Origin of the sequence: Saccharopolyspora sp. NPDC000359, assembly GCF_040300525.1 — a bacterium.
Taxonomy (GTDB): domain Bacteria; phylum Actinomycetota; class Actinomycetes; order Mycobacteriales; family Pseudonocardiaceae; genus Saccharopolyspora.
On record NZ_JBEPDU010000039.1, the window covers coordinates 1 to 56,396 of the forward strand.

62 protein-coding genes (1 of these 62 running past the window's edge) are annotated in these 56,396 nt (G+C 70.9%); 45 read left to right on the plus strand and 17 right to left on the minus strand.

The window, feature by feature from the left end; translation table 11 throughout:
- The coding region (locus ABT324_RS23265; protein ID WP_351181317.1) for a hypothetical protein at positions 1-380 on the minus strand (380 nt) is incomplete at its 3' end.
- Between the two features lie 72 nt (positions 381-452).
- Positions 453-698 (minus strand): hypothetical protein, encoded by a 246-nt coding sequence (locus tag ABT324_RS23270; protein ID WP_351181320.1) that lies wholly within the window; start codon positions 696-698, stop codon positions 453-455.
- A gap of 84 nt (positions 699-782) precedes the next feature.
- On the opposite strand from ABT324_RS23270, the gene ABT324_RS23275 reads away from it, so the two are divergent.
- The 24 genes from ABT324_RS23275 to ABT324_RS23390 all read left to right on the plus strand — a co-directional run bounded on the left by ABT324_RS23275 (position 783) and on the right by ABT324_RS23390 (position 18,296).
- The gene (locus tag ABT324_RS23275) at positions 783-1,625 is read left to right on the plus strand and encodes a helix-turn-helix domain-containing protein (RefSeq protein WP_351181323.1); all 843 of its coding nucleotides are present in this window, start codon (positions 783-785) and stop codon (positions 1,623-1,625) included.
- A 29-nt stretch (positions 1,626-1,654) separates the two neighbouring features.
- Positions 1,655-1,879, plus strand: a complete 225-nt coding sequence (locus ABT324_RS23280; RefSeq protein WP_351181516.1) for a DUF397 domain-containing protein — start codon at positions 1,655-1,657, stop codon at positions 1,877-1,879.
- A gap of 134 nt (positions 1,880-2,013) precedes the next feature.
- Positions 2,014-2,424: a hypothetical protein gene (locus ABT324_RS23285; protein ID WP_351181325.1), complete on the plus strand. Its 411-nt coding sequence runs from the start codon at positions 2,014-2,016 to the stop codon at positions 2,422-2,424.
- A 43-nt stretch (positions 2,425-2,467) separates the two neighbouring features.
- Entirely contained in the window at positions 2,468-2,980 is a 513-nt protein-coding gene (locus ABT324_RS23290) for a DUF3558 domain-containing protein (protein ID WP_351181328.1), read from the plus strand.
- A 109-nt stretch (positions 2,981-3,089) separates the two neighbouring features.
- Complete coding sequence (locus tag ABT324_RS23295) at positions 3,090-4,409, plus strand: PPE domain-containing protein (RefSeq protein ID WP_351181331.1); 1,320 nt, start codon at positions 3,090-3,092, stop codon at positions 4,407-4,409.
- Between the two features lie 4 nt (positions 4,410-4,413).
- Positions 4,414-5,238 (plus strand): ESX secretion-associated protein EspG, encoded by an 825-nt coding sequence (locus ABT324_RS23300; protein ID WP_351181334.1) that lies wholly within the window; start codon positions 4,414-4,416, stop codon positions 5,236-5,238.
- A 312-nt stretch (positions 5,239-5,550) separates the two neighbouring features.
- On the plus strand, positions 5,551-7,341 hold the full coding sequence (locus tag ABT324_RS23305; RefSeq protein WP_351181337.1) for a type VII secretion-associated protein: 1,791 nt from the start codon (positions 5,551-5,553) through the stop codon (positions 7,339-7,341).
- Between the two features lie 122 nt (positions 7,342-7,463).
- The gene (locus ABT324_RS23310) at positions 7,464-7,796 is read left to right on the plus strand and encodes a hypothetical protein (RefSeq protein ID WP_351181340.1); all 333 of its coding nucleotides are present in this window, start codon (positions 7,464-7,466) and stop codon (positions 7,794-7,796) included.
- A 138-nt stretch (positions 7,797-7,934) separates the two neighbouring features.
- Positions 7,935-8,246, plus strand: a complete 312-nt coding sequence (locus ABT324_RS23315) for a WXG100 family type VII secretion target (protein WP_351181343.1) — start codon at positions 7,935-7,937, stop codon at positions 8,244-8,246.
- A 55-nt stretch (positions 8,247-8,301) separates the two neighbouring features.
- A complete protein-coding gene (locus ABT324_RS23320; RefSeq protein ID WP_351181346.1) occupies positions 8,302-8,592 on the plus strand; it encodes a WXG100 family type VII secretion target in 291 nt (96 codons plus the stop codon).
- Positions 8,593-8,947: 355 nt separating this feature from the next.
- Entirely contained in the window at positions 8,948-9,394 is a 447-nt protein-coding gene (gene rplM / locus ABT324_RS23325; protein ID WP_150067161.1) for a 50S ribosomal protein L13, read from the plus strand.
- A 26-nt stretch (positions 9,395-9,420) separates the two neighbouring features.
- Complete coding sequence (rpsI, locus tag ABT324_RS23330; RefSeq protein ID WP_351181519.1) at positions 9,421-9,900, plus strand: 30S ribosomal protein S9; 480 nt, start codon at positions 9,421-9,423, stop codon at positions 9,898-9,900.
- Between the two features lie 153 nt (positions 9,901-10,053).
- The gene (gene glmM, locus ABT324_RS23335; RefSeq protein ID WP_351181522.1) at positions 10,054-11,388 is read left to right on the plus strand and encodes a phosphoglucosamine mutase; all 1,335 of its coding nucleotides are present in this window, start codon (positions 10,054-10,056) and stop codon (positions 11,386-11,388) included.
- Positions 11,389-11,439: 51 nt separating this feature from the next.
- Positions 11,440-11,598 carry a hypothetical protein gene (locus ABT324_RS23340; protein WP_351181349.1) on the plus strand — a complete coding sequence of 53 codons (159 nt, stop codon included), beginning with the start codon at positions 11,440-11,442 and terminating at the stop codon, positions 11,596-11,598.
- Between the two features lies 1 nt (position 11,599).
- Positions 11,600-11,737, plus strand: a complete 138-nt coding sequence (locus ABT324_RS23345) for a hypothetical protein (protein WP_351181352.1) — start codon at positions 11,600-11,602, stop codon at positions 11,735-11,737.
- Between the two features lie 131 nt (positions 11,738-11,868).
- Complete coding sequence (locus ABT324_RS23350; protein WP_351181354.1) at positions 11,869-12,030, plus strand: hypothetical protein; 162 nt, start codon at positions 11,869-11,871, stop codon at positions 12,028-12,030.
- Between the two features lie 19 nt (positions 12,031-12,049).
- The gene (locus ABT324_RS23355) at positions 12,050-12,280 is read left to right on the plus strand and encodes a hypothetical protein (protein WP_351181357.1); all 231 of its coding nucleotides are present in this window, start codon (positions 12,050-12,052) and stop codon (positions 12,278-12,280) included.
- A gap of 52 nt (positions 12,281-12,332) precedes the next feature.
- Positions 12,333-12,482, plus strand: a complete 150-nt coding sequence (locus ABT324_RS23360) for a hypothetical protein (RefSeq protein ID WP_351181360.1) — start codon at positions 12,333-12,335, stop codon at positions 12,480-12,482.
- A 16-nt stretch (positions 12,483-12,498) separates the two neighbouring features.
- On the plus strand, positions 12,499-12,750 hold the full coding sequence (locus ABT324_RS23365; RefSeq protein ID WP_351181363.1) for a hypothetical protein: 252 nt from the start codon (positions 12,499-12,501) through the stop codon (positions 12,748-12,750).
- 143 nt (positions 12,751-12,893) lie between these two features.
- A complete protein-coding gene (locus ABT324_RS23370) occupies positions 12,894-13,199 on the plus strand; it encodes a type VII secretion target (protein ID WP_351181366.1) in 306 nt (101 codons plus the stop codon).
- On the plus strand, positions 13,199-16,252 hold the full coding sequence (locus ABT324_RS23375; RefSeq protein ID WP_351181369.1) for a hypothetical protein: 3,054 nt from the start codon (positions 13,199-13,201) through the stop codon (positions 16,250-16,252). Before ABT324_RS23370 ends, ABT324_RS23375 begins: the two co-directional genes overlap by 1 nt.
- A 5-nt stretch (positions 16,253-16,257) precedes the next feature.
- Positions 16,258-16,689 carry a hypothetical protein gene (locus tag ABT324_RS23380; protein WP_351181372.1) on the plus strand — a complete coding sequence of 144 codons (432 nt, stop codon included), beginning with the start codon at positions 16,258-16,260 and terminating at the stop codon, positions 16,687-16,689.
- A gap of 97 nt (positions 16,690-16,786) precedes the next feature.
- Positions 16,787-17,506 carry a hypothetical protein gene (locus ABT324_RS23385; protein WP_351181375.1) on the plus strand — a complete coding sequence of 240 codons (720 nt, stop codon included), beginning with the start codon at positions 16,787-16,789 and terminating at the stop codon, positions 17,504-17,506.
- A 49-nt stretch (positions 17,507-17,555) separates the two neighbouring features.
- Positions 17,556-18,296, plus strand: a complete 741-nt coding sequence (locus tag ABT324_RS23390; RefSeq protein WP_351181378.1) for a DUF3558 domain-containing protein — start codon at positions 17,556-17,558, stop codon at positions 18,294-18,296.
- A gap of 4 nt (positions 18,297-18,300) precedes the next feature.
- Here the strand turns inward: ABT324_RS23390 and ABT324_RS23395 are convergent, their stop codons facing one another.
- Complete coding sequence (locus ABT324_RS23395) at positions 18,301-19,137, minus strand: dienelactone hydrolase family protein (RefSeq protein WP_351181381.1); 837 nt, start codon at positions 19,135-19,137, stop codon at positions 18,301-18,303.
- 116 nt (positions 19,138-19,253) lie between these two features.
- On the opposite strand from ABT324_RS23395, the gene glmS reads away from it, so the two are divergent.
- The 6 genes from glmS (at position 19,254) to ABT324_RS23425 (ending at position 26,802) form a co-directional block, all read left to right on the plus strand.
- On the plus strand, positions 19,254-21,116 hold the full coding sequence (gene glmS / locus ABT324_RS23400; protein WP_351181384.1) for a glutamine--fructose-6-phosphate transaminase (isomerizing): 1,863 nt from the start codon (positions 19,254-19,256) through the stop codon (positions 21,114-21,116).
- 330 nt (positions 21,117-21,446) lie between these two features.
- Positions 21,447-22,961 carry an NAD(P)H-hydrate dehydratase gene (locus tag ABT324_RS23405; protein WP_351181387.1) on the plus strand — a complete coding sequence of 505 codons (1,515 nt, stop codon included), beginning with the start codon at positions 21,447-21,449 and terminating at the stop codon, positions 22,959-22,961.
- Positions 22,962-23,431: 470 nt separating this feature from the next.
- Complete coding sequence (gene alr, locus ABT324_RS23410; RefSeq protein ID WP_351181390.1) at positions 23,432-24,574, plus strand: alanine racemase; 1,143 nt, start codon at positions 23,432-23,434, stop codon at positions 24,572-24,574.
- Between the two features lie 49 nt (positions 24,575-24,623).
- A complete protein-coding gene (locus tag ABT324_RS23415; protein ID WP_351181393.1) occupies positions 24,624-25,694 on the plus strand; it encodes an alpha/beta fold hydrolase in 1,071 nt (356 codons plus the stop codon).
- A complete protein-coding gene (tsaE, locus tag ABT324_RS23420; RefSeq protein WP_502949784.1) occupies positions 25,691-26,170 on the plus strand; it encodes a tRNA (adenosine(37)-N6)-threonylcarbamoyltransferase complex ATPase subunit type 1 TsaE in 480 nt (159 codons plus the stop codon). The genes ABT324_RS23415 and tsaE overlap by 4 nt, the downstream gene beginning before the upstream one ends.
- Entirely contained in the window at positions 26,167-26,802 is a 636-nt protein-coding gene (locus ABT324_RS23425; protein ID WP_351181396.1) for a DedA family protein, read from the plus strand. Before tsaE ends, ABT324_RS23425 begins: the two co-directional genes overlap by 4 nt.
- Before the next feature lie 22 nt (positions 26,803-26,824).
- On the opposite strand, the gene ABT324_RS23430 is transcribed toward ABT324_RS23425, so the two are convergent.
- Positions 26,825-27,682 carry a PhzF family phenazine biosynthesis protein gene (locus ABT324_RS23430; protein ID WP_351181399.1) on the minus strand — a complete coding sequence of 286 codons (858 nt, stop codon included), beginning with the start codon at positions 27,680-27,682 and terminating at the stop codon, positions 26,825-26,827.
- 602 nt (positions 27,683-28,284) lie between these two features.
- The gene (locus ABT324_RS23435; RefSeq protein ID WP_351181402.1) at positions 28,285-29,064 is read right to left on the minus strand and encodes an IclR family transcriptional regulator; all 780 of its coding nucleotides are present in this window, start codon (positions 29,062-29,064) and stop codon (positions 28,285-28,287) included.
- 239 nt (positions 29,065-29,303) lie between these two features.
- On the opposite strand from ABT324_RS23435, the gene aceB reads away from it, so the two are divergent.
- From aceB to ABT324_RS23460, 5 genes are all read left to right on the plus strand, one after another.
- A complete protein-coding gene (gene aceB / locus ABT324_RS23440) occupies positions 29,304-30,893 on the plus strand; it encodes a malate synthase A (RefSeq protein ID WP_351181405.1) in 1,590 nt (529 codons plus the stop codon).
- Between the two features lie 140 nt (positions 30,894-31,033).
- Positions 31,034-32,287, plus strand: coding sequence for a DUF6986 family protein (locus ABT324_RS23445; RefSeq protein ID WP_351181408.1), 1,254 nt, complete (start codon positions 31,034-31,036; stop codon positions 32,285-32,287).
- Between the two features lie 58 nt (positions 32,288-32,345).
- Entirely contained in the window at positions 32,346-33,272 is a 927-nt protein-coding gene (locus tag ABT324_RS23450) for a carbon-nitrogen hydrolase family protein (RefSeq protein ID WP_351181410.1), read from the plus strand.
- Between the two features lie 145 nt (positions 33,273-33,417).
- Entirely contained in the window at positions 33,418-34,452 is a 1,035-nt protein-coding gene (locus tag ABT324_RS23455) for an alcohol dehydrogenase catalytic domain-containing protein (protein WP_351181413.1), read from the plus strand.
- A 272-nt stretch (positions 34,453-34,724) separates the two neighbouring features.
- Positions 34,725-35,021, plus strand: coding sequence for a hypothetical protein (locus ABT324_RS23460; protein WP_351181416.1), 297 nt, complete (start codon positions 34,725-34,727; stop codon positions 35,019-35,021).
- Between the two features lie 84 nt (positions 35,022-35,105).
- Here the strand turns inward: ABT324_RS23460 and ABT324_RS23465 are convergent, their stop codons facing one another.
- From ABT324_RS23465 to ABT324_RS23505, 9 genes are all read right to left on the minus strand, one after another.
- Positions 35,106-36,017, minus strand: coding sequence for a serine/threonine-protein kinase (locus ABT324_RS23465; RefSeq protein ID WP_351181419.1), 912 nt, complete (start codon positions 36,015-36,017; stop codon positions 35,106-35,108).
- Positions 36,018-36,022: 5 nt separating this feature from the next.
- Positions 36,023-36,265, minus strand: coding sequence for a hypothetical protein (locus ABT324_RS23470; protein ID WP_351181422.1), 243 nt, complete (start codon positions 36,263-36,265; stop codon positions 36,023-36,025).
- A 181-nt stretch (positions 36,266-36,446) separates the two neighbouring features.
- Positions 36,447-37,487: a S8 family serine peptidase gene (locus tag ABT324_RS23475; RefSeq protein WP_351181425.1), complete on the minus strand. Its 1,041-nt coding sequence runs from the start codon at positions 37,485-37,487 to the stop codon at positions 36,447-36,449.
- A gap of 231 nt (positions 37,488-37,718) precedes the next feature.
- Complete coding sequence (locus ABT324_RS23480; protein ID WP_351181428.1) at positions 37,719-39,206, minus strand: nucleobase:cation symporter-2 family protein; 1,488 nt, start codon at positions 39,204-39,206, stop codon at positions 37,719-37,721.
- A gap of 281 nt (positions 39,207-39,487) precedes the next feature.
- Complete coding sequence (gene pucL, locus ABT324_RS23485) at positions 39,488-40,378, minus strand: factor-independent urate hydroxylase (protein WP_351181431.1); 891 nt, start codon at positions 40,376-40,378, stop codon at positions 39,488-39,490.
- A gap of 7 nt (positions 40,379-40,385) precedes the next feature.
- Positions 40,386-40,721, minus strand: a complete 336-nt coding sequence (gene uraH / locus ABT324_RS23490) for a hydroxyisourate hydrolase (protein ID WP_351181434.1) — start codon at positions 40,719-40,721, stop codon at positions 40,386-40,388.
- Positions 40,718-41,224, minus strand: a complete 507-nt coding sequence (gene uraD, locus ABT324_RS23495) for a 2-oxo-4-hydroxy-4-carboxy-5-ureidoimidazoline decarboxylase (protein ID WP_351181437.1) — start codon at positions 41,222-41,224, stop codon at positions 40,718-40,720. The genes uraH and uraD overlap by 4 nt, the downstream gene beginning before the upstream one ends.
- A 263-nt stretch (positions 41,225-41,487) precedes the next feature.
- Entirely contained in the window at positions 41,488-41,853 is a 366-nt protein-coding gene (locus ABT324_RS23500) for a helix-turn-helix domain-containing protein (RefSeq protein ID WP_502949785.1), read from the minus strand.
- A 10-nt stretch (positions 41,854-41,863) separates the two neighbouring features.
- Positions 41,864-42,121, minus strand: coding sequence for a thiamine-binding protein (locus ABT324_RS23505; RefSeq protein WP_351181440.1), 258 nt, complete (start codon positions 42,119-42,121; stop codon positions 41,864-41,866).
- Between the two features lie 198 nt (positions 42,122-42,319).
- Here ABT324_RS23505 and ABT324_RS23510 point away from each other — a divergent pair, with 198 nt between their 5' ends.
- From ABT324_RS23510 to allB, 5 genes are all read left to right on the plus strand, one after another.
- Positions 42,320-43,120 carry a hydroxypyruvate isomerase family protein gene (locus ABT324_RS23510; protein ID WP_351181443.1) on the plus strand — a complete coding sequence of 267 codons (801 nt, stop codon included), beginning with the start codon at positions 42,320-42,322 and terminating at the stop codon, positions 43,118-43,120.
- Between the two features lie 158 nt (positions 43,121-43,278).
- Positions 43,279-44,157 (plus strand): 2-hydroxy-3-oxopropionate reductase, encoded by an 879-nt coding sequence (locus ABT324_RS23515; RefSeq protein ID WP_351181446.1) that lies wholly within the window; start codon positions 43,279-43,281, stop codon positions 44,155-44,157.
- Positions 44,158-44,415: 258 nt separating this feature from the next.
- A complete protein-coding gene (gene gcl / locus ABT324_RS23520; RefSeq protein WP_351181449.1) occupies positions 44,416-46,119 on the plus strand; it encodes a glyoxylate carboligase in 1,704 nt (567 codons plus the stop codon).
- A 281-nt stretch (positions 46,120-46,400) separates the two neighbouring features.
- Positions 46,401-47,522, plus strand: a complete 1,122-nt coding sequence (locus tag ABT324_RS23525; protein ID WP_351181452.1) for a glycerate kinase — start codon at positions 46,401-46,403, stop codon at positions 47,520-47,522.
- Positions 47,523-47,796: 274 nt separating this feature from the next.
- On the plus strand, positions 47,797-49,152 hold the full coding sequence (allB, locus tag ABT324_RS23530; RefSeq protein ID WP_351181455.1) for an allantoinase AllB: 1,356 nt from the start codon (positions 47,797-47,799) through the stop codon (positions 49,150-49,152).
- 135 nt (positions 49,153-49,287) lie between these two features.
- Here the strand turns inward: allB and ABT324_RS23535 are convergent, their stop codons facing one another.
- Positions 49,288-49,611, minus strand: a complete 324-nt coding sequence (locus ABT324_RS23535) for a hypothetical protein (RefSeq protein ID WP_351181458.1) — start codon at positions 49,609-49,611, stop codon at positions 49,288-49,290.
- A 130-nt stretch (positions 49,612-49,741) separates the two neighbouring features.
- Between ABT324_RS23535 and tsaB the strand changes: the two genes are divergently transcribed.
- Genes tsaB through tsaD form a run of 3 tightly spaced genes read left to right on the plus strand, consistent with a single transcriptional unit; the run spans position 49,742 to position 51,929 of the window.
- Complete coding sequence (gene tsaB / locus ABT324_RS23540) at positions 49,742-50,389, plus strand: tRNA (adenosine(37)-N6)-threonylcarbamoyltransferase complex dimerization subunit type 1 TsaB (RefSeq protein WP_351181461.1); 648 nt, start codon at positions 49,742-49,744, stop codon at positions 50,387-50,389.
- Entirely contained in the window at positions 50,386-50,877 is a 492-nt protein-coding gene (gene rimI / locus ABT324_RS23545; RefSeq protein ID WP_351181464.1) for a ribosomal protein S18-alanine N-acetyltransferase, read from the plus strand. The genes tsaB and rimI overlap by 4 nt, the downstream gene beginning before the upstream one ends.
- The gene (gene tsaD, locus ABT324_RS23550) at positions 50,874-51,929 is read left to right on the plus strand and encodes a tRNA (adenosine(37)-N6)-threonylcarbamoyltransferase complex transferase subunit TsaD (protein ID WP_351181467.1); all 1,056 of its coding nucleotides are present in this window, start codon (positions 50,874-50,876) and stop codon (positions 51,927-51,929) included. Before rimI ends, tsaD begins: the two co-directional genes overlap by 4 nt.
- A 666-nt stretch (positions 51,930-52,595) precedes the next feature.
- Here the strand turns inward: tsaD and ABT324_RS23555 are convergent.
- A complete protein-coding gene (locus ABT324_RS23555; RefSeq protein WP_351181470.1) occupies positions 52,596-53,138 on the minus strand; it encodes a SanA/YdcF family protein in 543 nt (180 codons plus the stop codon).
- Between the two features lie 448 nt (positions 53,139-53,586).
- Positions 53,587-55,161 (minus strand): alkaline phosphatase D family protein, encoded by a 1,575-nt coding sequence (locus ABT324_RS23560; protein WP_351181473.1) that lies wholly within the window; start codon positions 55,159-55,161, stop codon positions 53,587-53,589.
- A gap of 772 nt (positions 55,162-55,933) precedes the next feature.
- Between ABT324_RS23560 and groES the strand changes: the two genes are divergently transcribed.
- Both groES and groL read left to right on the plus strand, forming a co-directional pair.
- A complete protein-coding gene (gene groES, locus ABT324_RS23565; RefSeq protein ID WP_093414065.1) occupies positions 55,934-56,224 on the plus strand; it encodes a co-chaperone GroES in 291 nt (96 codons plus the stop codon).
- 131 nt (positions 56,225-56,355) lie between these two features.
- Positions 56,356-56,396: the start of a chaperonin GroEL gene (gene groL / locus ABT324_RS23570; protein ID WP_351181477.1), read on the plus strand. It continues 1,591 nt past the right edge of the window; only the first 41 of its 1,632 coding nucleotides appear in the window; it begins with the start codon at positions 56,356-56,358; its stop codon lies off the right edge, out of view.

Consider the following 56,396-nt stretch of genomic DNA (forward strand, 5'->3'; position numbering starts at 1 on the left):
AGGTGGTGGCGCCCGGTGGGCTGGTCGTCGGGGTCGTAGGCGGGGAACTCAGGCTGTGGCGGTGGTGGTGTTGGCGGCGGTGGCGTGAGCGGTTGTGGTGGCTGTGGCGGCGGGACCGATTGCGGCGGCTGCGGTGCTGGAGTTGGGGGTTCGAGCGTGATCGGCGGATGCTCGCGGCAGCGAGGTGCGGGGGCGGCGGTGCGTTCGGCTTCGATGTCGGCGATGAGGTGCCACACGGTGTACTCACCATCACCGGCACCCGCATGCTGCCCGGCTGCGAATCTCAACCCTCCGAACGGGATCTGTGTCGCGATCATGGCGAGGATGAGGACGTTGAACAGCACGAACGTGCTCAGCTGAATCCAGAACATGGGGTCCATGACCTTTCTCTGACGTGTTGTGGCTGGTCAGGACTCGTGAGTGGGGATGGTGGTTCCTGCGACCGTTGCCGCTCACGAGGGTTTGGTGGTGAGGATGTGCCAGCAGGTCATGCAGGACTTCTCGCGAATCCAGTCCACTTCGGACCGATCGTGCAGCTCCGAGGCGGGAGCCTGCACACCGCAGTAGGCCTTGACCGTCTCGTCGGGTGGGGTTTTCGTTGCTGCGATGGGGAAAGCGTGGCGGCCGCCCGTGACCGGCCGCCACACGTACGTCAAGAAACCAGACATCTTGGGCTCCCTTGTGATCAGTGTCATCATTGCTCGAACCGTACTGGGAATCCCAGTTGAGTTCCTAGTAAGAGTCATGATGTTCGCCAGATTGAGGGAAGGCAGACTGTGCGCATGACCAGCAACGATCCAGGCCCTCTGGTGCAGCGGCTCGTGCTCGGAGCCGAGCTGCGCGAACTTCGTGAGGACGCTGGCTTGTCAGCGGACGAGGCGGCAGTAGCCCTCGGTTGGTACCGCAACAAGATCAGCAAGGTCGAGACCGGCGAGAGCAAGCTGTCCGATAAGGATGTTCAGGCACTCCTCGCGCTGTACGGCGTCAAGGAGAAAGCGGTCGACAGAGTTCTAGCGATGGCGAAGGAAGCGCGCCGCAAGATTCCACCAGCGCGTGTGCCGGACTGGGCGAAGAAGTATGTGCACCTCGAGGCCTGCGCTTCTGAGATCAAGCTGTTCTACGGCGACACGATTCCGGGAGTCTTGCAGACCTTCGACTACGCGCGCGAGTTGCTCTCGGCCTCGGTGGTGGTGCCGTCGGTCGACGTCGATGCGATGGCGGAGTCGCGCGAGCAGCGGTCATCCAGATTCTTCGGCCCCAACCCGCCCTTGCTGTGGGTGGTGCTTGGTGAGGAAGCGATCCGGCGACGGGTGGGCGACCGAGACGTCCACCGGGCCCAGCTGGAGCGGCTGCGCTCCCTCGCTGTGCTGGACAACGTCACGGTCCAGGTGGTCCCAATGGCGAGCGGAGCCCACGCAGGCCTTGGTATCGCCTTCACCCTGCTGCACCTCGAGCACGCCAACTCCGACATCGTCTACATCGAGAGCCTGACCAGCTCCGATTACTTGTCTCGACCCCAGCACACCCGCGCGTATAGCCTGGTTTTCGATCGATTGCGGGTAGCCGCGACAAGCGACAAGGACACGTTGTCGCTGATCGATCAAGAGATTGCAGCGCTTGACTAGGAGTGATCATGCTGCGGGACTCGGATGAGATGGTCTGGCGCAAGTCCAGCCGCAGCAACGGAGCGCAGAACTGCGTCGAAGTGGGCTGGCGGAAGGCGAGCCGGTCGGGATCGACTTCGAACTGCGTCGAGGTGGCGTTGGAGCCTGAGGTGGTGGGGGTTCGGGACTCGAAGGACCGGGATGGGGCTGTGCTGGCGTTCCCCCGGCGGCAGTGGGCGACGTTCGTCTCAGGGTTGCGGGATCGTCGCTGGTGAGGTGGGTTGTCTGAGCCGTTCGTGAAGGATGTTTCGCGAACGGTGTCCACCTGAGGGTGGGTCTCTTGTACTCTCTGCTGTCGTGATCACACCAGCGTGTGACGTGCACTGATCACGAACGGGGAGGGGACTCCGTGACGACGGGGATGGAAGGCTTCGCCGCCGGCGCCAGCGCGCTCGCAGGACAGGCCGCAGGCCTACGCGCTGCAGTCGACAGCGGCAAGGTCAGGATGACGCCGGACGCTGCCGAGCGCGTAGCCAAGATCTACGACGACAAGGCCGATGACCTTCGGCGAAAGGCCAGCGATGCTCAGCGGCTGGTCGTCAACGGCATTTACGGCGACTGCTTCATCGGCAGGGACCTTGAGCGGAAGTTCAACGAGAAGGTGACCGGACCGGGTGCTGCGCCGGATGCCGGGCTGATCCCGATCCTTCGTAAGACTGAGGAGATCTTGCGCAACATGGCGCAGGCTTTCCGTGATTCGGCACGTGAGATGACGAACACCGACGAGGAGAGCGCCCACAACGTGGGGCGGAGCGTCTGATCTGATGGTGGGTATGCGTAAAACACGAGTCACAGCCGTATCCGTGTTGGCGGTCGCTGGCGTCATGCTCGCCGGGTGCGGAACCCCGGGCGGCGGCGATCAGGGGCAGCCCACGTCCGATGGGTCCGGTTCGAACCCATTGGCAAGCTTTGATCCGTGCACGGCTCTCACGCCGGAGGAGATCCGTTCGTTCGGTGGAGACCCGAATGGTGAGCCCGCCAGTGGCTCCTCGAAGGAGGAGGGCTGTGACTACGAGGGCGAGAAGTTCATGTTCGGGGTGTTGAAGGGCATGGACTCGGACGAGGCCTACTGGGAACGGCGGAAGAACAGCTTCGACGTGTTCACGCCGAACCAGGTCGGTTCGCACAAGGGCTTCACCGGCATCGCGCTGAGCGGTAAGGGCCAGGGTGTCTGTCGTCAGATGATGTACGTCGGCAGCGGATCCGTGATCGTCGATGTCACCTATAGCTCCAACACGATTCCTAGTAGCGACGAAGAGACCTGCGCTCAGGCAACCGAGATCGCGCAGGTCGTTGAGAAGAAGCTTCCGCAGTAGGGGTTAGCCGAGGGGGAACGGCATGGTTGACGTTTTCGGGGCTGTTGGGGATGGCTTCTCCAGGGTCACGGGGATAGGTGAGACGCGGGAGGAGGAGTACCGGCGTCTCATGTCGGAGGCTGCGACTGCTGCCAGTCAGAAGCGCGGGCAGCAGCTGGCCGAGCAGCAGCAGGGTCTGAACATTCAGGGCACGGACCCGGCCTCGATCGCCCAGCGCGACAATTGGAACGACTGGGATCACGCCCGGCTGTACAACCAGCTCGGGCAGTCGTTGATACCTGGGGACATCAACACCAACGGTCAGGACTGGGTGAAGCTCGGCGAGGAGCTCGCCGAGATCTTCGCCGATCTGGAGCCGGAGACCCGCAAGGCTGCTGGTGACCAGCTGCAAGGTGAGGCAGCGGAGGCCAGCCTCAACGCTGCCAAGCCGCTTCAGGAGTGGGGCCAGCAGTTCGGCGACGCTGTTCGCGGTACCGGGCTGAAGATCCAGGAAGCCGGGAATGCTGCTGGGCAGACGAAGGCGACGCTGGAGCCTCCGAAGGAGTTCGACGGGCTGCGGAACGGGTTTCGGACCGTCATCATGCCCGGTGGCGGCATGGTCGATGGTGCGCAGCAGATGATGGAGCAGCGGGAGGCTGAGCAGCAGGCTCGGCAGCTCGTGCAGAACGTCTACGCCTCCGGGTACCAGTCCGTCGACACCAGCACTCCCACGTTCCCTCCGCCGGTCGATCCGCTGAACCCGCCTCCGCCGCCGGACCAGGGGCGGAGCAACCCGCAGGGGATTTCCTCCACGCCGTCCGGGATTTCCGGGCAGCCGTCCGGGAACGTGCCGGGTGGCGGCAGCGTGCCGGGCGGTGGCAGCGGCAACGTGCCCAGCGGCAGCGTGCCCAGCGGCAGCGTGCCGGGTGGTGGCTACACGCCTCCGGCGCAGAGCGGGTCGCAGTGGGCTGGTCCGCAGCCGACCCCTGGGCCGGGGCTGGGCGTCCCGCCGCCCGGTAGCACTCCGCCCGGTGGCGGCGGCCCCGGGTTCGTCGGCGGGATGCCTCCGGGCGGCCCCGGCGGGCCGGGCGCAGGTGGCCGCGGGCCCGGGCTCGGCGCCGGTGGTGGGCGCGGTGCTGGTGCCGGTGGCATGGGCGCTGGTGGTCGTGCCGGTGGCGCAGGCGGTCCCGGCATGGGCGCCGGTGGTCGTGCGGGCGCCGGTGGGCTCGGTGCCGGTGGTGCTGGTGGCGTGGCTGGCGGCGGTGCCGCTGGTGGCGCTGCGGGTGGTCGTGGTGCCGGTGGCGGGATGGGCGCCGGTGCTGGTCAGCGCGGTCAGGGCAGCGAGGACCAGGAGCACGACCGGCCGAGCTGGCTCGAGGAGCAGGACGACATCTGGCTGGACGACATGCCGCGGACCGCGCCGCCGGTCTTCGGTGATTGGAGCAGGTGACGGGATGTCCGAGCGTTGGCTGCTGCCACCGCTGTGGTTCGACTTCTGCTGGGAGATCGGCCGCTTCGACGAGTACCCGTTCCCGATCGCGGTGCGCTCGCACGGCGCGACGCTGGAGGAGCGCGCCGTGCTGCGCCAGCGGGCCCTGCCGGAGATGCAGGCGGCGGGGCTGCTCGGCGGGGGCGGTCTGGCACCGCGGTTCGGGCAGGTGCTCGCCCAGCTGGCCAAGCCCGGCCTGTGGATCGAGGGCATCTGGCTGCCGGACGAGACCACCGACTCACCGGTGCGGATGATGTCGGTGGCCAGCGAGGAAGGCGCGGTGCTGCTCGTGCAGGACTCCGGCGAGTCCGCGAGCTACGGCGGTGACCTGCGCATCTCCGTGCACCCGCGCACCACGGTGGTCGCGGCGGCGATCCAGGGCATGCCCCCGGCGCCGCCCGGCAAGCGCCCGCGCCTGGCGGTGCCGTGCGCCGAGCTCGCGCAGCAGCAGGGCGCTCCGGGCGACGACAACTTCGAAGAGCTGGACATGATGCAGACCGCGTCGACGTCCAAGCGCACCCCGTCCGGCGCCGACGCGCTCCGCGCGGCCCTGGCGGAGCAGCACCTCAGGGACGGCCAGTTCGCGGTGAACATGCGTGACCGCCACGGCCGCCTGCGCCGCTCCCAGGTCATGAAGTGGTTCGACGCGCCCGAACCCGACGGGCGCTACGGCCTGTCCCAGCAGCAACGCCCCGGCGTCGGCCCCGAACTCGTCCTCGCCCCGCTCGCCCCGCCAGACCTCGGCAGGGCCCTGGAGAACCGGGTCACCGAAGTCCGCTCCGCGGCCTGAGGCGCACTCCGCGAGTCCCACCGAATTCGGGGACCTGGTTCTTGCCGGGAACAGGCCCTGCGATTTCGGTGGAACTCGCGCGCGGGTCCCTGATCCGCCCGGAATGTCCGGTAAGTTTTCCGCAGGAGCCGCCCCGGACCTGGCCGCAGCCGGTGATCGGACCCGGAACCGGGCCTCGATCAGGGGCAGGATGTTGGTGCGCTCGCACCCCCAACCTCTAGGGTGCTCGGGGGGAGTCGGCGCGCCGAGCGGTCGGCGGTCGGACGACGACGTCGCCGGGGCGGCGCTCCGGCGACGGTGAAGGAGTTCTGGGTGTCCCTGCACGTCTCGATCGACTTCGGCACGTCGAGCACATGCACGGTGGTCTCGGTCGGTGGCGCCGAACCGCAGGTCGTGGTCATCGACGGCCAGCCGCTGGTCCCGTCCGCGGTGTTCGCCGCCGCCGACGGCACGCTGTTCGTCGGGCACGAGGCCGAGCGGCAGGCGGCGGTCGACCCCGCCCGGTTCGAACCGCACCCCAAGCGCCGCATCGACGAGGGCGAGCTGCTGCTGGGCAGCACCGTGCTGAAGGTCGGCGACGTGATCCGCGCCGTGCTGCAGCGCGCCGTGAACGAGGCCCGCCGCTTCGCCGGGGGCGCGGGCGTCGACCTGCTGGTCCTGACCCACCCCGCCGACTGGGGCTCGGTGCGCACCGCCGAGCTGCGCCAGGCCGCCACCGGCCTCGGCAAGGAGATCGTGCTGGTGCCCGAGCCGGTCGCCGCCGCGGTCTTCCACTCCGCCGGGCACGGGCTGCCCGACGGCGGTGCCCTCGCCGTGCTCGACCTCGGCGGCGGCACCGTGGACGCCAGCGTGGTGCGCAAGCAGGGCGCGTCCTTCCAGGTGCTGGCCACCCGCGGCGAACCGAACTTCGGCGGCGCGGACATCGACCAGGCGCTGCTGGAGCACATCGGCGAGCTCGTCTCCGGCACCGACCCGGACGCCTGGGCCAAGCTCGTCGAGGGGCGCGAGATGGCCGACCGCCGACGCCGCCGCGTGGTCCGCCAGGACGTCCGCGGCGCGAAGGAGACCCTGTCCCGGCACACCTACACCGACGTGCCGATGCCCCCGCCGTTCTCCGACGCGCACGTCACCCGCGTCGACCTCGAAGCCCTGATCGCCGAGCCGCTGGGCAAGGCCGCCGACCTGGTGCTGACCACGCTGCGCGAGGGCCGGGTGCAGCGCCAGCAGCTCGCCGGGGTCTTCCTGGTCGGCGGGTCGAGCCGGATCCCGTTGGTGTCGCGGCTGATCCACGAGCGCACCGGCGTGGTGCCGACCACATTGGACCAGCCGGAGACGGTCGTCGCGCGCGGCGCGCTGCGCGCGGTGCGGCTCGACCCGGAGCGCACCGGGGGCCTGGCGCCCGCCGGGACGTGGGCCGGGACGAAGACGGTCCGCTCCGCGCCGATGCCCGCCCCCACCCCGCCGCCCGGCATCACCGCGGGCGACTCGCTCAGCCGCGCCCGCACCGTCGTCATCGGCGGCAGCGACACCACGCTCCCGGTCGCCAAGCCGAAGCGCCGCGTCACGAACAAGCTGCCCTGGCTGATCGGCGCCGGGGCCGCCGTGGTGGTCGGGGTCGGCGCTGTCGTCGCACTGCTGCTGACCAGCAGCGGACCGGACGCCGTGGCCGCGCAGAAGCTCGCCGCCTACGACTATGCCTTCAGCTACCCCGGCACCTGGGAGGCCCGCCCCGGGGACGCGATCAAGTTCCAGACGCTGCTGCAGCCCAAGGAGGGCGAGCAGGGCTCGATGATCGCCGTCGAGGAGGGCCGCCTCGGCTTCGACACCGACACCGACCGGGCCCGCGCGGTGCAGATGCTGCGCGCGGAGTACGAGCAGTTCGTCGCGGCGGGCAAACCGTTCTCCAAGTTCACCGCAACCGCCAGTTTCGGCGGCCAGGAAGTGGTCTACTACCAGGAAACCCTGCCGGAGACGACCGTCGAGTGGTACACGCTCTACCGCGGCCAGTTCAAGATGAGCGTCGGCTGCAAGTACGGACCGGCAGGCAAGGAAGATGTGGCCCGCGCGTGCGAGCAGGTGGTCCGAACGTTGGCGGTCGGCTGAACCGGAGGTGAAAACGCGGCGGAATGCGCGCCGCGCCGCCGCGCCGAACGCTTTCGAGAGCCTCCCGCAGCCGCGCGCAAATGCAATTCGCTCGCGCCGAGCCGGGCGGGGAAGGCTATGACATGGACGCAGCAGAATCGGTCCGCGAATTCCGCGCCGAACTGGCCGCCGCGGTCGGTCGCGGGCACCGGGCCCGCGCCGAAGCGCACCGCCGCGCCGTCGACTTCCAGCGGGACACCCGGGAACGTGCAGCGCAGGCCGGTGCGACCGGCGGGGGCGAGCAGCGCGAGGCGGCGCTGGAGCACCGCACCAGGATGGGGCTGGAAGTCCCCGAACCGGTGAATCCGAGTGCCCGCGACGCCGAGGAGAAGGCACCCGGGACCGGGAAATCGCAGGAGCAAACGCCGTCCGACGGCAGCGACTTGGACTTTTCCCAAGCGCAAATCATGCGGTGACCTGCGGGTTCCGCGCGCGGCGTTTACATCAGCAACGGGTTCCGCAGAAATCCAGGACAACCGGGAACCGGACGTGGCAATGTCTGCGTCGCAGGTTCATCCGAACTTGTTGACGAGTTTGAAGGGGGTCATCCGAAGATGGCTGGGATTGGTGCAGACACCGAAGCGATCCAGCAGGCGTCCGTCGACATCGACGAGGCGCGCAACGCTGTCGAGCAGGCGCTCCAGCAGCTGCAGGGTCAGCTCGAGGGCCCGGTCGCGAACTGGAAGGGCGCGGCCGCGGACGTCTTCCGCAAGCTGATGGACCAGTACGAGCAGAGCGGCAAGAAGATCATCCAGAAGCTGGACGAGCTGGGCCAGAACGTGCAGTCCTCGGGTCAGGACTACGCGCAGACCCAGGAGGACCAGGCCCAGGAGATCTCCAAGATCGCCAGCCTGCTCGACGGCTGACGCTTCCGCAGTCGCACACTCCACTTTCTTCAGAGGTATTTGAGGGGATAACGCAATGAGCGAGATCAACGTCAACTTCGCGGAGCTGCAGCAGGCTTCCGACGACCTGCAGGCCGCGGCCCAGAAGATCCAGGGCGAGCTGGACGACCTGGAGAGCAAGATCCAGAAGCTGATCCAGACCTGGGAGGGCGAGGCGCAGGAGTCCTACCACACCGCGCAGCGGGAGTGGGACGCCGAGGCGGCCAAGATGCAGGAGACCGCGGCCAAGATGGGTATGGCCGTCGGCGCTGCCAACGAGGCCTTCCAGGCCGGTGAGAAGAAGAACGCCGGCCGCTTCGGTGGCTGAGCTCACCTGCTGAGCGCTCTCGCGGCCCCGGCGATCCGCCGGGGCCGCGTGCTGTGCCCGGGCCCTGCCCGCCGGGGCGGATCCGGGCATTGCTACTCTCTACTCGGCGATCTGCCAGGTCAGAAATCCTCGCCCCCGCTACCGAGGACCCGTTTTGACCGGGCCAGAAGCCACCAAGTACCCTCATTCTTTGTTGTGCGGTGCGCGGCTGCAGTTCGCGCCAGCGGATCGGGTCTGCGGATCACGGTCCCGGCGGCGGTGCTGACGGACGTGCCGGCCCCGAGGGGGTCGACCGACGTGATCGAGACGGGCTCCGCACTGACGATTCCGACGCGAACGACGACGAGGTAGACCCGTGCGCACGTACAGCCCGAAGCCCGGCGAGGTGACCCGCGCCTGGCACGTGATCGACGCCGAGGATGTTGTGCTCGGCCGGTTGGCAACTCAGGCCGCGACGCTGCTGCGCGGCAAGCACAAGCCGACCTACGCACCGCACGTGGACACCGGCGACTTCGTCGTCGTCATCAACGCGGAGAAGGTTGCCCTCACCGGCAACAAGCGTGAGCAGGCGTTCCACTACCGGCACAGCGGCTACCCCGGTGGTCTGCGTAAGCAGTCCTTCGGCGAGGTGCTGGAGAAGCACCCCGAGCGGCTGCTCGAGAAGGCGATCAAGGGCATGCTCCCGAAGAACAAGCTCGGCCGGGCCATGGGCAAGAAGCTCAAGGTCTATGCGGGCCCGGAGCACCCCCACCAGGCCCAGAACCCGCAGCCGTTCGAGATTAAGGCGAAGGTCCAGAAGTGACTGACGAACTTCAGCAGGAAGAGGCAGTGAACGCCCCGGAGGAGACCTCCGAGACCGTCGAGGCCGTCGACGCGGTGGAGTCCGAGGAGGCCGCTCCGGCCCCGCTGCCGGTGCCGACCGGTCGCCCGGTGCAGACCGTCGGTCGCCGCAAGGAGGCCGTGGTCCGCGTGCGGCTGGTGCCGGGCAACGGCGGCTTCAAGCTCAACGGCAAGAGCCTCGAGCAGTACTTCCCGAACAAGGTCCACCAGCAGATCGTCAAGGAGCCGCTGGTGACCGTCGAGCGCCTCGAGGGCTTCGACGTGCTGGCCACCCTGCGCGGTGGCGGCCCGTCCGGTCAGGCCGGTGCGCTGCGCATGGCGATCGCCCGTGCGCTGGTTGCCTACGACGGTGACGACCGCCCGGCGCTGAAGAAGGCCGGCATGCTCACCCGTGACGCGCGGGAGAAGGAGCGCAAGAAGTACGGCCTCAAGAAGGCCCGCAAGGCGCCGCAGTACAGCAAGCGCTGACGCGAACGAGAACACGATCCGCGGGAGCAGTCGGAAGTCCACAACGGACTCGGGCTGCTCCCGCGGTCGTTTCGAGGGGTTGTTCCCCGCACGCGGGCGCGGAGGTCCGCTGTGCAGAATGAGCACGAGGATCGAGAAGGGGACTTGCTGCTGATGTCTCGGTTGTTCGGCACCGACGGGGTGCGAGGACTGGCCAACGCCGACCTGACCCCGGAACTGGCGATGTCGGTGGCCGCTGCGGCGGCTCGGGTGCTCTACGACCGGGACGACTCGAAACGTCGCGTGGCGTTGGTCGGCCGCGACCCGCGGGCCAGCGGCGAGATGCTGGAGGCAGCCGTCACCGCGGGCCTGACCTCGGCAGGTGCGGACGTGCTGCGGGTCGGCGTGCTGCCCACCCCGGCGGTGGCGCACCTGGTGGCCGAACTGGGCGCCGACCTCGGCGTGATGATCTCCGCCTCGCACAACCCGATGCCCGACAACGGGATCAAGCTCTTCGCGGCGGGCGGCCACAAGCTGCCGGACGCGGTCGAGGACGAGATCGAGGCCCGCCTGTCCGAGCAGGTCGAGCGCCCGACCGGGGTGCACGTCGGCCGGGTCCGCGACGTGCCCGACGCGGTGCGGCGCTACGTCGACCACCTGCTCGAAGCCGCCCCGCAGCCGCTCAACGGGCTCAAGGTCGTGGTGGACTGCGCGAACGGCGCGGCCGCGGCGGCGGCCCCGGAGGCCTACCGGCGCGCGGGCGCCGACGTGGTGGCGATCAACGCCGAACCCGACGGCCTCAACATCAACGACGGCGTCGGCTCGACCCACCTCGACGTCCTGCAGGCCGCAGTCGTGGAGCACGGCGCTGACCTGGGCGTGGCGCACGACGGCGACGCCGACCGCTGCCTGGCGGTGGACGCCAGCGGCGCGGTGGTGGACGGCGACCAGATCATGGCGGTCCTCGCGGTGGCCATGCACGAGGCGGGCGAGCTCACCGAGAACACGCTGGTCGCGACGGTCATGAGCAACCTCGGCCTGCACCTGGCGATGCGCGAGCAGGGGGTGTCCCTGCGCACCACGGCGGTCGGCGACCGGTACGTGCTGGAGGAGTTGCGCACGGGTGGCTTCGCGCTCGGCGGCGAGCAGTCGGGCCACGTCGTGCTGCCCGCCCACGCCACCACCGGTGATGGCCTGCTCACCGCCCTGCGCCTGATGGGCCGGGTGGCGGACACCGGCACCCCGCTGGCCTCGCTGGCCAAGGTGATGCGCCGCCTGCCGCAGGTGCTGGTCAACGTCCGGGTGGCGGACAAGGTGGCGGCGGTGGCGGCCCCCGAGGTGATCGCGGCGGTGTCGCAGACCGAGACCGAGCTGGGCGAGACGGGGCGCGTCCTGCTGCGCCCGTCCGGCACCGAGCAGCTCGTCCGGGTCATGGTGGAGGCCCAAACGGAGCAGAGCGCGCAGGACGCTGCGGAGCGTTTGGCGGAAATCGTTGCCGCGATCCGGTGATGTTGTGATGTAGATCTCTCGCTGGCGCCCAAATTGTGAGACCATGCTCACATGGGTGCCATCGTTGTCGCCATGATCGTCGGGCTCGTCGCTGTCGGGCTCGTCGTGGGTCTTGTGATCTTCTCCGCGATCGCGGTCGCCGGCCTGAAGGCCGTGAACGCCGCGCACGAGGGAAGGTCCTGGTTCGTCAACCGCCGGAACCGGAGCTGACATGCGCGGCCGGTTCCTCGGCGACCTCCTGATGGTCCTCATCCTCCCCCTGGTCGGCATGCTCTTCGCCGCCTTCCTGGCGGTCCTGCTCGCCCAGGGTGGGGACCTGCACAACTTCCTCCCCGCCGGCGGTTACTGACCGCTGCCCGCCCACGGCGCGATCGCCCCGTGGGCGCTGCGTGCTGCGCGCACCCGTTTCGGCGTTCCCCTGCCGCGCGCCCCGGAGCCTCAGATAGGTTCGGCGTCCGGAACCGGATGAGGGAGGCGTCGGTGGTCCTTGACCTTCTGATCGTGCTCGTGCTGAGCATGCTCGCCGGGGCGGGCGGTGGTGCCATCGTCGCCGCCGCGATGACCCGGGCGAAGGCGCCGCAGCAGCAGTTCCCGGCGCAGGCCGGGCCGCAGTACCCGCCGCAGGGTCCGTACTACCAGTGACTTCCAGGGGAGGGATTCCGTGGTCCTGATCGCGTTCGTGATCAGCATCCTGTTCGGCGGTGGTGCAGGCGCTCTGGCCGCCTTCCTGATCGTCAGGAGCAAGAACAAGGCCCAGCAGCAGGCGGTGGTGGGCTACCCGCAGCAGCAGGGCTTCGCCCAGCAACCGCAGCAGTTCCCGCAGCAGGGCTTCCCGCAGCAGCCGCAGCAGGGCTTCGGCCAGCCGCCGCAGGGTCTCTACCCGCCGCAGTGATCCGCGGAGTTCCGCGCACCCGGGGTTGGGCCCGGGAGGAGGGGAGTTTCAGGTGCTCGAGTGGCTTCTCGCCGCGGCACTGTCCATCGCGCTGGGCGCGGGCGTGGGCACCGTCGTGGCGTTGCTGATGACCAGGAAGATCGGCTCGCGGAAGTCGGCGGTCCCGCCCGGCGGCCACGGGCAGAACCCCTACCAGCCCTGACATCGAGGAGGCAGACGTGTACTACTTCTGGTTGGGGGTCGGTTTCGTGGCGCTGCTCGGCGGAGTGGCGGGCGGGATCGCGGCCCTCGTGGTGGTGAAGGTGAAGCTCCGGGGCCTGAGCACTCCGCAGCCCGTGCCGGACTTCGCCCAGCAGCAGCCCCCGCAGAACTTCGGCCAGCCGTACCCGCCGCAGCCGGGGTACGGCCAGCCCCAGCAGGGCTTCCCGCCGCAGCAGGGCTACGGTCAGCCGCCGCACCCGCCGCAGTGATCGACTCCTCTCCTTCGCGGTTGCAAGGACCTCGTCGGTTTTCGGTCTTCCGCGCCACTGGACCTGTCAAGATGGGGAACCGGTGAGCGATTCATGTCGTCCCAGTCGAAGTTGGGGCGACACGGCCGTTGAAGGGGGCGCTGGTGAGCGGAACGGCAACCTCAGGCAGCGATATCGGGAGGGCGGCCACCGCCTTCGCCGACGGCGCCGAGGAGATCAAGGGGCAGGCCAAGGCGGTCAGCGAGTCCAAGGTGACGCCGGAGAAGGCCGGGCGCAAGTTCCACGAAGCTGGCCAGGCGTACAAGGAAGCGCTGGAAAAACTGGGGAAGAACATCGAGGCCTTCGCCTCCCACGGCACCAAGCTGTCCGAGGACTTCACGGCCACCGCCGAGGAGTACACCGCCAGCGACGAGACCGGTGCTGACGAGGTCGGGAAGGTCCAGGTCTGATGGCGGGCGAGGACGAGGGCACCTTCGAGCGCGCTGGCAAGGTCATCGACGGCGGCATCGACTGGGTCGGGGACAAGGTCAGCAACGCCGGGGAGACGATTTCCGACGGTGCCGAGTGGGTCGGCGACAAGGTCGGTGACGGCGTCGAGGCCGTTGGCGATGGTGCTGAGTGGGTCGGTGACCGGATCGGCGATGGCGTCGAGGCCGTTGGCGATGGTGCTGAGTGGGTCGGTGACCGGATCGGCGATGGCGTCGAAGCGGTTGGTGACGGTGCCAAGTGGGTCGGTGACCGGATCGGTGACGGCGTCGAGGCCGTAGGCGACGGCGCTGAATGGGTCGGCGAGAAGATCGGCGACGGCGCGAAAGCCGTTGGCGAAGGCATCGTCGACGGCGTGTCGGCCGTTGGCGAGGGCATCGTCGACGGCGTGTCGGCCGTGGGTGAGGGCATCGTCGACGGGGTGAAGGCCGTTGGCGAAGGCGCGAAGTGGCTCGACGACCAGGTCGACGAGGCCTTCGAGGACGCCGGCAGCTGGTTGGTCGACCACGCGGGCGACCTAGCCGACGACGCGCTGAAGGTGGTCAACCCCCTCGGGTCCGCGATCTTCGAGGGCGTCACCGGCGGTGGCTTCTCCGAGCTGCAGAAGAAGCTCGAAGAGGCCGCGAAGCGCAAGGAGGACATCGAGGCCGGCAAGAAGGCGCTGGAGAGCGGCGGCCCGGTCGGCACCTCCGACGAACTGCTCGACCACGGCAAGGTGGGGCTGGACTTCTTCAAGGAGTTCCTGCCGCTGTACAAGGACTGGACCGGCGGCGGTGCGGACTTCCAGGGCGAGATCGTCCACGAGTTCGACCAACTCCGCGAGATCGACTTCGGCGCGTTCCGGCAGGACGCCGAGCGGCTCGGCGGCGTGTCCGAGAAGCTGCAGGACCAGAGCAGCTCCATGGGGCAGGCCTTCAACACCGCCAAGCAGACCTGGCAGGGCGAGGCCTCCGAGGCGGCTTCGGCGAAGGTCGGCGACTACAGCTCCGCGGGCGGCGCGGTCGCCACCGAGACCGGCAACTTCGCCGGTGCCATCGGGCCGGTCGCCGACAACATCCAGGAGATGGTCCGGGACTACTCCAAGTTCGTCCTGGAACTCGGCGAAACCATCAAGTGCGCCGACAAGAGCCCGGAGGAGACCAAGGACGAGATCCGCAAGGCGCGCGGCGACATCCAGCCCAGCGACCTCGCCGACGTCGGCATCGACGACATCTTCTCCGGCATCTGGTCGACGGTGAAGGGCGCCGCCATCGGCTTCATCTGCGGCGGTCCGGTTGGCATGCTGGTCGGCGAGTTCATCGGCGGGCAGGACGCGTGCAAGGAGATCCGGCAGGGCCTGATCGACGACGCGAAGAAGTGGCTCGACGAGGCCTTCAAGCCCGAGATGGAGCAGAAGACCCGCTCCTTCAAGGACCAGAGCAAGAGCACCCAGGACTCCGTCCAGCAGAGCTACGACCAGCTCTTCGACAAGGCCCCGATCAGCGACGACCCGTTCAAGTCCCTCAACGAGGGCTCGAAGGACGGCGGCGGTGACCAGACCGGTGGCGGCGACCAGACCGGCGGTGGGGACCAGACCGGCGGTGGTGGCAACCAGACCGGCGGCGGTGGCGGCACCCCGGGTGGCGGCGGTGGCACCCCGGGCGGCGGAGGCGGCATGCCCGGTGGTGGCGGCGCCCCTGAGATGCCGGAAGCGCCCGAGCCACCGGAGATGCCGGAGACGCCGGAGATGCCCGGCGAAGGCGGAGCCGGTGGCGAGAACACCGAGCAGGTCACGCTCGGCGAGGGCGACGACGCGGTCACCGTCAGCAAACCCGGCGAAGACGGCAAGATGCAGGTCGAGCTGGTCGGCCCGGACGGTCAGCCGAAGACCTACGAGGTCGACTTCGGCCCGCAGGACGGCACCGGGCAGCCCGGTGGTCCCGGCGCGATCCCCGGCCAGGCCGGGGGACCCACCGTGCCGGGTGCAGCACCCGGCCAGCCCGGGGCCGGCGGCGTCGGCGGTCAGGGACCGGAGCAGGTCAAGGCCGGTCCGGACGGCAAGGCCGTCATCGAGGAGGGCGGCCGCACGCTCACCTTCGAGCGCACGCCCGAGGGCGAGGTCAAGGTCAGCATCGACAACGGCGACGGCAAGCCGCCACTGAACCAGACGATCGGGTTCAGCGAGGACGCCCCGCGCATGGCCGGACCCGTCCCGGACGCCTCCACCATGCCCGCGCCCGACAACGGGTTCGACAACGTCACCACGATGCCCGCACCGGACAACGGAGCGGTGCCGGGACCGGGTGGCGGTGCCGGTGCGATGCCCGCGCCGGACGGCGGGTTCGACGACGTCACCACGATGCCCGCCGCCGCTGACGGTGGGTTCAGCGGTGCCGCGGTCGGCGGTGGCGCGGCGCCCGACGTCACCACGATGCCCGCGGCTGCTGACGGTGGGTTCGGCGGCGCGGTCGCCGGTGGCGCAGTGGGCAGTGGCGCGTTCGGCGGCGGGGTGACCACGATGCCCGCGTTCAACCCCGACGGTGGTCCCGGCGCTGTGCCGGGCGAGCCAGCGGCCACCACGCCGCAGTCCGCGGGGTTGAGCTCGTTCACCCCCGTGGGCGAGGGTGTGCAGAACTCCTTCGGCAGCAGCTCCGGGCAGCTCTTCGGCGGCGACGGCGCTGGTCAGCCCCCCGCGGGTGCGACCGGGATGTCCTCCTTCAGCGACCCGAGCAGTGGTGCCGCGCAGGGTTCCACCGGGCTGTCCTCGTTCGGCGCCGACCCGGCGGCCGGGCCGCCGCCGCAAGCGGGTCAGCCGCAGGGCGGCCAGAACCCCAGCGCCGCGGTCGGCGGTGGCGGCGGCGGTGCCATGATGGGCGGCATGGGCATGATGGGCGGCCAGGGTGCCCAGCAGGGCGGCGGTGAGCAGGAGCGCACCAACTCCAGCCCGTGGCGCACCCAGGGCCAGCTGTTCGACGACGGGGTGGACCGGTCGAACGTGCGCTTCCGTTCCGTGCTCGGCGAAGACCGGGAGAGGTGAGCTGAGTGGTTCCGGTCAACCAGCGCGTCGCCGACGAGGTCGCGACGCTGGCCGCGCGGCACCGCTACTCGATCGCGGACAACGTCGACGCGGTCCGCGCGGCGGAAGCCGCTTCGGCGCAGAAGAGCCAGGAGATCAAGGAAGCGGCCGAAGCCCGCAAGCAAGAACTCGTGGAGAAGGCGGCGAAGGACCGCGAGCAGGCGGAGAAGCCGCGCAACGAGTGGGCGGGCAAGTCGTCGCAGGACGACAACGTGATCGGCGTCGCTGGCGACGACTTCTTCGAGGAAGAGCCGCCGCCGCAACAGGTTTCGGCTCGTCCGGCCCCGCCGCCCCCGCCGCCGGAACCGGCGCCGCCAGCGCCCCCGGCACCCCGCGCGCGTCGGCAACCCGCGTTCGACGATGACGACGACTACGAGAACCAGAGCTGGCTGAGGTGAGCCGGAGGGGCCGGTCCCCGTTGTGGGATCGGCCTCCTCCGCGCCCGGGTGCTGGAAAACCGCCTCGCGCGTGATCCCGTGACGTACCCTCTGGCGCGTGCAACCTCAGCAGCCAGGACAGTGGGGGCCTCCGCCTGGTGGCCAGTTTCCCCAACAGCAGCAACCCGTCCAGCAGCCCTACCCGCAGGCACCGCCGCCGGGGTACCCGCAGTTCCAGCAGCAGCCACCGCGGAAGCGCAAGGGCCGCGTCGGGCTGATCATCGGCATCTCCGCGGGTGCGCTCGTGCTGCTCGGCGTCGGCGGCTTCTTCCTGATGGCCTACCTGGACTACTCGGAACCCGCGGGCAGCAACCCGTCGAACGCGGCGCTGCCGGAGGAGTGCGCCCTCGTCGACAAGGGGACCCTGCACCGCCTGCACGTCACCAACCCCGACCCGACCGTCGTGACCGACAACCCGGACGAAGGCCTGCACACCTGCGGCTGGGAACCGACGAAGGGCCGCGACGGCAACAACCTCCGGCGGCTGCGCGTCGACGTCAAGAACGCTTCTGCCGCCGGGTCCGACGCGGAGTCGGTGCTCGAGGACAACCGCCCGAGCGACGCCGAGGACGTGACGGGGCTCGGCGACGAGGCCTACATCGTCCTCGATGGACCCGGCGCGCCCGCGGAGCTGACCCTCCGAAAGGGACAGAAGATCGCGACCATCACGTACTCGGGCAAGGACAGCCAGTTCCTCGGCGACAACGTCGACATGCCCGTCCCGGAAGCGGAGGAGGCCGTCCGGTCGGTCGCCGAGGAGGTCGCGCCCGCGCTCTGACCGCTGATCGCTGATTGGTCAGCGGCGGTGCGGCGTTTAGGCTCGGCAGGTGCAACCGCAACAGCCCGGGCAGTGGGGCCCGCAGAACCAGCAGGTCCCTCCGGGACAGCCATTCCAGCAAGTGCCGCAGTACCAGCAGGCGCCGCAGTTCCAGCAGGCGCCGCCGAAGAAGAAGAGCAAGGCCGGGTGCATCACGCTCGTCGTGATCGGCATCGTCGTGCTGCTGGGCATTGGCATGGTGGTCGGTGTTTACTTCTACTGGCGGCACGGGATCATCAACACGCCCGCCGGGGAGGAACCCTCGGGCGAGAACGTGATCGCACCGTGCGACCTGGTCAGCGAGCAGACCCTGCGGGAGTTGCGCACCACCAACCTCACCCACGGGTACGAGTCGGAGGACGGCACCTCGGCGAGCTGCACCTGGCGGCCGACCAGGGGCCAGGACGGCAACAACGAGCGCTACCTCGACATCACCGTCTCCCGTGCGGTGACCGACGACCCCGAGGACGCGCTGGCGGACGCCGAGGAGGCCTTGGAGAGCTACCGGCAGAACGACGCCAAGAGCGCGACGCGGGTGGTCGACGTCGAAGGCCCGTGGGACGAGGCGTTCCTGGCCACCGGCACCGAGGTCAAGCAGGCGCTGCTGGTCTTCCGCAAGGGCACCACGACGGTCTCGGTCGGCTACGACGGCTACGACAAGACCTACTGGTTCGAGGACGAGCGCATGCCGGCCGCCGACGCCGAGCGCAACGCCAAGGCGGTCGCCGAGGAGTTCGCCGCCGGGATCTGAGGCGTCACGCCGCGGTGAGCACGCCCCGGGTGTGCACCTGGTCGATCTTGGTGCCCTTGATGTCGCTGGACAGCAGGGCCTCACCGCGGCGGTCCTCCACCAGGGTGCTCAGGAAGTAGGCCGTGAGCAGGGCCTTGGTCGCGCGCTGCGTCGAGTACTCGGACTTGCCGTGCAGGACCAGCTGGGTCCAGTGCCGCCCCTCGGTGAAGCCGAGGTGGCTGGCCTTGGCCACCGTCCGCAGCTGCACCGCCCCGCCCCAGGCGCGGGCGATCGGCTCGGCGTTGGCCACCGCCGGGGCCAGCAGGTCGTTGCCCGCGGCGAGGTGCAGTCCGGGCACCCGGACACGAGCGGCGGCCTCCAGCGCGGACGGGCGGGTCTCGGCGGCGGCCAGCGTGGCGACCGCGCGGATCCGCTCGTCCTCCGCGGCGGCCAGGACCGCGCACCCGGCGCCCATGGCGTGACCAGCGACACCCAGCTTCTTCTCGTCGACGCTGATCTGGCCCTCCCCGAGCCGGACCCCCACCGCGACGTCGAGCGCGGTGCGCAGGTCGGTGGCGAACATCCGGTGCGAGGCGAACACCCCGCGCTGGGTGGCGGGAGCGGCGACCACGAAGCCCCACGAGGCCAGGTGCCGCAACAGGGCCAGGTAGCGGCGCGGCGGCTGCAGCCAGCCGTGGCCGAAGGCGATCGCGGGAAGTCCCAGCCCGCTGCGCGGGGTGCAGACGATGCCGGGCAGGCCGACGAGGGCCAGGTCACCGTGCAGCACGTCGTGCGGTCCGCGCCGGGACAGCTCTTCGAACGCGTTCTTCGCGGAGGGGGCCTTCTTGGCAGTGCGCGCCATGGTCAGCAACGGTAGCGGACCAGCTCGTGCGCGCGCGGTAGCCGCTGCGCGGGCGTTCCCCCGACCGGGCTGGTGCGAACAGGTACAGACCACATGGAGTAGCTACGCTGGGCCGAGTGTGCGGCATCGTTGGTTACGTAGGACATCGCCAAGCCCTCGACGTGGTGCTCAACGGCCTCCGGCGGCTGGAGTACCGGGGCTACGACTCGGCGGGCGTGGCACTGCTCGACGGGGCGGGCAGCCTCGCCGTGGAGCGCGCCGCGGGCGCGCTGTCGAACCTGGAGAAGCGGCTCGCGGAGGTCGACGCCGACCGGTTCGCCGGGCACAGCGGCATGGGTCACACCCGGTGGGCCACCCACGGCGCGCCGACCGACCGCAACGCCCACCCGCACCGCGACGCCACCGGGCAGGTGGCCGTGGTGCACAACGGCATCATCGAGAACTTCGCCGCGCTGCGCGCCGAGCTGGAAGCCACCGGCATCGAGATGGCCAGCGACACCGACACCGAGACCGCGGCGCACCTGGTCGCCGCCGCCTACGCCGGTGGACCGACCGCTGGTGACCTCAGCGCCAGCGTCTGCGCGGTCGCCCGCCGCTTGGAGGGCGCCTTCACGCTGGTCGTCACGCACGCCGCGGAACCGGACAAGGTCGTCGCGGCCCGCCGGTCCTCGCCGCTGGTCGTCGGCGTCGGCGACGGCGAGCACTTCCTCGCCTCGGACGTCGCCGCGTTCATCGAGCACACCCGCGACGCGGTGGAGCTCGGCCAGGACCAGGTGGTCACCATCACCCGCGACGGCTACCGGGTGACCGACTTCGACGACGTCGAGGTCGAGACCAAGCCGTTCAGCGTGGACTGGGACCTGTCGGCCGCGGAGAAGGGCGGCCACGACTACTTCATGCTCAAGGAGATCGAGGAGCAGCCCGAGGCGCTGGAGAACACGCTGCGCGGGCACTTCACCGACGGCAGCATCGTGCTCGACGAGCTGCGCCTCACCGAGCAGGACCTGCGCGACGTGGACAAGGTCTTCGTGGTCGCCTGCGGCACCGCCTACCACTCCGGGCTGCTCGCCAAGCACGCCATCGAGCACTGGTGCCGGGTGCCGGTGGAGGTTGAGCTGGCCAGCGAGTTCCGCTACCGCGACCCGGTGCTGGGCCGCGACACCCTGGTGGTGGCGATCTCCCAGTCCGGCGAGACCGCCGACACCCTGGAGGCGGTGCGCCACGCCCGCACCCAGCGGGCGCGCGTGCTGGCGATCTGCAACACCAACGGCGCGCAGATCCCGCGCGAGTCCGACGCGGTGCTCTACACCCACGCCGGGCCGGAGATCGGGGTCGCGGCCACCAAGACGTTCCTCGCCCAGATCGCGGCGAACTACCTGGTCGGGCTGGCCCTGGCGCAGGCGCGCGGCACGAAGTACTCCGACGAGGTGGCCCGCGAGTACGCCGAGCTGTCCGCGATGCCGGACGCGGTGCGCCGAACCCTGGGCACCGTCGACCAGGTGCGCGAGCTGGGGAAGGCGCTGGCTGACTCCAAGGCGGTGCTGTTCCTGGGCCGCCACGTCGGCTACCCGGTGGCGCTGGAGGGCGCGCTCAAGCTCAAGGAGCTCGCCTACATGCACGCTGAGGGCTTCGCGGCGGGTGAGCTCAAGCACGGCCCGATCGCGCTGATCGAGCAGGGCCTGCCGGTGGTCGTGGTGATGCCGTCGCCGAGCGGCCGCGCCCTGCTGCACGCGAAGCTGGTCTCCAACATCCGCGAGATCCAAGCCCGCGGCGCGCGCACCATCGTGATCGCCGAGGAGGGCGACGAGACGGTCCGGCCGTTCGCCGACGAGCTGATCACCATCCCGGCGGTGCCGACCCTCCTCCAGCCCCTGGTCTCCACGATCCCGCTCCAGGTCCTGGCGGCGGAGATCGCCCGAGCTCGGGGCTACGACGTCGACAAGCCCCGCAACCTCGCCAAGTCCGTCACCGTCGAGTAACCCCCGGCAGGCACTGCCCCAGCTCCGACCTGACGCGATCCCGGTGGAGATCAGGCATCCGACCCCCACCGGGATCGCGCCACGTTCCACCGGCCGGATGACCTCCCACACCCCGGTGTCTCGGACGCCGTCCTCCGGCGTGTCGGGCGCCGGACACACCGGAATTTACAGTTTCAGTTGAAACTGTAAACCAGGGTGATCCGCTGGACTTACAGTTTCAGTTGAAACTGTGGTGGTTGGGTGACGCCGGGACGGGTGGTGTTGTGCGGTGTCGGTGGGGTGCCGGGCAGACTGTGCGGGATCTTGCCGGTGGTGTCGAGGGAGGACGCGATGCACGGAGTGTGGACCCCGGACCAGATCCGCGCCGCTGAGCAGCAGCTCTTCACTCGGACACCGGAACCCGTCGTGATGCGCCGCGCTGCCTTCGCGGTGGCCGTGCACACCGCGCGGCTGCTCACCGAGTTCACCGGCGGCGTGTCCGGCCGACGGGTCGCGCTGCTGGTCGGGGCCGGGAACAACGGCGGTGACGCGCTGTGGGCCGGGGCTTTCCTCCGCCGCCGCGGGGTCGGCGTCACCGCGGTGCTGCTCGCCCCGGAGAAGGCGCACGCCGCGGGGCTCGCCGCGCTGCGGCGCGCGGGCGGTCGGGCGGTGCCCGCCGAGGGTGCCAGCGCGGACACCTCGGGGATCGGCGCGGAGGCGGCGGACGCCGTGGAGCGGGCCGACGTCGTGGTCGACGGGATCGTCGGGCTCTCCGCGCGCGGACCCCTGCGGCCGACCGCGGCCGAACTGGTGCGGCGGATCGCGGCACCAGTGGTGGCCGTCGACCTGCCCAGCGGCGTCGACCCGATGACGGGTGCCGTGGACGGACCTGCCGTGGCAGCCGACCTCACCGTGACCTTCGCCGGTCGCAAGCCCTGTCACGTGCTGGGGGAGGGCGCGGTGCACTCGGGCGACGTGGAGGTGGTCGACATCGGGCTCGACGACGACCTGCCGGATCCCGAGTTCCACCTGCTGCGGCCCGCGGAGGTCGGCGCGGCCTGGCCGGTGCCGGGCCCGGACGACGACAAGTACAGCCAGGGCGTGGTCGGCGTCGCCGCCGGTTCGGCGACCTACCCCGGAGCGGCGGTGCTGGCCAGCGGCGCAGCGGTGCAGGCGACATCGGGCATGGTCCGCTACGCGGGCCCGGCGGCCGACGTGGTGCGCGCGCACTGGCCGGAGGTGGTGGCCACCGGCGCGGTCAGCGACGCCGGGCGGGTCCAGGCGTGGGCGGTCGGCCCGGGCATCGGTCTCGGCGCCAGCGGACGCGAAGTCCTGCGGCACGTCCTGGAGTCGGGCCGCCCGGTGTGCGCCGACGCCGACTCGATCACCCTGTTCGCCAACGACCCCACCCTCTGGGACGCCCGCGACCCCGACGCCCCGCTGGTCCTGACCCCGCACGCGGGCGAGTTCGCCCGCCTGGCAGGCCGAGCACCGGGCCCGGACCGCGTCAGCGCGGTGCGAGAGGTCGCAGCCCGTTTCAACGCGGTGGTCCTGCTCAAGGGCAACACAACGATCATCGCGGCCCCGGACGGCCGAGTGCTGGTCAACAACGCCCAACACGCCTGGCCAGCCACAGCAGGCTCCGGGGACGTCCTGACAGGCCTGATCGGAGCCCTCCTGGCAAGCGGAACAAACCCCTGGCTGGCCTGCGCCTACGCAGCCCACACCCACGCCCTGGCAGCAGACCTGGCAGCCCACGGAACCCCAGAACACCCAGAACAACCAGGAGCCCCAATAGGAGCCTCAACCCTCCTGAAAAAAATCCCCCAAGCAATCAGAACCCTAAGAAAAGCAGCCCTAACATAACCAACAAAAAGAAAAAAACCCCACCCCGCCGGACCAACCGCACCAGGCGCCCCCGGAACGCCCGTGCCCCCGGAACGCCCGTGCCCCCGGAACGCCCGTGCCCCCGGAACACCGGTTTCCCGCCGGAACACCGGTATCACGGCGGTCGGAGTGGTGGTGACGGATGCAATTTCGATTGAAATTGCCTCACCTCGCGACTGTGGGTTCCGTCGAGAACGTCGGCAATTTCGATTGAAATTGCGCCACCCCAAACCCAACCACCTACCGCTTTGAACCCAAAAGCACCCACCCACCTCACGGCACCTCTCTCCACCAACGCCACCCCGTTATCACCACCAAAACCCCAGGTGCTCCACCCCGCGTCACCCCCAACCCCAGCTGCTCCACCCCGCAGCCACCCCAGCCCCCCACCCGCCCACCACCCGATACGCCGGTAACACCCCCGCGCTGTGTGGGACGATGTCGGTGCCATGAGTGACCAGCCCGTGCACCGCGCCGACCTGCGCATCGACGTGGGTGCGATCCGCCACAACGCAAGGGTGCTGTCGGCGCGTGCCCGCGAGTCGGGCGCCGCCACGATGGCCATCGTCAAGTCGGACGGCTACGGCCACGGGGCGGTGACCGTGGGGCGCGCCGCGCTCGAGTCCGGCGCCGACCAGCTCGGCGTCGCCTCCCTGGACGAGGCGCTGCAGCTGCGCGCAGCCGGTATCACCGCTCCGGTGTTCTGCTGGCTCTACGCCGTCGGGGACGACTTCGCGCCCGCGATCGCCGAGGACGTCGAGCTGTCCGCGTCGTCGCTGGAGGTCCTCCAGCGGATCGAGGCGGCCGCCGCAGCGCAGGACCGCACCGCCCGCGTGCACCTCAAGATCGACACCGGGCTCTCCCGCAGCGGCTGCCCGGCCGACCTCTGGCCCGCGCTGGTGGAAGCCGCCGCCAAGGCCGAGGCCGACGGGAACGTCGAGGTCGTGGCGGTGTGGTCGCACCTGGCGTGCGCCGACGAGCTCGGCCACCCCTCCATCGACGAGCAGGCCGAGCGGTTCCGGCGCGCGCACGAGCAGGCGCGGGCGGCTGGCCTGGACCCGATCCGGCACCTGGCCAACTCGGCCGCCGTGCTCACCCGCCCCGACCTGCACTTCGAGCTGGTCCGCCCGGGCATCGCCGTGTACGGCCTGGACCCGGTGCCGCAGGACGGCGACCACGACCTGCGCCCCGCCATGACGTTCCGCTCGTCGGTGGCGCTGACCAAGCGGATCGCGGCGGGCGAGAGCGTCTCCTACGGCCACACCTGGACGGCCGACCGGTCCACCGGGTTGGCGCTGGTGCCGGTCGGTTACGCCGACGGCGTGCCGCGCACCCTGTCCGGACGCATGTCGGTGTGGTTGGCGGGCAGGCGGCGGCCGGTCGTCGGCCGGGTCTGCATGGACCAGCTGGTGGTGGACTGCGGTGACGACGTGGTCCGCGAGGGCGACGAGGTGCTGCTGTTCGGCCCGGGTGATCGCGGTGAGCCGACGGCGGCGGAGTGGGCTGACGAGCTCGGCACCATCCACTACGAGATCGTCACCGGCATGTACCGCCCGAGGGTGACGCGCACCGTCGAGGACCCGGGGGCGTGATGAGCTCCCGCCGCGCGGGGCGCGCGCGACGTCCGCGGCTGGGGGCGGTGTGAAACCCGTCTGGCAGGCGTTGGCCTGGACGAGCGGTGTGCTGGGTGCCGCCATCACCGGCGCTGCGGTCGGAGTCGTCGCGCACAGCACGCGAGCCGCGCGGCGCGACCCCGACGACGGCGAACCGCTGGGGCGGCTCCGCCCGGACCGGCAGTCCACTGTGGCCGCTGACGACGGGGTTCCGCTTGCGGTGCAGGAGGTCGAGCCCGTCGACGGTGGTTCGCCGGAGCTGACCGTGGTGCTGGTGCACGGCTTCGCGCTCGACTCCCGCTGCTGGCACTTCCAACGCCGCGACCTGCCGGAACTGACCGACCCGCGGGTCCGCGTGGTGCAGTACGACCAGCGCAGCCACGGCCGCTCCGGGCACTCCTCCAAGCGCAACAGCACCATCGACCAGCTCGGCCGGGACCTCGACGCGGTGCTGCGCGCGATGGCCCCGAAGGGCCCGATCGCGCTGGTGGGGCACTCGATGGGCGGCATGACGATCATGGCGCTGGCCGAGCAGCGCCCAGAGCTGTTCCGCGACCGGGTGCGCGCGGTGGCGCTGATCGGGACCGCGGCCGATTCGGTCGGCGCGGCCGGGCTGCCCCGCACCTGGCTCTCCCGCGTCAACCCGGTGCCGCGCGGGTTGGCGCTGCTGTCCAGCGTCCAGCCCGAGCTGGTGGAGCGCACCCGGCGGGTCGGCGACCGGATCACCTGGCGGTTGGTCCGCTCGCTGGCGTTCGGGGACCGCGCGATCTCGCCCGTGGTGGTGGACCTGGTGGCGGAGATGATCGGCGCCACCACCGTCGAGGTCGTCACCGACTTCCTGGAGACGATCAGCCTGCACGACCGCAAGACCGCGCTCGCCGCGCTGCGGACCTGCGAGGTGCTGGTGCTCAGCGGGGACACCGACCGGGTCACCCCGTTCTCCCCGCACGCCGAGGTGCTGGCCACCGAGCTGCCGGACGCGACGCTGGTGCGCGTCGAAGGCGCGGGGCACCCGGTGATGTTGGAACGGCCAGGATTGGTCACCGAGCAGTTGACCGCGCTGCTGCGCAGGGCGGTCAGGAGGCGAGTGGGGAAGTGATTGCTGTGCTTCGGACCGCGGAGTTGCCGCAGGAGTCCGACACGCTGGAGTTCGGTCGTCGGCTGGGGGCTGTGCTGCGCGCTGGCGATCTGGTGCTGTTGGACGGTCCGCTCGGCGCGGGCAAGACCGTGCTCGCGCGGGGGATCGCAGCGGGCATGGGCGTCACCGGCCGGGTGACCTCGCCGACGTTCGTGATCGCGCGGGTGCACCGGCCGGAGTCCGGCGACGGCCCGGTGCTGGTGCACGTCGACGCCTACCGGCTGGGCGGGCTGGACGAGATCGACGACCTGGACCTGGACACCGACCTCACCGAGGCCGCCGTGGTGGTGGAGTGGGGCGAGGGCCTGGCGGAGCGGCTTGCCGACAGCCACCTGATGCTGCGGATCCGCCGTCGCCCCGACGACGTCCGCGAGATCACCGTGGAACCGCACGGGGAGACCTGGGACGCGCGGCTGGCCGAACTGGTCGGGTTGTGAGCGAGTACTTAGCCGGGATACCCGGCCCCCTGGCGCTGATCGCCGCAGTCGTGGTGCTGTTCCTCGAATCCGGCATGGTGGTCGGGCTGTTCCTGCCCGGCACCGGCACGGTCCTGGCGCTTGGCCTGCTGGCCGGTCAGGGCGTGGTGGAGGTGTGGTTGGCGGCCGTCTGCGCTTCCGCCGCGACGGCCCTGGGCTGCCAGCACAGCTTCTACCGAGGCCGCCGCAACGGGTTGGTGCGCCGCGAGCTGGTGAAGCGGCTGGGGGAGGCGCGCCTCGTCCGCCTGGAGTCCGCATTGGACGGTCGGACCGAGGTGACGGTGGCGGTGTCGCAGTGCTTCGCGGCGGTGCGCACGTTGGTGCCCAGGCTCGCGGCCCGCACCGGCATGACCCGCCTCCGCTTCACCCTCTGCAACCTCCCGGTCGCCACCGCCTGGGCGACGACCCTGGTGCTCCTCGGCGCCTGGTCCGGCGAGGCCTACGACAGCGTCGAGTCCATCGCAGGCCTGGCCGGACTACCCGTGCTGGCCGTCGCCGCAGCGGTGGCGCTGTGGATCTGGTGGCTCCGCCGCAGGAACCGCAACCAGGAGGTAGCGCCCCCTGCGGTGCCGGAGGAGACCGCGCAGCGCTGACCGGCGCGTGGGGCCTGGTCCGTCATGGGATGTGGGTGGCGGTGCCGGTGACGCGGATGCGGTCGTGGTCGGGGGAGACCTCGACGTCGAGGATGCTGGGGCGGCCCATGTCGTCGCCCTGGTGAATGCGGAAGGTCGTCGGCGGGGTGATCAGGCCGAGGTGCTTGAGGTAGCCGCCGAAGGCCGCCGCGGCCGCGCCGGTCGCCGCGTCCTCCACCACGCCACCCGGCGGAAACGGGTCGCGGGCGTGGAACAGCTCGGGGCCCTCGCGCCAGACCAGTTGCAGCGTCGTCCAGTCCTGGTCGGACATCAGCCTGCCGAGGCGGTCGAAGTCGTAGGACAGCGCGGCCAACGTGTCCCTGGTGGACACTGCGAGGACCAGGTGGTCGTTGCCGCCGAAGGCGATCCGGGGCGGCAGGGCCGGGTCGAGGTCGTCGCGGGTCCAGCCGAGCGCGGCCAGGGCCTCGTCGAGGACTGCTGGTTCGACGTCGCGGATCGAGGTGGGGACGCTGGTCAGCGTCGCGGTGTGCCGCCCGGAGTCGTCGACCTGGGTGTCCACCGGCACCGGCCCGGCCTGCGTGCGCAGGTCGAACCGCCCGGTGCCGTCGCGTTCGGCGAGGGCGACGGCGGCGGCGATCGTCGCGTGCCCGCAGAAGGCGACTTCGGCCTTCGGGCTGAAGTACCGGATGTCGTGCGCGCGGTCGCCGCGGGGGAGCAGGAACGCGGTCTCGGAGTACCCGAGGTCGGCGGCGATCGCCAGCATCTCCGCCTCGGTGAGCCCCGTCGCGTCGAGCACCACCCCGGCCAGGTTCCCGCCGCGAGGATCACTGCTGAACCCGACCAACCGCTGGACCTCGGCCCCTGCCGCATCACTGTGCATGCCGCCTCCAGCGCCGCCGACCAGGACCTTATTCCCCCTAGGCCCCGCCGACCCCGAAACCCCTGGTGCCGAGGGGCATCCGGGCCCCGGCCCGCCTCCCGGGACTTCGGGGAACACGCATCTTCGATGGAAATCGGACATCCTGATTCCCATCGAACACCTCCTCCAGCCCCGGCCGGGGGCTGGAGCACAGCGCACCCGGAGAAGGCCCACACCTCGCCTTCGATCGGATGCCTCGAACAGACCGCACCCGGAGAAAGCCGCCACCCCACCCGTCCGGAGCCCAGGCCACGCCCGGAAACGGACCTCGGAACCCCAGCAGGTGTCCAAGGCCCGGTCGGACGACGCCCGGAGGACGAAGTCCCGCCCCTCGACAGGCGCCTGAACCCCGCGACCGGCGCCGCAGTTTCAATTGAAACTGCGATCACCCGCCCTGGCGTTCCGCAGTTTCAATTGAAACTGCGACTCGTGCGCGTGGCGTTCCGCAGTTTCAATTGAAACTGCGGTACCGGTGCTGCCGGGGGACGCTGCGGAAGCCGGGCTGTGCCCTGGACGTCGACCCCGGCATTGCGGTGCTCGGTGCTCGGTGCCGGGGGTGGGGGTTAGGCGGTGTTGCTGACGCTGAGTTCGGCGGAGAGGTCTTTGGCCAGGCGTTGCATCAGGGGGATGACCTCGTCCGTGGAGATTCGGGTCATGCGGCCTTCCGGGCCGCTGATCGAGATCGCCGCGCCCGCCGGGGCTCCCGGGACCGCCACCGCGTAGCAGCGGACGCCGACCTCCTGCTCGCCGTCGTCGAGGGCGTAGCCCTGCTGGCGGATGCGGGCCAGCTCCTCCTGCATCGCTTCGACGGTGGTGATGGTGCGCTCCGTCTGCGGGTGCATCGTCGTGCGGGACAGCAGTTGGGTCACGGTGTCCGGCGGCATGGTGGCCATCACCGCCTTGCCGACCGCCGTGGCGTGCGCGTCGACGCGGCGGCCGACCTCGGTGAACATCCGCATCGAGTGCTGCGAGGGCACCTGCGCGACGTAGACGATCTGCTCGCCGTCGAGGACCGCCATGTTGGACGTCTCGCCGGTGGCTTCGGTGAGCTCGGCCAGGTAGGGGCGGGCCCAGGAGCCGAGGGCGCGGCTGGCCGTCTCGCCGAGGCGGATCAGCCGGGGGCCGAGCGCGTAGCGCCGGGACGGCTGCTGCCGGGCGTAGCCGTTGCTCACCAGGGTGCGGATGATCCGGTGGATCGTCGGGAGCGGCAGGCCGGACTGCTCGGCCAGCTCGGACAGGGCGACCTCGCCACCGGCGTCGGCCATGAGTTCCAGCAGCTCGAAGGTGCGTTCAACGGACTGCACCCCGCCGCCCTGGCTTGCCCGCTGCGGGCCAGTGGTCATCGCAGAACTCCCTCTTCGCCCTTCGGCCTGCGCCGAAGTCTAGTCCGTGATGGGTGCTACAGCTCATGTTGCTTCGAACGCTATATGGAAACTAACATCCACGATGCAGAAAAACATTACGGGCGTACCGCAAGCGGAACGGCCGCCGCGCAGCCTCGGGTGCGCGACAGTCCGCCACGCGGCAAGGTGAGCCATCAGCCACCGTCTGGAACCCGGCAGCAGGAAGAGGTGGACTTCCCATGTCCGAAACCGCAGCAGGAGTGCAGGTGCTCGGCGGTGCCGTCGAGCGCGGCGACGAGATCCTCACCAAGGAAGCGCTCGAGTTCGTGGCCGGTCTGCAGCGCGCCTTCGGCGCCCGCCGCGACGAGCTGCTCGAGCGCCGCAAGCAGCGCCGCGCGGAGGCCGCGGCCAAGGGTCGGCTGGACTTCCTCGAGGAGACCAAGCACATCCGCGAGGGCGACTGGAAGGTGGCCGCGCCGCCCGCCGACATCGCCGACCGCCGGGTGGAGATCACCGGCCCGACCGACCGCAAGATGGCGATCAACGCGCTGAACTCCGGCGCCAAGGTCTGGCTGGCCGACCTCGAGGACGCCAACACCCCGCACTGGGACAACGTCGTCTCCGGCCAGGTCAACCTCCACGACCTGGTGCGCAAGCAGATCGAGCTGGTCACGCCGAAGAAGACCTACAAGCTGCGCGACGACGTCGAGCACGCGGTGCCGCTGGTGCGCCCGCGCGGCTGGCACTTCGACGAGAAGCACGTCCTGGTCGACGGCAAGCCCGTCGTCGCCGCCTTCGTGGACTTCGGCCTGCACTTCTTCCACAACGCCAAGGAGCTGCTCAGCCGCGGCAGCGGGCCGTACTTCTACCTGCCGAAGATGGAGAGCCACCTCGAGGCGCGGCTCTGGAACGACGTCTTCACCCACGCGCAGCAGGAGCTGGGCGTCCCGCACGGCTCGGTGCGCGCCACGGTGCTGATCGAGACCTTCCCGGCCGCGTTCGAGATGGAGGAGATCCTCTACGAGCTGCGCGACCACTCCGCGGGCCTCAACGCCGGCCGCTGGGACTACCTGTTCAGCGTCATCAAGACCTTCCGCGACTCCGACAAGTACGTCCTGCCGGACCGCAACGCCGTCACCATGACCGCGCCGTTCATGCGCGCCTACACCGAGCTGCTGGTGCGCACCTGCCACAAGCGCGGCGCGTTCGCCATCGGTGGCATGGCCGCGTTCATCCCGACCAAGGACCCGGCCACCAACGAGAAGGCGATGGCCAAGGTCCACGACGACAAGAAGCGCGAGGCCGGGGACGGCTTCGACGGCTCCTGGGTCGCGCACCCCGGCCTGGTGCCGATCTGCTTCGAGGAGTTCGACGCGGTGCTGGGCGACAAGCCCAACCAGATCGACCGCACCCGCGACGACGTCGCGGTGACCGCCGACCAGCTGCTGGCGGTCGCCGAGACGCCGGGTGACAAGACCATCGAGGGCCTGCGCGCGGCGGTCGACGTGGGCGTCCGCTACATCGTGTCCTGGCTGGGCGGCAACGGTGCGGCGGCGATCCACAACCTGATGGAGGACGCCGCGACCGCGGAGATCTCCCGGTCGCAGATCTGGCAGTGGCTGCACAACGACGTCGTGCTGGCCGGTGGCGAGCGGGTCACCGCGGACCTGGTGCGCGAGGCGCTGGCCGACGTCGAGAAGCAGCTGCGTGCCGAGGAGGGTTTCCCGGTCGAGGACCTGGGCCGGGCGGTCGAGCTGTTCGAGCAGGTGGCGGTGGCCGACGAGTTCGTCGACTTCCTGACGCTGCCCGCCTACGAGCAGATCGACTGATCGCACTGCGGCACTCAGGGGCCGTGCGCCATCCCGCGATCCCCATGGGGATCGCCACCGCGGGGGCGCGCGGCCCCGTTGCCGCAGCCGAGCTGGGCAGCCGGGGACGCCTCCCGGCTGCCGGACCGAAGGGAGCGCAAGTGGCCAGAACCTCGCTGGAAACCGCCGAGGTCAACCGTCGGCTCGCCCGGCTTTCCGCGGTGGACGAGCACATCGCCGCCACCTACCCGGGAGCGCGGGCGGCGCGGCAGCCGGTGCACACCTGCTACGTGCCGGCGAACAAGGTCGACGCCGAGACGGTTCGGCTGTGGGAGCGGGAGGCGCTGGCCGCGCTCGACCGGGACGCGGCCCGGCCGGAGGACCTGGCCGAGGTCCTCGGCCTGGACGCCGAGATCGCCCGCGCGGTGCACCCCCGGGTACGGGCCAAGCTGCAGAACTCCCCGGTGGAGGACCTGCGCATCGACTTCGAGGACGGCTACGGCCGCCCCGGTGACGAGGTGGAGGACGCCGACGCCGAGCGCACCGCCGGGGTGATCGCGGGCTGGCTGCGCGAGGGCAGCGCCCCGGCGAACTTCGGGCTACGCGTGAAGTCCTTCGACACCCCGGAGCTGCGCGCCCGCTCCGTGCGCACGCTCGACGTCTTCCTCACCGCGCTGCTGCGCGAGCACGGCGGTCTGCCCGACGGGTTCCTGCTGACCTTCCCGAAGGTCGTCGACGTCACGCAGGTCGAGGTCTTCGTCGAGTTCCTGGCGCTGCTGGAGCAGCAACTGGGCCTGCCGGACCGGGCGCTGGGCTTCGAGATCCAGGTGGAGACCACGCAGTCCATCGTGGACTCGGAGGGCCGCCTCGCGCTGCCGCGCTTCCTGCGCGCGGGCGCCGGTCGGGTCACCGGGTTGCACTTCGGCACCTACGACTACACCGCCAGCTGCGGCCTGACCGCCGCGCACCAGCACCTCGCGCACCGCGCCTGCGACTTCGCCCGCCACGTGATGCAGGTGTCCGCCGCAGGCACCGGGGTCTTCCTCTCCGACGGCTCCACGAACGTGCTGCCCGTCGGCGACCAGGTCCACCACGGCTGGCGCACCCACTACGACCTGACCCGCCGCTCCCTGGAGCACGGCTTCTACCAGGGCTGGGACCTGCACCCGGCGCAGCTGGTGACCCGCTACGCGGCGGTGTTCGCGGCGTTCCGCGACTCGGCGCCCGCGGAAGCGGCCCGCCTGTCGGCGTACGCCACGGCCAGCGGTGGGGCGGTCCTGGACGAGCCCGCGACGGCCCGCGCGCTGGCGGCGTCCTTCGTCCGCGCCCTGGACAACGGCGGCATCGACGCGGCCGAGGTCGAGCAGATGACCGGCCTGCCGGAGGCGGAGGTCCGCAAGCTCGGCAGGCTCTGACGGCACCCGCGCGCACTCCCCGCTGGACCGGCGGGGAGTGCGCGCGGATGATCGCCGCATGACCGTCCTCAAGGTGGCGACCTGCCAGTTCCCGGTGAGCGCGGACATCCGGCGCAACGCCCGGCACATCGCCCGGCAGCTGCGCGTGGCCAAGGAGCGGGGCGCTGAGGTGGCCCACTTCCCGGAGGGCGCGCTGTCCGGGTACGCGGGGGTCGACTTCGACAGCTTCGCCGGGTTCGACTGGGACCTGCTCCGCTCCCGGATGACCGAGCTGATGGACCTCGCCCGCGAGCTGCGCATCTGGGTGGTGCTGGGCTCCGCGCACCGGCTCTCCGGCGACCGCAAGCCGCACAACAGCCTCTACGTGGTCGACGCCGCCGGGGTGCTCGTCGACCGCTACGACAAGCGCTTCTGCTCCGGGCCCCCGGACGGCTCCTGGGGCGACCTCGCGCACTACAGCCCCGGCGACCACCCCAGCACCTGGGAGATCGGCGGGGTCCGCTGCGGGGCGCTGATCTGCTACGACTACCGCTTCCCCGAGCTGTACCGGGAGTACCGGGGGCTCGGCGTGCAGGTGGTGTTCCACTCGTTCCACGCGGGCAACGTCCCGCCGGAGCGGGTGGTGGCGATCGAGACCGCGATCGGTCCGCAGTTCCGCAGCGTCAACCAGGCGCCGACCCTCACCTTCCCGGGTGTCACGATGCCCGCTGCGATGACGGCGGCCGCGGCCAGCAACCACGTGTGGATCAGCTGCCCGAACTCGTCGGCCGCGGAGAGCCTGTGGCCCGCGTTCTTCGTCCGCGCCGACGGCATCACCACCGGGCGCCTGCGCCGCAACCACCCCGGCGTGCTGATCACCGAGGTGGACACCGGAGCGGACCTGTACGACTCGACCGCCGCGTGGCGGGACCGCGCGATGGCCGGTGTCCTGCACAGCGGCGACCTCGTTGACGACGCCCGCTCCCGCGACCGGACGTCGCTGTGACAGGAAGGTTCCCTTGCTCGCGAGTCCAGATCGTGGGCCGGTGGTGGACAGGGGGTGTTCGGTGTGCGCCGATGGGACCATGCGGATCAGGGGCGCTGTGTTGCAGGAGTGCGGTCGGCCGGGGCCGTGGGAGCGGAGCCGGCCGTTGGCGGTTGCGGAGCTCGACCTCGACGGGCCCGGGCCGGGGGAGCTGCTCGTGCGGTTGGAGGCCGCCGGGGTGTGCCACTCCGACCTGTCCGTTGTGGACGGTAGCCGGGTGCGGCCGGTGCCGATGCTGCTCGGGCACGAGGCCTGCGGGGTGGTCGCCGAGGCCGGTCCGGGCGTCGACCTCGTCGAGGGGCAGCGGGTGGTCCTGTACTTCGTGCCGCGGTGCGAGGAGTGCGACGCGTGCCGGGCCGGTGGGCGCGTGCTGTGCTCGCCGGGGTGGGCCGCCAACGGTGCGGGCACGTTGCTCTCCGGCGCCCGCCGGTTGCACTGGGACGGACAGGACGTGCACCACCACTGCGGGGTTTCCGGGTTCGCCACGCACGCCGTCGTGGACCGGCACTCGGTGGTGCCGATCGGTGATGATGTTCCGCCGGACATCGGCGCGCTGCTCGGCTGCGCGGTGCTGACCGGCGGCGGGGCGGTGAAGAACGCCGGTCGGCTGGAGCCCGGCGAGGACGTCACGGTGGTGGGCGTCGGCGGGGTCGGGATGGCCGCGGTGCTGGTCGCGCTGGCTTGCGGGGCCGGGCACGTCACGGTGGTGGACCCGTTGCCGGGCAAGCGGTCCCGCGGGTTGGAGCTGGGCGCTGGCAAGGCGTTGACGCCGGAGGAGGCGGTCGAGTCCGGGCATCGGAGCTCGCTGGTGGTCGAGGCCAGCGGCAACGCGCGGGCGTTCGAGACGGCCGTGGCGGTGACCGCGCCGGGCGGGCGGACCGTGTCGGTCGGGCTGGCCGCACCGGAGGCGCGCAGCAGCATCTCGCCGTTGGCGCTGGTCAGCGAGACCCGCACGATCACCGGTTCGTTCCTCGGTTCCGGCCTGCCCGCACGGGACATCCCCGAGTACGCCGACCTGTGGCGCGCCGGGAAGCTGCCGGTGGACCAGCTGGTGTCGGGCACGATCGACCTGGACGACATCAACCGCGCGATGGACGAGCTCGCCGCGGGGCGCGCGATGCGCCAGGTGATCCGGTTCTGACCGGTCACGCGACGGCGGAGCTGTCCTCGCGGCTGATCAGGCCGTCCGAGCCGCTGAGGTGATCGGCGAACAGCGCGGCGGTGGCGTCCGCGCCGCCCTCGGCGAGCGTGCGCATTCTCGGTGGTGGCCCGCACGTCCACGGTCGGCATCCTCGCTCGCGACAACTGCACCGGACCAGGACCCCGGAGGCACGCGTCGATGACCCGGGAGGTGATGCGTGGCTCGCGCGGACCCACTAGCGTCGGAGCATCCGAGCCCTTGGGGGGATGACCATGGCCGAGAAGTCCCGCGCCGACGTGGTGGCGGCGCTCGCCGACCGGCTGGGCAAGAACCGGGTCTTCGGCGAGCCGGTGCAGCAGGGCGACACCACGCTGGTGCCGGTGGCCAGTGTCAGCATCAGCGGTGCGCGCGGCCCGGCGGTGCGCCCGGTCGGGGCGTTCGCGATCTCGGGGAGCGGGTCGGTGACCTGGCACCCGGCGGTCAGCGTGAACCGCATCGTCTGGGGTGGTCAGCTCGCCCTGGCCGCAGTTTTGATCACCGCCGCGATCGCCTTCCGGCGCAAGCGCTGACCGCTGCCGGTCGAAGGCGCGGGCGAGCGGTCCGCGGTGACGGCGTCGAGCACTGCACGCTGGTCGGGCGCAGCTGCAGCGCCGTCAGGCGATGGCGGTGCGGGGGTCGACGCCGGACCAGGCGATGAGGCTCGTCGCCACCTCTTCCACCGTCGGGCGGGCTCCGGGGTTCGGGGCGAGGCAGGCGTCGATGGTGCGGGAGAGCGCCGCGGGCAGGCGGCGGTGCGTGCGCAGCGGCGCCGCGACCCGGTCGCGCTGCGGGTAGTAGCGGGTGCCGCCGGTGCTGTACTCGCGGTGCGAGACGTCCGCCCACGGCGTGGTGCCGGACAGCGCCTCGTAGAGCGTGATGCCCAGGCCCCAGGTGTCGGCCTTCGGGGTCATCTCCTCGCCCCCGGCCTGCTCCGGCGAGAGGTAGTCGAACGTGCCCGCCGAGCTCCGCTCGCCGACGCGGCAGCTCAGGCTCAGGTCGAGCAGCACCGCCCGGCCGCCCACCTCGACGATGTTGGACGGCTTCACGTCGAGGTGCACCCAGCCGCGGCGGTGCAGGTAGGTCAGCACCGAGCACAGCTGGATGCCCAGCACCGCCGCGTCGACCGGCCGCAGCCTGCCGTGTTCGTCGATCAGGTAGGCCAGCGTGTGCCCAGGCAGCGTTTCGGTGATCACCGCCGGTCGCGCGGGTTCCGCGGTCTGCACGATCTCGTAGCCGCGCACCAGGTGCGGGTGCGTGAACTGGGTGAGCAGCACGCCCTCGTTGCGCAGCCAGCCCACCGCGCGCTGGTCGTCGGCGCGCTCCGGGCGGACCGTCTTGGCGACGCAGCGGCAGGACCGCTCCTCGCTCCAGACGTCGTAGACGTCGAGGCGGCTGCCCCGGCGCAGGTGGTCGACGACCTTGTACCCGGGTGCGAGGGGGTCACCCGGTGCCAGCGGCGCTTCACCCGCGCCCCACTCCTGGTCCGGTTCGCCGTAGTAGTACGAGCTCAACGAGTCGATCAACACCGCGATCAGCTGTGGCTGCGGCGCCGGTAGTGGCCGCGGCTGCTGTCCCGACGACGGTAGTGGTCGCTGCTGTCCCGACGGCGGCGGTGGTCGTCGCTGCTGTCGCGGCGGCGCCGGTGGTCGCTGCTGTCGTGGCGCCGACGGCGGTGGTCGTCGCTGGAGTCCCGGCGCCGGTGTCCGCTGCTGGAATGGCTGCGGCTGTGGTGCTTGGCCGGGGACACCATCTTGAACAGCTTGGAGAGGTCCATCGCTCGCACGCTCCCGGATCGGTCGGCGGGCACGTGGATGCGCCCTGTGATCATTGTCCCGAGATTGCGGCGCGGGGTCGAGGAGTTTTGGCCGTTTTCGCGGCTGCGACCCGCTGGTGCTGGTGGCCGTTTGCTCGGCCCGCCCCGGCGACCTCCCCGGAGGCGGGCCGAAGTCAGCAGGTCACAGCGGCTGCTGGACGGCGGCTGCGGCGTCGACGATGCCGTAGCCGTACAACGGGGTGAACAGGCCGCGGGTGCCGAGCAGCGGCGTGCGGGCAGTGCGCAACAGCGCCTGCTCGATGCCGTCCGCGTCGCGGCCCTGGGCGCCGAGCAGCGCCGCGACACCCGCGACGTGCGGGGCGGCCATCGACGTCCCGGCCAGCGAGTCGTAGTCGCCCTGCCCGCACTCCGGCGAACCCGCGCCGCGCGGGACCGTCGCCCAGACGTCGCCGTCGCAGCCCTGCAGCGAGGAACCACCCGGGGCGGCAACGGCTTTGGTGTCCAGCTTGATGCCGAGGTTGGAGTACACCGAGTGCAGCTCGGCGGGGTCGGTCGCGGCGACGCACAGCGCGCCCGGCTCCCAGGACGGGGTGTCGCACAGCGGCGCGGTCTCGTTGCCCGCCGAAGCGACCACGACCACGCCCTTCTCCCGCGCGTAAGCGATGGCGTCCTTGGTCTCGGTGGTCAGCCCGAGCAGCGTCAGCACCTGCGAACCGGGGAGCGCGCCGAGGCTGAGGTTGATCACGTCCGCCCCGTTGTCGGCCGCCCACCGGATGCCCGCACCGATCTCCGCGAAGGTGCCGGAACCGTCCTCCAGCGCCTTGACCGGCATGATCCGCGCGTCCGGCGCGACCCCGGCGATACCGATGCCGTTGCCCGCCGCGGCCGCCGCGATGCCCGCGACGTGCGTGCCGTGGACGTCGGTGGGTTGGCCGACCCCGTCGACCCCGCGCCAGTCGCCGTTGCCGCACGGCGCCGGTTGCTCGCCGCAGCCCGCGAAGGTCGCGCCCGGCACCAGCTTCGGGGCCAGCTCGGGGTGCCCGAGGTCGACCCCGGTGTCCACCACGGCGATGACCTGGCCCGCGCCGGTGCTGGTCGCCCACGCCTCGGGCGCGCGGAGCTGCGCGAGCCCCCACTGCTTCTCGCTGAGCGGGTCACCAGCCTGCGCGGTGGCGGTGCTCTGGGTGGCCAGGACGGACAGCCCGACCAGTGCGGCGGTCATCAAGGCCCGAATCCGCATCGCGTCTCCCAACTTCGGCGCAGTCGTTGGGTTGGTCAACGATCCCGAGCTCAGCTCGATGCGCGCGAGCGGGAAGTGGGGCCGTTCGCCGGTACCCCTTGGGCCGTCCAGAGCACTCGTGAGCGGCGATGGTCGCTATAGCCACCATTACCACTCACGAGCACTTGTGAGCGGCGGTGGTCGCTATAGCCACCGCCGCCGCTCACGACCTCGTCAGTGCGCGGTGCCCGAGGAGGTGTCCTCCTTCGCGGACGTGCGCGGTTCCGGCACCGAGCCGGCGGTTTCGCCGGGCGCGGTGGCGATCACCGCGACGGTGTCCCCACCGACCGTGGCCTCGGACTCCGCGGACTTCTTCCGCCAGGCGTTGAACAGCATGTTCAGCAGCAGGGCCGCGATGCAGCCGGTGCTGATGCCCGAGTCGAGCACGGTCCGCAGCGCGGACGGGAAGTGCTCGTAGAACTGCGGCGCGACCACCGGGATCAGCCCGATGCCCAGCGCACCGGTCACGATCAGCGAGTTGAACGGGTCGCCCAGGTCGGACTTGCCCAGCGTGCGGATGCCGCTGGTGGCCACCGAGCCGAACAGCACCAGCGCGGCACCACCGAGCACCGGCTGCGGCACCAGCGAGACGACCGCGCCGACGATCGGGAACAGGCCCAGCAGCACCAGCACCCCACCGGCGGTGGCGACCACGTACCGGCTGCGCACCCGGGTCAGCGCCACCAGGCCGATGTTCTGCGCGAAGGCGCTGCAGGTGAACCCGCCGAAGACGGCGCTGAGCGCGCTGCCCGCGCCATCCGCGCGCAGGCCCGCCGCGATGGTCTGCTCGTCGGCCGGGCGGTCCACGATCTCGCCGAGCGCCACCATGTCGGCGGTGGTCTCCATCATCGCCACCAGCATCACGATGCAGATCGAGATGGTCGCGGTGAGGTCGAACACCGGCGCGCCCAGCGCGAACGGGGTGGGCAGGTTGAACACCGGTGCCGACTCGAAGGTGGTGGTGCTGATCAACCCCATCGGCCAGGCGATCAGCGTGCCCACGACCAGGCCGATGAGCAGCGCGATCCGGTTCCAGAAGCCCTTCAGGAAGCGGTTGAACAGCAGCACCAGGGCGAACGTGACCGCGCCCAGCGCGATCTTCTCCGGTGCGGCGTAGTCGGGCGCGCTCGAATCGGTCCCGGCGATCCACTTGATGCCCACCGGCATCAGCGCCAGCCCGATGAGCGTGATCACAGTCCCGTTGACCACCGGCGGGAAGAACCGCACCATCCGGGAGAAGTAGGGGGCGATCAGGAAGGCCAGCAGGCCCGCGATCAGCACCGAACCGTAGATCACCGACAGCGACTGCTGCTGCCCCTGCTGCGCGACGATGGCCAGCATCGGCGCCACCGAACCGAACGTGACGCCGTTGACGAACGGCAGCCGGGCCCCGATCTTCCAGATCCCCAGCGACTGCAGCATGGTGGCCAGACCCGCGGTGAACAGGCTCGCCCCGATCAACAAGGTCATCTCGACCGGAGGCAGGCCCATGGCCTCGCCGACGATCAACGGGGGCGCCACCACACCGGCGTACATCGCCGCGATGTGCTGGACGCCGTACGCCATCATGCGCACCGGGGGCATCACTTCGTCCACCGGGTGGACGTCGGTGGGTTTTCCGTTCCGGGTGCCGCGGTTGCGGCGGATCTTGAAGAGGGCCATGGGTGACTCCTGGGCCGCAGGGTTCAGATCAAGTCACTGTTAATGCCGGGATTTCTCTGCGTGTTTCGGTCAGATCAACTTCTGTTCCACAGTGGACCTGTGGTGCTTCCGGGCGGAGCGCCCGGAGTCCGGGTAGCAGCAGGGGCCACCAGGAGGTGTCCCGGTGGCCCCTTGGGCTGAGGATCGCCGGTGATCCGTCACGACCCCCGCTGCTGGGAGTCGGAGTGGTAGGTCGCGAGTGCGGTTCCGGGAACCAGCGCGGGCCCCTGAAATCGCGTGGGTCAGAACTGCGGGAGGCTGTACCAGGCCTGCGGGGCCTCGTCCACGTCGTCGCGCTTGACGACGCCCTCGATGAGCCCGTACGGGCGGTCCGCGGCGAAGAACACCTCGTTGTTGTTCTCCAGCCCGCAGTACTCCAGGTCGACCAGGAAGTGGTGCTTGTTCGGCAGCGACAGCCGCACCTCGGCGACCTCCGGGTGCTTCTCCATCGCGGCCTTGCCCATCTCGTACAGGCTCTGCTGCAGCGCGAGGCTGTGCGTGGTGGCGAAGGCCTCCAGCATGGTGGCCCGGACCGACTCGAAGCTCTTGCCCCAGTCCACGTCGGTGTGCAGGTAGCGCCAGCGGGCGGTCACCGCGGTGGCCAGGATCCGGTCGTTGGTCTCGGCCAGCGTCGTGTACTTGTCCTTGGGGTAGCCCCAGAACTCCGAGCCGGTGGACTTGAGCACGATCAGGTCCTTGAGCCCGGACACCACGTGCGCCTGGTCGCCGTCGATGGTGACCGCAGTGGTGCGCTTCTCGTCGGTCGAGCGGGCGAAGGAGTGGTCGTGGCCGGTGCCGCCGACCGGGATCCGCTCCCAGCTGTACTCGTCGACGAGGATGCGGGCGCCGGTGATGCCGTCCGCGGTGCCGACGAAGTGCCGGCCCAGCCGCAGCGCGAAGTCCTCGATCTCGCCGATCGGCGCTTCCTTGGCGAAGGCGTAGACCGTGTTCTTCTGCGTGTCGGTGGGCAGCACGTGGCTGTTGTCGCCGGTCAGGTGCGCCCCGTCGAGGTCACCGCGCAGCGAGGAGCTGACGTTGAGGTCCTTGATGGTGTGCCGCGGGTTGTCCCGGTTGACCGAGACGATGCGGACCTCGGCCTTGCCGTACTGGTTGGGGCCCATGACGATGCCCATGGGGTGATCAGCTCCCTCGGTAGGTGGAGAAGGCGAACGGACTCAGCAGGATGGGGACGTGGTAGTGCTGCTCCGGATCGGCGATCCGGAAGGTGATCTGCACCTGGGGGTAGAACGAGGTGGTGCCCTGCCCCTCGAAGTAGGCGCCGGTGTCGAAGGTGAGCCGGTAGTCCCCGGCAGCCAGCCGCTCCGGGCCCAGGTCCTTGATCCGCCCGTCGTCGTCGGTGCGCCCTTCGGCGAGGGCTTCCCACCCGGTGCCCTTCGCGGCCTCCAGCCGGATCGCGACGCCGACCGCGGGTTTGCCCCGCGCGGCGTCGAGCACGTGCGTGGTGACGGCACTCATCCTTCGATCACCTTTGCCAATCTCAGACGTGCGATCTTGCGGAGTTCGTCCTCGACGATCCGCAGCTCGGTCTCCGGCTCGTTGTCCAGGCGGGAGTGCAGGACCCCCAGCAGTTCCGCGCCGCTGCGACCGCTGGCGCAGACCAGGTAGACGTGCCCGAACCGGCGTTCGTAGGCCTCGTTGCCCTCGCGCAGCGCGCGGGCCAGCTCGGCGTCGTCGCCGACCCCGGCCTGCTCGTTGCGGGAGAACTTCGAGGAGGTGTCGGAGCCCTGGACCCGGTCGCCGATGCGCGGGTGCTGGGCCAGCGCCTGGTCGATCTCCTCGCGGGTCAGCGCCGGGGCGGCGGCGTCCGCGGCCCGGTAGACCGCGTCGACGTCGGCGAACGGCCGCTGGTCGGCGATGTCGGTGGCCCAGCGCGGGATGTCCAGGCAGGCGAGCAGCTGCTCGACGAGCTCGGCGCGGGGCAGTCCGTTGAGCCGGTCCGGTGTGGTGGTTGTTGACATCGCAAACTCTCGCAGGATGGGTGCGGCCCCGAGCGATTCCGGGGGAGGCGGTGAGGTCCGAGCATGCCTGGCTGGTGCGGCGGCTGCTGGTCAGAGCTCCGGTGCGGCAAAAGCTACGACTGGGTTCGCCCGGGTGTCAACACTTTGTTGAAAAATCCTGGTCGCGCGTTGTGCGAAGGGCACAACCGGTGCGCATCGGGCCTGATGTGCAAAACACCCCGACGCGCTGGAAGCGCATCGGGGTGACGTGGTGGGGCGGGGTGTCAGCTGCGGTCGGCCTGCTCCCGGTTCAGGTAGTTGTAGACCGTGAAGCGGCTGACGCCGAGCGCCTTGGCCACGGTCTCGACGGACTTGCGCATGGTGAACGCACCGCGCTCCTCCAGCAGGCGGACGGCGCGCTGCTTGGCCGGGCGCGGCAGGTCCGGCAGGGGGCCGCCCAGCTCGGTCTCGACCGCGCGGATGATCCGGTCCAGGGCGCTGGTCAGCTCCTCGCCCGGCAGTCGCACGGCGACGGCGGGCACGCCTTCCCAGTACAGGACGATGTCGCCGGGCTGGTGCTGGTCCGCGGGCACGGCGGTACCGCCGACGTGCTCCAGCAGCGGGGCGATCGCGTTGGCGAGCGGATGCACGCTGACCAGCCTAAACCCCGGCGTCGTCGGTGCTGTCGACGGTCACCTGCAGGGTGATCCGGTGCGCACCGGTGTCCAGCGCGGTCTCGACCACCTGCGCCAGCGCGGGCAGCAGGGTCGCCCGGTCGCCGGTGATCGAGGTGCCGAGCGGGCCGAAGTCTGGTTCCAGCCCGGCGGAGCGCAGGCAGTCGCGGGCGGCCACGGCGTGCGCCGGTGGCTCGCCCTCGCCTTCGAAGGGTTCGGTGGTGAACTCAGCTCGCAGCATCATTGGCGGACCTCCTGCCCGCACCGTAGTCGGCGCGGTTCTCGGCTCTGCTGCGGGCAGTTCGCAACTCGCGGGTAACTCCGGGGGTGCCGTTGACCGGGTTGCCGGTACTCGCTAATCTATCGCTGTACGAAACAAGACTTCCGCATCACGAAAGTCCAGATGCGAGTTCTTCGAATCCTTCTTCCCGAGGGGGTGCCCATGGATCCGAACCGGTACGAGGTCAACCTCTCGATCCTGTTCACCGAACTGGACGTGCTGGACCGGCCCGCAGCGGCCAAGGCGGCCGGTTTCGACGCGGTGGAGTTCTGGTGGCCGTTCCCGGAAGCGGTGCCCGCCGACCGCGACGTGGACCGGTTCGTGCAGGCAGTCGAGGACGCCGGGGTCGCCCTGGTCGGCCTGAACTTCTTCGCCGGGGACATGCCCGCGGGCGACCGCGGCGTGCTCTCCAACCCCGACCGCGCCGGTGAGTTCGCGGACAACGTCGACGTCGTCGTCGGCATCGGCGAGCGCCTCGGCTGCCGCGCCTTCAACGCCCTGTACGGCAACCGGATCGACGGCGTCGACCCGGCCGCGCAGGACGAGGTCGCCACCCAGAGCCTGGTCCGCGCCTCCAAGGCGGTGTCGCGCATCGACGGCGCGGTGCTGGTCGAGCCGGTCAGCGGCATGCCCGCCTACCCGCTGAAGACCGCCGCCGACGCCATCGCGGTGATCGACCGGGTGCGCGCCGCGGGCGGGGAGGACAACCTGCGCCTGCTGTTCGACATCTACCACCTGGTGGTCAACGGCGACGACCCGGACGCGGCGCTCGACGCGCACGCCCGGTCCATCGGGCACGTGCAGATCGCCGACGCCCCGGGTCGCAACGAGCCGGGCACCGGCGAGATCGACTTCGACCGCTTCTTCGCCAAGCTCGACGCCGCTGGCTACACCGGCCACATCGGACTCGAGTACAAGCCCAGCGGGGCCAGCGCGGACAGCTTCACCTGGATCAAGCGCTGACCGGAACGCGCTTCCAGGCCCGCGCTGCGTGAGTGGTCGCCCAGCGGAACCTCAGGCGGACCCGCTGGTGGTCGATTCGCGCAGGTGGGGCAGGCGGCATCGCCGCTGCCAAGACAAGACATCAACGAACTGGCGCTGAGCCAACGGAGGTAACTCCCATGAGCAAGGTCGGTTTCATCGGGCTCGGGATCATGGGCGGCCCGATGGCGGCCAACCTGGTCAAGGCCGGGCACGAGGTCGTCGGCTACAACCGCAGCCAGGCCAAGGTCGACAAGCTCGTCGCCGACGGTGGCAAGGGCGCGGCCAACGTCGCCGAGGCCGTGCGTGACGCCGAGATCATCTTCACCATGCTGCCGGACTCGCCGGACGTCGAGGCCGTCGTGCTCGGTGCGGACGGCGTGCTGGCCAACGCCGCGTCGGGCGCGCTGCTCATCGACTGCAGCACCATCCGCCCGGACGTCTCGCGGCGCGTGGCCGAAGCCGCCGCCGAGAAGGGCGTGCGCGCGCTGGACGCCCCGGTCAGCGGTGGTGAGCCCAAGGCCATCGACGGCACGCTGTCCATCATGGTCGGTGGCGAGGCGGACGCCTTCGCCGCGGCGCAGGACGTGCTCGGCGCGGTCGGCGCCACGATCGTCCACGTTGGACCGTCCGGTGCGGGTCAGACCGTGAAGGCCGCCAACCAGCTCATCGTGGCGGGCAACATCGGCCTGGTCGCCGAAGCGCTGGTGTTCCTGGAGGCGCACGGCGTGGACACCGAGGCCGGGATGAAGGTGCTCGGCGGCGGGCTGGCCGGCAGCACCGTGCTGGACGCCAAGAACGAGAAGATGCGCAACCGGGAGTTCGCGCCCGGCTTCCGCCTCGAGCTGCACCACAAGGACATGGGCATCGTGCAGGCCGCCGCGCGCGACGCGGGCCTGACCATCCCGCTCGGTTCGCTGGTCAGCCAGCTGGTCGCGGCGGCCGTCGCGCAGGGCGACGGCAAGCTCGACCACTCCGGTCTGCTCAAGCAGATCACGCAGCTCAACGGTCGCGGCTGAGCACGGTCGTGAGCGCGTAACAGTGTTCCAGCACCGTTTCGCACTCACGACCCCACGACCGCGGTGCTGCGCGGGCCCCTCGTCTCCTGCGGCAGACCCCGCGCAGCACCGCCACCCACCAGAGGAAGACCTCGCCCGACGGGCGATCGCGAAGAGCAAGACGGTCACGGGTCAGCGGTCCGAGCGCCGCCAAGCAACCAGAACCGCCGACCCGTTCCCAACAAGGTGCGCGCAGCACCCGAGAGGAAGTCTTACACCATGGCCAAAGTCCCTGTCATGCAGGCCGTCGTCGACGTGCTCAAGTCCGAGGGCGTGGACGTCACCTTCGGCTGCCCCGGCGCCGCGATCCTCCCGCTGTACGCGGCGATGGAGGACAGCGGCATCAAGCACCTCATCGTCCGCCACGAAGAGGGTGCCACCCACATGGCCGACGGCTGGGCCCGCACCAACGGCAACGTCGGCGTGGCCATCGGCACCTCTGGTCCGGCTGGCACCAACATGATCACCGGGCTCTACACCGCGATCGCCGACTCCATTCCGATCCTGTGCATCACCGGCCAGGCCGTCTCCAACAAGCTGCACCAGGAGGCGTTCCAGGCGGTCGACATCGTCGACATCGCCAAGCCGGTCACCAAGTGGGCGGTGCAGGTCAAGGAGGCCGCGCAGGCGCCGTGGATCTTCCGCGAGGCCTTCCGCACCGCCCGTTCCGGCCGCCCGGGCCCGGTGTTGATCGACCTGCCGCTGGACGTGCAGAAGCAGGAGATCGAGTGGGACCCGGCGCTGGACGCCCCGCTGCCGGTCCCACGCGTCGAGCCGCACCTGCCGCGGGTGGAGCGCGCGCTGGACCTGCTGCTGGAGGCCGACCGGCCGCTGATCCTCGCCGGTGGCGGTGTGATCCTCGGCGACGCCCACGAGCAGGTGCGCGAGCTGGCCGAGCTGCTGGGCGTGCCGGTGCAGATCACCCTGATGGGCAAGGGTTCCTTCCCGGAGGACCACGAGCTGTTCGCCGGCATGACCGGCATCCAGACCAGCCAGCGCTACGGCAACCAGTCGTTCCTGGAATCAGACCTGGTGCTGGCGCTGGGCGCCCGCTTCGGCGACCGGCACACCGGGGCCCTCGACGTCTACCGCGGTGACCGCAAGTTCATCCACGTCGACATCGAGCCCACCCAGATCGGCAAGGTGTTCGGCCCGGACCTGGGCATCGTCTCGGACACCCGGCTGTTCCTGGACGCGCTGCTCGACGCCGCCCGCAAGCGCGGGGCCAGCAAGGACTACTCGGCGTGGGTCTCCAGGGTCGGCGTGCTCAAGCAGACCCTGACCCGGCCGGACGACTACGACACGGTTCCGATCAAGGCGCCGCGGGTGTACCGGGAGATCAACGAGATCTTCCCGCCGGAAACCTACTTCGTCACTGCGATCGGCCTGTACCAGATCTGGGGCGGCCAGTTCCAGAACGCGCACCTGCCGCGGCACTACCAGGTGTGCGGCCAGGCCGGTCCGCTCGGTTGGGAGATCCCGGCGGCGATCGGCGTGAAGGCCGCGGAGCCGGATGCCGAGGTGGTCGCGGTGGTCGGCGACTACTCCTTCCAGTTCCTGGTCGAGGAGCTGGCGGTGGCCGCCCAGTACGACGTCCCGTTCGTGATCATCATGCTGAACAACGAGTACCTGGGCCTGATCCGCCAGGCCGAGGGCGACGCGTTCGGGATGAAGACCGAGGTCGACATCCACTACGACGACCACGGCACGGACAACGTCAAGATCATGGAGGCCTACGGCTGCTCCGGCCGCCGGGTGTTCGAGCCGGGCGACCTGGCCGACACGATCGAGTGGGCCCGCAAGGAGGCCGTCGCCACCAGCCGCCCGGTCCTGGTCGAGGTGATGATCGAGCGCGAGGCCAACACGGCCCGGGGCATCCGCATCGACGCCATGATCGAGCCGGAACCGGTGCCGAACGCCTGAGCAGCCCAGCGGCGCAGAGCTCGGGGTGCGGTGGAGCGTTCGGCCCGTTGGGAACCGGGCCGAACGGTCCTGTCACACTCCCGCACCCCAGCGGGGCTTCCAGGGCAGCCCCGCGAGGGGAGCGCTCGCCGGAACGCGCGGTGGCGTACCGGCGAGCGCCGTCCCCACTTTCCCCAGACGGGGTCCTCGGGTGGAATACCCGATGACCCTCGGTGTTCCCCGCCGAGCACGTGCCGGGCGTCTCGGCGGGGACACCACCCCCCTGCACACAGGAGTTCGCTTTGCCTGGACCCGTCCTGATCTCGCCGGACAAGTTCAAGGGCTCGCTGACCGCGCCGGAGGTGGCCGCCGCGGTGGCCACCGGCCTGCGCCGGGTCCGGCCCGAGGTGGAGGTCCGCTCCGCCCCGGTGGCCGACGGTGGGGACGGCACCGTGCAGGCCGCGGTGGCCAGCGGCTACGTGCCGATCCCGGTCCGCGTCGCGGGGCCGGTAGGCGAGCCGGTGGACACCGAGATCGCGGTGTTCGACGACACGGCCGTGGTCGAGCTGGCGTCGGCCTCCGGGCTGGCGCTGCTGGACCCGGACGAGCTGGCCCCGCTGGCGGCGTCCAGCGAGGGCACCGGCGAGGCGGTCCTGGCGGCGCTCGACGCGGGCGCGCGCACCGTGGTGCTCGGCGTTGGTGGCAGCGCGTGCACCGACGGCGGCGCCGGAATGCTCACCGTCCTGGGGGCGCGGGTTTTGGATGCTGCGGAGCACCCGTTGCCCCCAGGCGGTGGACCACTGGCCCGGGTGGCCTCCGCGGACCTCTCCGGGCTGGACCCGCGGCTGGCCGAGGTCGAGGTGGTCCTCGCGTCCGATGTGGACAACCCGCTGCTCGGCGAGCGCGGCGCGGCCCACGTCTACGGCCCGCAGAAGGGCGCCGACCCCGACCAGGTGCGCCTGCTGGACGAGGCGCTGGCGAACTGGTCCCGCGCGGTGCTGGCGGCGGGCGGCCGCGACGTGGCGGACCAGCCGGGAGCCGGTGCGGCCGGTGGGGTCGGTTACGCGGCCCTCGCGGTGCTCGGCGCCCGGATGCGCCCCGGCGTGGACGTGGTCCTGGAGCTGATCGACTTCGACCGCCAGCTCTCCGGCGCGGGCCTGGTGATCATCGGCGAGGGCTCCATCGACGAGCAGACGCTCAACGGCAAGGGCCCGGCCGGGGTCGCCGCCCGGGCCCGCGCGGCGGGCGTCCCGGTGGTGGCGGTGGCCGGGCGCTCGGAACTCCCGCCGGAGCGCCTCCGCGAAGCGGGCGTCGAGGCGGTGTACGCGCTCACCGACATCGAACCGGACCCCCAGCGCTGCATCCGGGAGGCGGCGACCCTGCTGCCCGCCCTGGCGGAGCGGATCGCCGAGAACCACCTCTAGAGGTCACGACCTACCCCGACGCGATCCCAGTGGCGGTCGGACACCCGACCGCCACTGGGATCGCGTCTTGCGTGGTTCCCGGAGGTGGGGCCTGGGCGCTTAATCGATGCGCGGGCGGCGGGCCCTTGACGGGCCGCGCTCGGAGGTCGAGTATTTCGGCCATCGGTAAGTATACTTCGCGATGCGAAAATCTCGTCCCGGCCGCGGGGTCTTGACCGGAACCGCCGAAAAGTTCAACACTTTGTTGAACATCTGAGCTCAGGAGGTAACCGAGTTGTCCGAGGCAGCCACCGGGACGTTCGACGTCGTGTTCCGCGCGCGACGGCTCATCGGCCCGAACGGGGAGACGTCCGGCAGCGTCGGCGTCCGCGACGGCCGCATCGCCGCCGTCGAACCGCTCGACGCCCAGCTCGACGCCGCCCGCACCGTCGAGCTCGCCGCGGACGAGGTGCTGCTGCCGGGGCTGGTCGACACCCACGTGCACGTCAACGACCCCGGCCGCACCGAGTGGGAGGGCTTCGACACCGCCACCCGGGCCGCCGCGGCAGGCGGCGTCACCACCATCCTGGACATGCCGCTGAACAGCCTCCCGCCGACCATCGACACCGGCGCGCTGGAGGTCAAGCGCAAGACCGCCCGCGAGAAGGCGCACATCGACGTCGGCTTCTGGGGTGGCGCGGTGCACGGCAACCTCGCCGAGCTGCGCGGACTGCACGAGGCCGGGGTGTTCGGCTTCAAGTGCTTCCTGCTGCACTCCGGGGTCGACGAGTTCCCGCCGCTGAGCCCGGCCGAGCTGGACGAGGCGCTGCGCGAGCTCGCCCGCTACGACGCCATGATGATCGTGCACGCCGAGGACTCCGACGCCATCGAGCACGCACCCACCGCGCACGGCGAGACCTACGGCGACTTCCTCAACTCCCGCCCGCGCGGCGCCGAGAACGTGGCCATCGCGCAGGTCATCGAGCTCGCCCGGCGGATCGGCGGACGCGTGCACATCCTGCACCTGTCCTCCTCGGACGCGCTGCCGATGATCGCCTCCGCGCGCGCCGACGGCGTCAAGGTCACCGTCGAGACCTGCCCGCACTACCTGAGCTTCAGCGCCGAGGAGGTCCCCGACGGCGCGACCCAGTTCAAGTGCTGCCCGCCGATCCGCGAAGCGCGCAACCGCGAACTGCTCTGGCAGGGCCTGGCCGACGGGACCATCGACTGCGTGGTCAGCGACCACTCGCCGTGCACCCCGGAGCTCAAGCGGTTCGACATCGGCGACTTCGGTGTCGCCTGGGGCGGCGTGTCCAGCCTCCAGCTCGGCCTGTCGGCGGTGTGGACGCAGGCGCGGGTGCGCGGCCACGGCCTGGCCGACGTGGTGCGGTGGATGTCCCGCAAGCCCGCCGAGCTCGCCGGCGTGCGCCGCAAGGGTTCCATCGCGGTCGGCCAGGACGCGGACTTCTGCGTGTTCGCCCCGGACGCGGCCTTCGTGGTGGACGTCGACCAGCTCCACCACCGCAACCCGGTCTCCCCGTACCACGGCCGCCCGCTGGCGGGTGTGGTGCGCGAGACCTGGCTCCGCGGTACGCAGGTCGTCGGCCCCGACGCGGCGACCACCCCGCAGGGCCAGCTCCTGACCCGCTGACGAGCGGTCGTGAGTGCGTAACAGTGTTCGAACACCGTTACGCGCTCACGACCCCGCGCCGGGGCCCGTTCGCGCAGGTGCGGGGTCGTGAGTGCGGATGGTTGTAAGAGCGACCGCCCGCGCTCACGAGCCTGATCAGCGGTTGCGCGCCTCCGGGTTCAGCGCGCGGACCATCTCCACGGCGGCCACCAGGGACAGGCCGGGCAGTTCCTTGCGCAGCTCGCGGACCGCCTGCACCTCGCGCTCCAGCGGATCGATCCCGGCCTTCTCCAGGACCTGTCGGGTCCAGCGGATCTTCGGGTCCTCCGCGGTGCGCGTCGAGTCGAGGATCCGCAGGGCCCGCTGCAGGCCCGGCACGTCCTCGGCGGCCGCGACCTCCAACGTGCGCCGAACGGCCTCCCTGCCCTCGTCCAAGTCGTTGAGCACGATGATGTGCGCCTCGCGCTTGCTGCCGAACATCGGGCACCTCCTGGGTCGCCGGACCTGCGTGCAGCGGGCATCTTCCCAGCGCACCGGGCGCTCCCGCCCCACCCGCACCGCGCGGGGTGGCAGGACCCTCGCCACCAGCGCTGACGTACGCTGAGTAATCGTGCTCGTCATTGCGCTGGACACCTCGACCCCCGCGGTCACCGCCGGGCTGGTCGCGCTGGACGACGGTGGGCCCCGCTCGCTCGCCGAACGCGTCACCATCAACCCGCGCGCCCACGGTGAGCTGCTGATGCCGCAGCTCCTCGACGCCATGACCGAGGCCGGGCACCGGCTGACCGACGCCGATGCGGTCGTCGTCGGCGCGGGACCCGGGCCGTTCACCGGTCTGCGCGTCGGCATGGTGACCGCCGCCGCCCTCGGCCAGGCGTGCCGCCGACCGGTGCACCCGGTGTGCAGCCTCGACGCGATCGCCGCGCAGGCCGACGTCGACGGGCGGCTGCTGGTCGCCACCGACGCGCGCCGCAAGGAGGCCTACTGGGCGGTCTACTCCGGCGGCACCCGGATCGACGGCCCGCACGTCCAGCGCCCCGCCGACGTGCCGACCGAGGGCTGCACCGCGGTCGCGGGCGAGCTGGCCGAGGCGTTCGACCTGCCCGCCGTCGAGCCGCGCCACCCCACACCGGTCGGCCTGGTCGCGGCGGCGGCACTCGGCGCCGAACCAGCCCCGCTGGTGCCGCTCTACCTGCGGCGACCGGACGCGGAGCTGCCGAGCAAGCGGAAGTCCGTGCTGACCAGGGGTGGGAAGTGACCGATCGCGCGACCACCGCGCCGCAGGTGCTCAAGCTCCGCCGCAGCGACATCAAGCGCTGCGCGCAGCTGGAGCAGGTGCTCTTCCCCGGCGACGACCCGTGGTCGTGGCAGGCGTTCGCCGCCGAACTCGACCAGGGCCACTACTACGTCGGCGCCTACCTCGGTGAGCAGCTGATCGGCTACGCCGGGCTGGCGGTCGCCGGCCGCCCGCCGCACGCCGAGGCCGAGGTGCACACCATCGGCGTCGACCCCGCGCACCAGGGGCGCGGCGCGGGCAAGGCGCTGCTTCGGGCGCTGCTGGCGCGCGCCGACGAGCAGCGGGCGACGACCTTCCTGGAAGTGCGCACCGACAACGAAACCGCGATCGCGATGTACCGCAAGCACGGCTTCGAGATCGTCGGGCTGCGCAAGCGCTACTACCAGCCGTCCGGGGCCGACGCGCACACCATGCGGCGGCCCGCGGTGGGAACGGAGACCGGGGAATGACTGCGGACCGGGTGGTGCTCGGCATCGAGAGCTCCTGCGACGAGACCGGAGTCGGGCTGGTGCGGCTGGCCGCGGACGGCACGGTCGAGCTGCTGGCCGACGCGGTGGCCTCCAGCGTCGACGAGCACGCCCGCTTCGGCGGTGTGGTGCCGGAGATCGCCAGCCGCGCGCACCTGGCCGCGATGGCGCCGACGATGCGCCGCGCGCTGGACGAGTCGGGCCTCGAACTGTCCGATGTGGACGCCATCGCGGTGACCGCCGGGCCGGGCCTGGCGGGTGCGCTGATGGTCGGCGTCGCGGCGGCCAAGGCCTACGCCGCCGCGCTCGGCGTGCCGCTGTACGGCGTCAACCACCTCGGCGGGCACGTCGCGGTGGACACCCTGGAGCACGGGCCGCTGCCGGAGCGCTGCCTGGCGCTGCTGGTCTCCGGCGGGCACTCCCAGCTGCTGCTGGTGGAGGGCATCGCCGACAAGATCACCGAGGTCGGCACCACCATCGACGACGCGGCGGGCGAGGCCTACGACAAGGTCGCCCGCATCCTCGACCTGCCGTACCCCGGCGGCCCGCCGATCGACCAGCAGGCCAAGCTCGGGAACCCGAAGGCGATCACGTTCCCCCGCGGCCTCACCGGCCCGCGCGACGCGAAGTACGACTTCTCCTTCTCCGGCCTCAAGACAGCGGTCGCCCGCTGGGTGGAGACCGAGCAGCGCGAGGGCCGCGAGATCCCGGTCCCGGACGTGTGCGCCTCGTTCCAGGAGGCGGTGGCCGACGTGCTGACCGCGAAGGCGGTGCGCGCGGCGCAGGACCTGGACGTGAGCACGCTGGTGATCTCCGGTGGTGTGGCGGCGAACTCCCGACTCTCGGAACTGGCTGCCCAGCGCTGCGCCGAGGCGGGCATCGAGCTCCGCGTCCCGCGCCCACGCCTGTGCACGGACAACGGCGCGATGATCGCGGCCCTGGGAGCCCACGTCCTGGCCTCCGGCGCGAAGCCCTCCCCCCTGGACATGCCCGCCAACCCAGGCCTGCCGGTCAGCACCATCGTCGTCCAGTAACCCCCCGCAAGTTCCCTTGGAATCGCACGCCCGATCTCAACGGAACCCACGCGCCGTCGGCGAGTAGACCTCCGACACGCCGACGGCGAGTCATCCCGAACGCGATTCCAATTGGAAACCACACACCTGACTTCCATTGAGGTGATCTCACCGGACCCGCACAGGTGAGTTGCCGGATGATACACAGTTTCAATTGAAACTGTAACCACCGGTGTGTCGGGCACCCGACACGCCGGTGATGCGTCGGGATGCCCTCACTGAGATCACCTCATTGGAGCCGCGAAGATCCACGCCCCGGGCCAACCTGCCCACGCCCTCCGTCACTGAGAACCCCGTGAACTCGGAAAACGACGTCAATCACAACCAGGGCCCGTCGAGCACTGCACCTCGCTCCAGTGCCAATCGAAACCCGGGGGCCCCGCCGCGCCGATGCGCTGATCTGCTGACCCGGCAGTCCGTCGACCCACCGGTCAACCAGTCTCCTGGCGCGCCGAAGGGCGCAGTTTCAATTGAAACTGCGATTCGTCGTGCCTGGAGATCGCAGTTTCAATTGAAACTGCGGACCCGGACGACCGGGAGGGCCACAGTTTCAGTTGCAACTGTGGATGTGGGTGATGGGGAGGGGTGCGGTCTCGGTTGGGAACCGTGGTTGGTTTGGTGGTGGGGTCAGTGGCTGTACCAGAAGGCTTTGACCGTGGCCAGGAGTTCTCGGCGGGCGCCTCGGGCCGCAACTCGTTCGAGGCGCCAGTCCGCCGCCGCGTCGTGGCCGACGCCGTGGGCGTCCACGCCGAGGCGGCGGCACATCGCCACCGCGCGGCGGAGGTGGAAGCGGCTGCTGATCACCGTCAGCTCGCGGAGGCCGAACTCGCCCGCCGCGCGGCGGCAGGACTGCCAGGTGTCCACACCGGTTTCGTCGAGCACGATCACGTCCGCCGGGACGCCGTTCGACACCAGGTGGTGGCGCATCACCGCGGGTTCGCTGCAGCCGCGGGACTCCGGGCTGCCGCTGACGATGATCCGCCGGATCTTCCCGGCCTCGTACAGGTCCTTGGCCACGTCGAGCCGTCCCTGCAGGATCAGGCTCGGCGTGCCGTCCCAGCGCACCCCGGCACCGAGCACCAGCCCGACCTCGGTCCCCGGGACGTCGGCGGCCGACCGGATGCGGTCCGCGCTGCGCGCGAACGCCCACACCGAAGGCACTCCGGTCACCACACCGAGCCCGACAAGTCCCACGAGCCCAACCCGCAATCCACGCACGCGCCAAGTCTGCCAGCCGTGCCTGACCGCGGGTCGGGATCGGGCTGTCCGACCGCAGCGGTGTCGGCGCCCAGGGGCGCAGCGACGGTGCGGCGGTGAAACGGTGCGGCGCAGCGGCGGTGGGGTGACGTTCAGGAGGTCGGTGCTGCGGGCGAAGCCGACGCGCCCGAGGTGGGCCACCAACTCGGTGAGCGCACGGCTGCGGGCTCATCATGACCGCGATGTCGAGCCTGGACACCCGCCGGCGCCAGTCCTGCTCGGGCAGGTTGAGGACCTGGCGGGAGCAGCTGCGCCGAGAACGGCGCGGTGCGGAACGGGCGGATCAACCGCGAGGAGGCGGACCTCGCGTCAACCGGAGCGGGTGCGCCGGACCTGGCGGGACCGGCACACCCGCGCCCGATCACACCGGGTTCAGCACCGGCTTGCCGTCCTCGACGACGAAGGACTTCGCGGTCTTGGCCGGGGCGTCCTCCTCGGAGACCTTCGCCAGCACGCGGTAGTCCACGCGCAGCTCGCCCGCGGTGAACGCGGTCCGCACGTAGCCCCGCCGGTTGGCGTAGAACTTCACGTGCGGGTTCTCCTCCAGCACGTCCTCGTTGCCACCGTCGTTGCCGTCGCCGCCGCTGGTCACCGAGGTCGTGACGAACTCGGTGCCGACGGCGGGGGAGTCGGGCTCGTCGTGGGTCCGCTTGATCTCCGCGGCCCAGTGCCGGTGCACGTCACCGGTGAGCACCACGCCGTTGCGGACCGCGCTGTCGGCCATCGCGTCGGCGATCCGGTCGCGGTTGGCCACGTAGCCGTCCCAGGCGTCCATGCTGTAGCCCTCCTCGGCGCCCGGGGTGCGGTCGAGCTTGGAGAAGAACACCTGCTGGCCGAGCACGTCCCAGCGCGCGGTGGTCTGGCGGAACCCCTCGAGGAGCCACTCCTCCTGCTCGGCGCCGGTGATCGAGCGCTTCGGGTCCTCGCGCTCGTCGCACCCGGACTGCGTGCCGTCGCCGCAGGCCTGGTCGTCGCGGTACTGGCGGGTGTCGAGCATGTGGAAGTTGACCAGCGAACCCCACTGGACCCGCCGGTAGAGCTGGAGGTCGATGCCCGAGGGCTTGGCCGTGCTGCGCAGCGGCATGTTCTCGTAGTAGGCCTGGAAGGCGGCCTTGCGCCGGTCCAGGAAGTCGTCGTCGGGCTTCCCCGGGACCTCGTCGGCCCAGTTGTTCTCCACCTCGTGGTCGTCCCAGACCACCACCCACGGCGCGGTCGCGTGCGCCAGCTGCAGGTCGGGGTCGGTCTTGTACTGGCCGTGCCGCTGCCGGTAGTTGGCCAGGGTCCGGGTTTCCGGGCCCAGCACCTCGCGCACGTCCTCGTCCTTGGCGGCGTACTCGTACTGGTAGTCGCCGAGGTGCAGGACCAGGTGCGGGTTGTCCTCGGCGATGCGCCGGTAGGCGGTGAAGTAGCCCTCGCCGTAGTGGGCGCAGGAGGCGAAGCACATGGTCAGCTCGTCGAGCGCGTCCGGCGCGGGTGCGGTGCGGGTGCGGCCCACCGGCGAGATCTCACCTTCGGCGCGGAACCGGTAGAAGTACTCCGCGCCCGGCCGCAGGCCCTCCAGCTCGACGTGCACGCTGTGCCCGAGCTCCGGCGCGGCCTGGGCCTCGCCGCTCTGCACGACCTTGCTGAACTGCTCGTCCTCGGCGACCTCCCACTGCACCGGGACGACCTTGTCGGGCATGCCGCCCAGCCCGTCGTCGGCGGTCGGCTTCGGCGCCAGCCGGGTCCACAGCACTACCCCGTCGGGCAGCGGATCACCGGAGGCGACGCCGAGGGTGAACGGATCGGCGAGGCGGCGGGCGCCCGCACCGGGTAGGGAAAGCGCGTTGGCCAGCGCGGAACCGCCGAGCGCGGTGGCCCCGAGCGCGGCCGCGCCGCCGAGGAGCACGGCGCGTCGGCTGATGCGGCTGGGTAACGGGACGGGGGATTCGGTCATCGCAAGCCCTCCAGTTCGTACCGGTCGAGCGCCGGAAACTACCGGAGCACCTGGAGCTCCACGTGAACTTCTGACGAACTCCCGCGCCCCCTACCCCGTTCAGCCGAAGGACTTGCGGGGCCTGCACCAACGAGCGTGGACGCAACTGCGCCCAGCGCCGGAGCGCTGGGCGCAGTTGCGTTGCTCAGAACGGGGACTGGTCGTGGCTCGTCGTTCGCGCCGGTCCACCGGGCCGGGCGGGGGACGGGCTCCGGATCACTTCGGGCGCCAACCGGCCCGGGTCGGCGGACCGGGCGGGCCGGGTGGGCGCGCGGGTCGGGGACGTCGTTCCCACGGCCGGTTCGCGGGCTTGGAGAGGGCTGGCATGCCTGGCAACTTAGGGCACCGAACGCCCCACGCGTGCACCCCCTCCGGCATGGGTGAGTTTTCCCGCATGCCGATCTACCTGCGAAGATCACGCAGAGTTGATCAATCGTGACAACGTCCCAGGTCGGGGCGCCCCCGGGCGTCGACATCGCGGTCCGAACCGGCTCGGGCACGGTGCGTGGCGGGGTCGTTGGCGTTCGGGCCACCGCGCTGAGCGGCCGTCGGGGGGCGGCTGGGAGACTCCAGCTTTCGGGGGACATGGGTGGTTGTTGAGCGTTGGCACTCTCGTCGGTAGAGTGCTAGCAGAACGGCGCCGCAGCGCCCCGGCACCCGCGACGGCGGGGAGCCACGGAGCCGTCTTAACCCAGACAACGCTTCGAAGGCCCCAGAAGGTGGAGGTCACACCGTGGCGAGCATCAAGCCGCTTGAGGACAAGATCGTGGTCCAGGCGAGCGAGGCCGAGACGACGACTGCGTCCGGCATCGTGATCCCGGACACCGCCAAGGAGAAGCCCCAGGAGGGCAAGGTTCTGGCCGTCGGCCCGGGTCGCATCGACGACAAGGGCAACCGCATCCCGGTGGATGTCAAGGAAGGCGACGTCGTCATCTACTCCAAGTACGGCGGCACCGAGGTCAAGTACAACGGTGAGGAGTACCTGATCCTCTCCGCCCGCGACGTGCTGGCCGTCGTCAACTGACGCAACCACGCGCGAGCAGTGCCGCCCCGGCGGTCCCGACCGCGGGACCCCGGGGCGGATTCATGTCCGGGGTGCTCCACGCCCCGCGACGAGCAAGTCAGATCAGGTACCTGTGAAGGGCTGTTGCAACCATGGCTAAGCAGATCACCTTCGACGAGCAGGCCCGGCGCGC

Coding starts and splice junctions, on each gene's coding strand:
- ABT324_RS23270 (WP_351181320.1), bottom strand. CDS start 698: ATGATGACACTGATCACAAGGGAGCCCAAGATGTCTGGTTTCTTGACG.
- ABT324_RS23275 (WP_351181323.1), top strand. CDS start 783: ATGACCAGCAACGATCCAGGCCCTCTGGTGCAGCGGCTCGTGCTCGGA.
- ABT324_RS23280 (WP_351181516.1), top strand. CDS start 1,655: ATGGTCTGGCGCAAGTCCAGCCGCAGCAACGGAGCGCAGAACTGCGTC.
- ABT324_RS23295 (WP_351181331.1), top strand. CDS start 3,090: ATGTCGGAGGCTGCGACTGCTGCCAGTCAGAAGCGCGGGCAGCAGCTG.
- ABT324_RS23300 (WP_351181334.1), top strand. CDS start 4,414: ATGTCCGAGCGTTGGCTGCTGCCACCGCTGTGGTTCGACTTCTGCTGG.
- ABT324_RS23310 (WP_351181340.1), top strand. CDS start 7,464: ATGGACGCAGCAGAATCGGTCCGCGAATTCCGCGCCGAACTGGCCGCC.
- ABT324_RS23315 (WP_351181343.1), top strand. CDS start 7,935: ATGGCTGGGATTGGTGCAGACACCGAAGCGATCCAGCAGGCGTCCGTC.
- ABT324_RS23320 (WP_351181346.1), top strand. CDS start 8,302: ATGAGCGAGATCAACGTCAACTTCGCGGAGCTGCAGCAGGCTTCCGAC.
- glmM (WP_351181522.1), top strand. CDS start 10,054: ATGTCTCGGTTGTTCGGCACCGACGGGGTGCGAGGACTGGCCAACGCC.
- ABT324_RS23340 (WP_351181349.1), top strand. CDS start 11,440: ATGGGTGCCATCGTTGTCGCCATGATCGTCGGGCTCGTCGCTGTCGGG.
- ABT324_RS23345 (WP_351181352.1), top strand. CDS start 11,600: ATGCGCGGCCGGTTCCTCGGCGACCTCCTGATGGTCCTCATCCTCCCC.
- ABT324_RS23375 (WP_351181369.1), top strand. CDS start 13,199: ATGGCGGGCGAGGACGAGGGCACCTTCGAGCGCGCTGGCAAGGTCATC.
- ABT324_RS23395 (WP_351181381.1), bottom strand. CDS start 19,137: ATGGCGCGCACTGCCAAGAAGGCCCCCTCCGCGAAGAACGCGTTCGAA.
- ABT324_RS23405 (WP_351181387.1), top strand. CDS start 21,447: ATGCACGGAGTGTGGACCCCGGACCAGATCCGCGCCGCTGAGCAGCAG.
- alr (WP_351181390.1), top strand. CDS start 23,432: ATGAGTGACCAGCCCGTGCACCGCGCCGACCTGCGCATCGACGTGGGT.
- ABT324_RS23430 (WP_351181399.1), bottom strand. CDS start 27,682: ATGCACAGTGATGCGGCAGGGGCCGAGGTCCAGCGGTTGGTCGGGTTC.
- ABT324_RS23435 (WP_351181402.1), bottom strand. CDS start 29,064: ATGACCACTGGCCCGCAGCGGGCAAGCCAGGGCGGCGGGGTGCAGTCC.
- aceB (WP_351181405.1), top strand. CDS start 29,304: ATGTCCGAAACCGCAGCAGGAGTGCAGGTGCTCGGCGGTGCCGTCGAG.
- ABT324_RS23450 (WP_351181410.1), top strand. CDS start 32,346: ATGACCGTCCTCAAGGTGGCGACCTGCCAGTTCCCGGTGAGCGCGGAC.
- ABT324_RS23460 (WP_351181416.1), top strand. CDS start 34,725: ATGGCCGAGAAGTCCCGCGCCGACGTGGTGGCGGCGCTCGCCGACCGG.
- ABT324_RS23470 (WP_351181422.1), bottom strand. CDS start 36,265: ATGGACCTCTCCAAGCTGTTCAAGATGGTGTCCCCGGCCAAGCACCAC.
- ABT324_RS23475 (WP_351181425.1), bottom strand. CDS start 37,487: ATGACCGCCGCACTGGTCGGGCTGTCCGTCCTGGCCACCCAGAGCACC.
- ABT324_RS23480 (WP_351181428.1), bottom strand. CDS start 39,206: ATGGCCCTCTTCAAGATCCGCCGCAACCGCGGCACCCGGAACGGAAAA.
- pucL (WP_351181431.1), bottom strand. CDS start 40,378: ATGGGCATCGTCATGGGCCCCAACCAGTACGGCAAGGCCGAGGTCCGC.
- uraH (WP_351181434.1), bottom strand. CDS start 40,721: ATGAGTGCCGTCACCACGCACGTGCTCGACGCCGCGCGGGGCAAACCC.
- uraD (WP_351181437.1), bottom strand. CDS start 41,224: ATGTCAACAACCACCACACCGGACCGGCTCAACGGACTGCCCCGCGCC.
- ABT324_RS23505 (WP_351181440.1), bottom strand. CDS start 42,121: ATGATGCTGCGAGCTGAGTTCACCACCGAACCCTTCGAAGGCGAGGGC.
- ABT324_RS23510 (WP_351181443.1), top strand. CDS start 42,320: ATGGATCCGAACCGGTACGAGGTCAACCTCTCGATCCTGTTCACCGAA.
- ABT324_RS23515 (WP_351181446.1), top strand. CDS start 43,279: ATGAGCAAGGTCGGTTTCATCGGGCTCGGGATCATGGGCGGCCCGATG.
- gcl (WP_351181449.1), top strand. CDS start 44,416: ATGGCCAAAGTCCCTGTCATGCAGGCCGTCGTCGACGTGCTCAAGTCC.
- ABT324_RS23535 (WP_351181458.1), bottom strand. CDS start 49,611: ATGTTCGGCAGCAAGCGCGAGGCGCACATCATCGTGCTCAACGACTTG.
- tsaD (WP_351181467.1), top strand. CDS start 50,874: ATGACTGCGGACCGGGTGGTGCTCGGCATCGAGAGCTCCTGCGACGAG.
- ABT324_RS23560 (WP_351181473.1), bottom strand. CDS start 55,161: ATGACCGAATCCCCCGTCCCGTTACCCAGCCGCATCAGCCGACGCGCC.